We start from the raw sequence: 43,153 nt of genomic DNA, 5'->3' as shown, positions 1-43,153 counted from the left end.
GGCCACGAAAAGCAGAGCGGCCACAGCAACCGGGACGACCCACGGGACGGCACCGGCACACGGGACGGCCCCGGCGAGAATCTCTTCGGAGGCGTTCCGTGATGTCGGTCGACCAACACGCCGCCCGCTATCGCAGCTTCCTCGTCGCGGCGATCACGCTCGGGCTGATCACCTGGCGGGTGGCTTTCAACCTCGGCGCGTACAACACGGTGTTCTACGAGGACGTCTACGCTGTCGTAGTCGCCAGCACCATCGCGTTCGGCGCCAGTTTCCTTGCGCCCCATGAAGCCCCCCGTGGAGTCAGGATCCCGGCCGTGTCGGGACGGATTCTGCTCGCCGCACCTGCTATCTGGACGGTCCTCGCCCTGAGCGTGACCGGTTCGCTCACCGCGGCGGAGTCATCACCGATCCTTATGGCGCTGGGCGTCATCATCGGTGCGACATCCGTCCCGTACGTCCTACTGCTGCTCGCACGCGTTGTCGTACCTTCGTTGGAAACACTCCGGGGCCGGCCGCTGGCCGTCCTGATAGTGATGACAGCCCTCGTCGCTGCGGCCGGATGGCTGACGGGTCGCCACAACGATCGGTTCATGACCTGCAACGACTTCAAGGTCGCCGGCCAGGACCAGCCCAGGAACTGCACACCCTGAACGAGGACGCGCTGGGCGCCGGGGGTCAAGCGTTCGAGGCCGAACAAGCTAGGTAGACTCTAGGCTGTCTAGACAGACCATTTGACGGTTGATGTTGGAGACTATGATGAGTTGGCAGGTTCAGGAAGCAAAACAACGCTTCAGCGAGGTACTTCGCGCCATGAAGAGCGATGGTCCACAGACCATCACCCGGCATGGCGAGGAGATCGCCGTCATCATCGACATCAATGAATATCGAAGGCTGACTGCGCCGAACACGAACCTCACCGAGCTCCTTCTCGGTCCGCCGTACTTTGATGACGATGTCGTCTCCGTTATGGACGAGATCGAGGTCGCGCGCAAAAAGGACTTTCCCAGGGAGATCGACCTGGGGATCGGCGGATGAGATATCTACTGGACACCAATATTCTCTCCGAGACCAGAAAGCGCAGGTCAGACCCTGGCGTGACGGAATGGATCTCTGCCACGCCACCGGACCGGCTACATCTGTCCGTCCTGACCATCGGCGAGATCGAGCAAGGCATCACGGGCCTGTTCCAACGAGGCGACCATCGGCAGGCAGCAGCCTTCGAGAACTGGCTGGACGACATCGTCGCGGAGTTCAACGAACGTATCGTTGCCGTCACTGTCCAGATCGCCCGGGAGTGGGGCGGGCAGAGCAAATCCCAACCCATTCCCACGGTCGACGCGCTCATTGCGGCCACCGCCACGGTGCACGGCTGGACACTGGTCACCCGTAACACCAAGGACCTCCAGAATACCGGTGCGCGGGTGTTGAACCCGTTCACCGGCTGACCCCGGCTCGTCGGGCAGCGGATGATCAGGAAACGGATGAGTGGTTCGGCCGTGGCAGGTTGGTGCACTTGACCGGGAGCCGGGGGATCTGTTCTGCTCATCAGGCCCAGCCGATGCACCAGACCCCAGCTGATGGACACGCGAGGGACACGGAGGAAACCGGTTGGAGTGCCTCCTGACGCTGAGTGCCCGGCCACACCGCCAGGCCGCCGGCGATGAAAAGTCGATCTCCAGCCACACGTCGCGGGGGATGCACATGCCCGGATGGGTCCGCGCCGCCGGCTTGCTGGCCGGCGCCGCACTCGATGTCGTTCTCGCCGACCCGGTGCGGATGCACCCGGTGGCCGCCTTCGGCACCGTTGCCGACCATGCCGAACGGTTGCTGTACCACGACAGCCGGGCCGCTGGTCTGGCCTACACCTCCGTCCTCGCCGGTGGCACGGTCATGCTCGGCGCTCTGGCGCGCACCGGCGTGGCCAGTGCCGGACGTCGGTTCGGCTGTCAGCGCGCGACATCGGCGGCATTGACCGCGGCGGCCACGTGGACGGTCCTCGGCGGGACGTCCCTGCGCCGCCACGGCCGCCGACTCGGCAGTGACCTCGCCCGCGGCGATGTGGCCGCGGCCCGAAGCCGCCTACCAGCGCTGTGCGGTCGGGATCCGGCCGTCCTGGACACAGCCGGCCTCTCCCGCGCCGGGGTCGAGTCCCTTGCCGAGAACACCTCGGACGCGGTCGTCGGGCCGCTGGTCTGGGGAGCCGTCGGTGGCGTTCCGGGCCTGCTCGGCTATCGGGCGATCAACACTCTGGACGCCATGGTCGGCTACCGCAGCAGCCGTCACGCCCGCTTCGGTTGGGCCTCAGCCCGCCTGGACGATTTCGCGAACCTCCTGCCCTCCCGGGTCACGGGGCTCCTGGCATGTGCGTGTGCCCCGGTCGTCGGCGGCTCACCCGTTGACGCCTACTGGGTGATGCGCCGCGACGGCGCGAGCCATCCGAGTCCGAACGCCGGCCAGGTGGAGGCGGCCTTCGCCGGCGCGCTCGGGCTGCGTCTCGGCGGGACGTTGCGCTACCACCACGGGGTCGAACACCGGCCGGTGATGGGATACGGCCGCACCGCCCAGCCCGCCGACCTGGAGCGAGCCGCGGTCCTGTCCGCCGCGGTCAGCGCCAGCGCGCTCATCCTGTCAGCGGGTGTCGCCGCAGCCGCATCGGCGGCCCGGTCGACTGCCCGGTCAGCCGTCCGGTCAGCATGGACGTCAGGCCGGGCGCGTCGACGGAACAGGCGGTGAGCGGCGGCGCACTGTTGGTCGCCGGGACGACATCGGACGCGGGCAAGAGCATCGTCACCGCCGGTCTGTGCCGATGGCTGGCCAGGGAAGGCCTGCGGGTTGCGCCGTTCAAGGCCCAGAACATGGCGCTGAACTCCGTCGTGACCGCAGACGGCGCCGAGATCGGCCGCGCTCAGGCGATGCAGGCCGCCGCCGCCGGGGTCGAGCCGGAAGCAGCGATGAACCCGGTCCTGCTCAAACCCGGCGACGACCGGCACAGCCAGCTCATCGTTCTCGGCCGTCCGGTCGCCGAGGTGGACGCGTTGAGTTACCGTCCGCACAAGGCGCAGCTGGCCGCGGTCGTCGCGGACTGCCTGGCTGATCTACGTGCCCGTTTCGACGCGGTGATCTGCGAGGGGGCCGGCTCACCCGCGGAGATCAACCTGCGGGACACCGACATCGCGAACATGGGGCTGGCGCGGGCCGCGAACCTGCCGGTGCTGGTCGTCGGCGACATCGATCGGGGCGGGGTGTTCGCCGCGCTGTTTGGCACCCTGGCCCTGCTCGACGCGGCCGACCAGGCACTGATCGCGGGATGGATCATCAACAAGTTCCGCGGCGACCCACGGCTGCTCGAACCCGGCCTGCGTCAGCTTGAGCGGCTCACCGGGCGTCCCGTGCACGGGGTGCTGCCGTGGCGGTCCGGGCTGTGGCTGGATGTCGAGGATTCCCTCGATCTCGCCTCGTACCCCGGCGAACTTCCGCCGACCGCGGGAGAGCTCCTGCGGGTGGCGGTGATCCGGTTGCCGCGGCTGTCCAACGTCACCGACATCGACCCGCTGCGGGCCGAACCCGGGGTGGTCGTGGCGTTCGCGACCCGACCGGCCGACCTGGTCGACGCCGACCTGGTCGTCATACCCGGGACGCGCGCGACCGTGGCGGACCTGGCCTGGCTGCGCGGATGCGGCCTGGACGCGACACTGCGGGCACGCGCGGCCGATGGCCGGCCGATCCTCGGGATCTGCGGCGGATACCAGATGCTCGGCCGGCACATCCACGATCCGGTCGAGTCCGGAATCGGGGAGGTGGACGGTCTCGGCCTGCTACCGGTGACCACCCGGTTCGCCCGGGACAAGCTGCTCGGCCGGCGCGCCGGCATGAGCGCCGAGGGACTCGCGGTCACCGGCTACGAGATCCGGCACGGCCGGCTGACCGTGGACGGCGACGGCGGTGAGCCGTTCGCCGCGGACGGCATCCGCGTCGGTGCGGTGGCCGGCACCAGCTGGCATGGACTGTTGGAGAACGACGAGTTCCGCCGGACGTTGCTCATCGACGTGGCGACCCGGGCCGGACGCTCGTTCACCCCGGCCGCCACCTGCTTCGCCGATGTCCGCCAGCGCCGGCTCGACGCGCTCGGCGATCTGATCGCCGACCACCTCGACACCGCCGCCGTCCGCACACTCCTGGACAGCGGCCCACCGTCCACCCTTCCCTTCGTACCACCGGGAGCACCCTGAAGATGTCCGCCGGCGACGAACCCACGATCGTCCTGCTGTCCACGGCGGACACCGAGCTGCTGGCCGCTCGTGCCAGCGGGATGCCGTGGCGGGTGGCCAACCCGGCCCGGCTCGCCACCGCGGACATCGCCACGCTGCTCGACGGCGCGGCCGTGGTGGTCGTCCGGCTGCTCGGGGGGGTGCGGGCCTGGCCGGACGGGCTGGCCGCGACGCTCGCCGCGGGCCACCCGACGGTGGTGCTCGGCGGGGAAGCGGTGCCCGACGCCGAACTCATGGGACGTTCCACCGTACCGGCCGGTGTTGCCACGGCGACGCTGGGATACCTGGCCGAGGGCGGCACCGCGAACCTCGCCGAGCTGTACCGCTTCCTTGCCGACACCCTGCTGCTCACCGGGTTCGGTTTCGCACCGCCCGCGGCGATGCCCACCGCCGGGGTGCACGGCACGCGGGTGCGCACGCCCGACCGTCCAACGGTCGGGGTCGTGTTCTACCGGGCGCACGCGACGTCGGGCAACACCGCGTTCGTGGACACGCTGTGCGACGCGTTGGAGGCTCGCGGGGCCAATGCCCACCCGGTGTTCGCCCCGTCCCTGCGCGGCCTGGACGCAACCAACCTGGACCCGACCAACCTGGATGCAGCCGGCCGGGCTGATGGCGTCCTGGGTCTGCTCGCCGGGGTCGACGCGCTGGTGGTGACCGTGCTCGCCGCCGGTGGCACCCGTCCGTCGGATGCGTCCGCGGGCGGGGATGACCAGGCGTGGGACGTCGGTGCACTCGCCACCCTGGATGTGCCCGTGGTGCAGGGGCTGTGCCTGACCTCGTCGCGTGCGCAATGGGCGGCGGGCGACGCGGGCGTGACACCGATGGACGCGGCCATGCAGGTCGCGATCCCCGAGTTCGACGGCCGGATCATCGCCGTGCCGTTCTCGTTCAAGGAATCCGGTGCGGACGGAGTGCCGGTGTACGCGGCCGACCCCGAACGCGCGGCCCGGCTCGCCGGGATCGCGGCGCGCCTGGCCCGGCTGCGACACGTCCCCAACAGCGAGAAGAAGATCGCGTTGGTGCTGTCGTCGTACCCGACGAAGCACGCTCGGGTCGGCAATGCCGTCGGTCTGGACACCCCGGCGTCCGCGATCCGGTTGCTGGACGCGCTGCGCGCGGCCGGTTACGACCTGGGAGACCCCGAACCTGTGGCGGCGGAGGGTCAGAACGGACCCGCAGCGCTCTCCGACGGGGACACCCTCATCCACACGTTGATCGCAGCCGGCGGGCACGACGTGGAGTGGCTCAGCGAGGAGCAACTCGCGGCCGCGCCGGCCCGGGTACCCGCATCGGTCTACCGACGTTGGTTCAACGCCCTGCCTGCGAGCCTGCGGGAGGCGATGGTCCGGCACTGGGGTGATCCGCCCGGCACCCTGTATGTCGACGAATCCCCTGGTGAACCGGCGATCGTCCTCGCAGCGCTGCGATTCGGCAACATCCTGCTCATGATCCAGCCACCGCGGGGCTTCGGGGAGAACCCGGTGGCGATCTATCACGACCCGGACCTGCCGCCGTCCCACCATTACCTGGCCGCCTACCGCTGGCTGGATTCCGAGTTCGGCGCGGACGCGGTCGTGCACCTGGGTAAACACGGGACGTTGGAGTGGCTGCCGGGCAAGGGGCTCGGCCTGTCCGCCGGCTGCGCCCCGGACGCCGTCCTCGGTGACCTGCCACTGGTCTACCCGTTCCTGGTCAACGACCCGGGCGAGGGCACCCAGGCGAAACGCCGCGCACACGCGGTAATCGTCGATCATCTGGTGCCGCCGATGGCACGCGCCGACACCTACGGCGACATGGCCAAGCTGGAGCAGCTCCTCGACGAGCACGCGACACTCGCCGCGCTCGACCCGGCCAAGCTGCCGGCTGTGCGGGCGCAGATCTGGACGTTGATCCAGGCCGCGCAGCTCCATCACGACCTGGGCTTGGACGAACGCCCCGGCGACGACGCCTTCGACGACTTCCTGCTGCACGTCGACGGCTACCTGTGCGAGGTCAAGGACACCCAGATCCGCGACGGCCTGCACATTCTCGGCCAGGCCCCGGCGGGTGCGGCGCGGGTGAACCTGGTGCTCGCGATTCTGCGGGCATCGCAGGTGTGGAGTGGTACGGCCCGAGCGCTGCCGGGGCTGCGGGCCGCGCTCGGCCATGTCGAGGGCGGCGGGGCCGGGCGGGTCGAGGTGGACGAATTCGAGACGACAGCCCGCGCACTCGTCACCGGGATGGACGCCGCCGGCTGGGATCCGGCCGCCGCGGCCGGGGTGTGCGCGGACGTCCTCGGGTCACCGAACATCGCCGGGTCACCGAACATCGCCGGGGGGGCGAACGTCACCGAGGTCGAGAAGGTGCTGGTGTTCGCCGCGTCCGAGGTGGTGCCGCGTCTGGACCGCACCCCGGACGAGATCACTGCCGTACTCCGGGCGCTCGGTGGCGGGTTCGTGCCGCCGGGGCCGTCGGGGTCACCCACCCGCGGGCTGGTCAACGTGCTGCCGACCGGGCGGAACTTCTACTCGGTCGATCCGAAGGCGATCCCGTCCAGGCTGGCCTGGGAGACCGGCCGCGCACTCGCCGACTCGCTCCTGGCCCGCCACCTCGCCGACACCGGAAGCTATCCGTCCTCGGTGGGACTGACCGTCTGGGGCACATCCGCGATGCGTACGCAGGGTGACGACATTGCGGAAGTACTGGCGCTGCTCGGCTGCCGGCCGACCTGGGACGACGCGTCCCGGCGGGTCACCGGCTTCGAGGTGGTACCGCTTGCCGAGCTCGGCCGGCCGCGGGTGGACGTGGTCGTGCGGATCTCCGGCTTCTTCCGGGACGCCTTTCCCCATGTTGTCGCGTTGCTCGACGACGCGGTGATCGCAGTCGCGGCTCTCGACGACGAGGCGGATGCCGACAACGCACTCGCCGCCCACGTCCGTGCGGACCTGCGTGCCCTGGCCCCCAGCGGCATGGTCGACGGTGGTGCTGCTCCCGGCGCGCGGCGGCGGGCGACCACGCGGATCTTCGGGTCGAAGCCGGGGGCCTACGGTGCCGGCCTGCTGCCGTTGATCGACTCGCGCGAGTGGCGATCGGACGCCGACCTTGCCGAGGTGTACGCGGTGTGGGGCGGCTACGCCTACGGCCGCGATCTCGACGGGCGGGAGGCCCGAGCCGACATGGAGCAGGTGTTCCGCCGCATCCAGGTGGCCGTGAAGAATCAGGACACCCGCGAGCACGACCTGGTCGACTCCGACGACTACTTTCAGTACCACGGTGGGATGGTCGCGGCGGTCCGAGCGCTCACGGGCGCGTCACCGGCGGCCTACGTGGGGGACAGCGCCATGCCGGACGCGGTGAAGACCCGCACGTTGCAGGAGGAGACCCACCGGGTGTTCCGGGCCCGGGTGGTGAATCCGCGCTGGATCGCGGCGATGCGCCGCCACGGTTATAAGGGCGCGTTCGAACTGGCGGCGACCGTCGACTACCTGTTCGGCTATGACGCGACCGCGGGTGTCGTGCAGGACTGGATGTACGAGTCGCTGGCCGCGTCCTACGTCTTCGACCCGGAAACCCGCGACTTCATGCGAACGTCCAACCCGTGGGCGCTGCGCGGTATCGCTGAACGTCTGCTGGAAGCCGCCGACCGCGGCCTGTGGGAAAAGCCCGACGCCGCCACCATCGAGGGACTCCGCCAGACCTACCTGGAACTCGAAGGTGACCTTGAAGCAGGTGTTGAAGGCGGCCTTGAAGGCCGCGAAGGATGACCCGTCAGACGGCCGCTGGCAGTTCTTCGACTCCCCTCATGTGAGATGTGAGACCTAAGGTGAGACGTGAGAATTGAGACGTGCGAGCGGTCGGGCGTCGGGTGCTTCGTCGCAACCGATCCCGGCTCGCGCGGCGAGGGCCACCGCCTCCTGCGCAGAATGGACGTCGAGCTTTCCGAGCAGGTTCTGAATATGGGTACGCACCGTGTTGGACGAGAGGAAGAAATGCCTCGCCATCGCGGTGCGGTCGAATCCGTTCACCATGCACTGGAGGATCTCACGCTCACGACACGTGAGACCTGAGATCTTCTTCTCCGCCGGGGATGGCTGTGGGTGGGCCAGATCGGCGAGAACGGCCCCCAACAACGGTGGTGGAAACCAGCTCTCGCCGTTCCGGGCGCCCCGTAGTACCGACATCAGGTGTTGCAGACCAAGTCTTTTGGGTACCCATGAGGACACTCCAGCCCGTACCGCGGCCGTGGCCAGACGAGGATCGTCGATATCGGTCATGACGACGATCGGCAGTCGGTCGGATCGCCGCAGCAGCAGCTGTCTGATGAGGTCGACGCCATCGCCGCGGAGCAGCTCCGCATCGAGTAGCAGGATGTCCACGTCGCGTATCCCCAACACCGCTGTCGCCGCATCAGCTGTGTGAACCGCGTCCACCACCTCGAAATCATGTTCAGCACGCAGAGCAACGGCGAGCGCACCACTGACCGCCCGCTGGGAATCAAGGATCAGTACCCTGCTCGGTCTCATGCATGATAGATACCGGTTGAGTCTCTTCAGTTCATCCCCCAATCATCGGATGGCCACTACGGTTCGGACGTAGCCATGCGGTAGCGTAGCCATCCGGTAACGCAGCCGATCGGAAACGCAGCTGGCCGGAAATCTGGTCAGTCGACGCGGTCCACGAGCCGTACCCGAACCGCCAGCGCAGCGGCCTCCATCCGGCTGTGTACGCCGAGTTTATTCAACACGTTCTGAATGTGCGAGCGCGCGGTATTGGCCGTGATACCGAGGTCCTTCGCCAGTACCGCGGTGCTCTGCCCACGCCCGAGCCGGGCGAGCACCTCACGCTCCCGACTGGTCAGCAGCTCGTCGACGGCCGCCAACTCACCGGAGCTGCGTGGCGCCCGCACCGCTCGCTCGACGACATCCGGGTCGATCATCACCCTTCCCTTTCCGACCCGATCCGCGATCGTGATAATCCGTTCGATGTCCTGTGTCTTGGACGCAAAACCGCTCACACCGGCGTGGATGGCTGCCCTGATCGCAGCGGCGTCGGTGGAGCCGGTGACCAGCACCAGCCTGGTCGCCGGCGCCAGGTCCGCAAGAGATCGGATCACCTCCAGACCGTCGGCATCCAGGAAGCGCAGGTCCATCAGCCCGACATCGGGCCGATGGAATCGGATCGCAGCCTCCGCATCGGCCGCGGTGAAGGCGAGGTCGCAGACCGTCCACCCTCTCGCGGTCAACACCGCGGCCATTGCCTCGATAAACATCTGGTGGTCGTCACAGAGCACCACTCTCACGACACAGCCTTGCGGGTGTCCCCTGCGGGAAGCAGGAGTCGCAGGCGGGCACCGCCCAGTGGGCTCGAGTCGATTTCCACCCGTCCGTCGTATCTTTCGATGGTCTGCTCGACGAGCCTGAGGCCCAAACCTGCGAAACCGGCTGGTTTACGGTCGAATCCAGGTCCGTCATCGTCAACCTCGACGGAGACCCATGTGCCATCCGCCATCGATGTGGCCGTCATCTCGACTCGACCCGAAGATCCGGCGGCGCGAGCTGCGTTGCCGACAAGATTGTCGACCGCCCGCCGCAGCATGACCGGATCGGCCACGACAGGGGCGACATGAGTGGCGGCGCTGGCCCGGTGCCGAACCTGCGTCGGGACCGCCCGGTCCCAGTAGGCCGCAGCCTCCACCAGCAGCTCGGGTAGGTCAACCAGCCGGGCGCAGGCTCCGGATGCGGCGCTGTCCACCAAGCCCGCGAGTCGGTCGGCCTCCAGCAGTACCCGATCCAGCCAGTTGCGGACTTCGGAACTGGCGTCCGGGTCGGTGAGCGCCGCCCATACCGCCGCCTCGATCGCGGCGATCGGTTGCCGAAGATCATGACACAGGTCGCCGAGCTCCTCGATCGACGCCTGCCCCTGGTACCGGTACTCCGGCGTTCTCGTGGCGCTCGATGAATCACGCCCAGCCGGTGCCGTTGCCTGCGCCATGGTCCCCCCAAGGCATGCGTTCAACTACCAAGTGCTTTCCCTACCCCTGGTACCCCGGCGGTATACCGCGTACAGCACACGTGGGCCACAGCCGACAACCACAAGCGCCGACGGCCATGACAGTCACGGAAAGTAACCAGGCTTCGATCGGACCACGACAGAGGGCAATCATTGTGTTACCGGAGGGATAAAACTGCCATTCCAGCCGATGATCGGCAGATTTTGTTCTTCAGGTGTGATTACGGTGGTTAATTGTTGATTTTTGCGCTGGCCGGTAGCTGCCGGCTACTGCTAGCCTCTCGCCCGGAGGGGGCGGTTGGGGGTAGTTGAACAAAAAGAGGCACAAAATCCGTCTTCCGAAAAATTCACTGTGCGTGGCAATGATGCGTCCGCTCTCGCCATCCCGACGCCCTGGCATGGCCGCGGCGACCATGCTGGTGAGCGCCATCCTCGCGGCCTGCCAGATCCCGGCCTCCGGGGACCCTGCGACGACGCCGACATCCCCACCTCCCGCAGCCACGTCATCGGCTACGCCGGCCACCGCGAGTACGACCGCCGATGTGCCCGTCAACCGAGCGGCTATGCTCCAGACATCGCCGCTTCCGAGCAGGTCATCAGGCGTAAACGCCATACCTGTGACACCGTTTGGACCTATGTCGCCAACCGAGTCCGGGTCCCCTTCCAGCACCCCTGCTCCCACCGCGTCCGGTGCAGCAATGCCGCGAGGAGATCTTCCAGGCTGGAAACAGACCTTTGTCGACGATTTTGCTAGTGATGTGCCGGTCGGCTCTTTTCCGGAGGCTAGCGCATATCAAGGCAGGTGGAATGTCTATCCGGATGGCACACCGGATACCGCCGGAAAAAACGGTGCAAAATCACGCTACTATCCCAGCAAGGTGGTGAGTGTACAAGACGGTATGCTGAGGTGTAATCTGCATACAGCGGATGGAACTCCTATGGCGGCAGCGCTGCTTCCGGTCCTACCCGGTCATTCCGATGCATACCAGGGCCAGTTGTACGGTAAGTACACCATCCGCTTCCGAGCGGATCCGGTTGTCGGCTTCAAGACCGCATGGCTCCTGTGGCCCGACACCGGGGCATGGCCACGCGACGGGGAGATTGATTTCCCCGAGGGCGACCTGTCCGGAACCATCGGGGCATTCATGCATCGACAGGACGGTACGTCCGGCGGCGACCAGGACGCGTTCGGCACCACAGCCACCTACGCGGCATGGCACACCGCCAGTATCGAATGGACCCCGGACAAAGTGGATTTCATCCTCGACGGCCACTCGATCGGCAGCTCGACCGGCCGGATTCCCAACACGCCAATGCACTGGGTCATCCAGACCGAATCATCCCTCGATCATGTTCCCGCACCCGCCGCAAGTGGGGATCTACAGATCGACTGGGTGGCGATGTACTCGTACCTGCAACCATGACAATCGGACGGGCCGTAGCCGAAATATCTCCGGCTACGGCGCCGCGCCACCCCACGCCACCCGAGGTGTAGAAGTCGCGCGTCGGTGGAACGCTAGACGGATGCAGGCAGGCTTTCACACCATAAACGAGGAAGCATCCACCGACCACTTCAACACCGAAACCCCGGCTGTCGTCCTCAAAATCCTTCCGGACCCATTTTATCACGGTGGGCTCGGTGTGAGCAGAAGTCTCGGCCGCCTCGGAATACCGGTCTACAGCGTGCACGAGGAGCGGTTGGCGCCCGCCGCCAGCTCACGATATCTGCATGGCCGCATGTTCTGGACCCCGGACCCTGACGACCCTGACCAGCTCAGGCAGGGTCTACTGCGGTTGGCGGCCCACATCGGCCGCCCGGCCGTCCTCATTCCGGTCGATGACGCAAGTGCGGTTTTCGTCGCGGAACACGGCGAAGATCTGCGACCGTGGTTCATTTTTCCGTCCCCCCCGCGCGATCTTCCACGCCGGCTGGCGGACAAGTATCTGATGTACCAGATGTGCCGGGAACTCGGTGTCCCGTGCGCGGCGGCGACAGTGCCCACCTCGCTCGCCGAAGCCCAGGATTTCGCGGCCCGAATCGGCCTGCCACTCGTCGCCAAACTCACCTGTCAATGGCGACGCGGCCGCGCCGGGGCGCTGCGAAGCACGTCCATGATGCATACCCACGACGACCTCGTCGAATACTACCGTCGGTGCGAGCAGACGGAAGGAACGACGCTACTGCTTCAGGAGTACATACCCGCCGGACCGGGCGACGACTGGTTCTTTCATGGCTACTGTGATTTTCGTTCAACATGCCGGCCGGCCTTTACCGGGATTAAAGAACGCTCATATCCACCGCATTTCGGAGTGACGTGTCTGGGCCGGTCGGTGGCGAACGAAAGGCTGAGCCGGCAGATCGAGGAGCTGCTGACACGCCTGTCGTTCCACGGAATCCTTGATATTGATCTCCGTTGGGACGCCCGCGACAGCCAGTACAAACTGCTCGACTTCAATCCGCGGCTCGGCGCCCAGTTCCGATTGTTCCAGAACACGGCCGGCATCGATCTGGCGCGCGCCGCGTACCTCGATCTCACCGGCCAGGCGATACCGACCGGCGTACCAGTTGTCGGGCGCGGCTTCGTGGTCGAGATCCTCGACCCGATCGCGGCGCTCGGATACCGCCGGCGTGGTGAGTTGAATGTCCGGTCATGGGTGCGATCACTGCACGGCGTCACGGAGAAGGCGTGGTTCGCTGCGGACGACCTGGCGCCCTTCGGGCTTGTCTGCCTGCGGATGGGCTGGCATGGGGTACATCGCCGGATCAGTCGAGATGCCGTCCGACCGCGCTCTTCGGAGCCTCGCTATCGACCGGGGCGCGCACGACGAAGGGCTCAGCCGGAACAAGCCGGAAGGTCCTGATCGAAGTGGCGGGCCGGTGTTCGCCGGTACCGAACTGCCCCCCGGGTTCGGTCAGCAGCACCCCGGTGGCGACGATCGTCTGCACGGCCAGCCACGCGACGCCGACACCGACCACTCCGTACACGTGTCCGAGCAGTATCGCGCCGGCCGGCACCAGGACGGCGATGCTCATGTGCACTCCCATGATTCGGCGCATACGGCGCTGCGCACGCGCTGTGCTCACGCCCAATATCACGATTGTCGCGGGTAGCGGGCTGAGCAGGAGTAGACGGAACACGGTCGTAGCGTCCTGGTAGCCGGTGCCAAAAATACGCAACAGCAAGGGCGCTCCGATCTCAGCGACCAGAACGATCGCGGCGACACCGAGCAGCGCACGCCGACGCAGTTCGCGGTGCATGGTAACGACGTCCGCCTCAGCTTGGGCGCCCTCCACGATCAGCGACAAACCAAACCCAAAGATCAGCGCTTCGAGCGCTTGCATGATCATCCAAGAGAGTGCAAAGGGCGCACCCGCTGCCGGGCCGACCATTACCACGACGAGAAGAGGAACGAGTGTCACACCGACCCGCTCGAAGATCATGGTGATGCCTTCGCCTGCGAGGTATCGCCTGAAGTTGCGTGGGCTGGTGTCGGGAGCCGGTGTGGCGCCCGTCGGGAGAAGATGGTGGAACAGCAGCCAGGAAACCGCGGCGACCGCGATTCCGGCCGGTATGACCCATGACCCGCAGAGCGCCGCCACCGACCCGCTCCCGAAAGCCAGGAGCAACAGGAACTTGATGACGTTGAAGACGACGTTCTCCACCGGTACCCATGACGCCCGCCGAAGCGCGGCCAGGACGGCATCCTGCATGATGAACAGTGTCCAGACGCCGACCGACAGGGCAAAACCCACCGCCACGCCGATATGGGCGAGGATCTCGAAGGCGGGGCTTATGCGGGGCGCCACCAGGGCGAAACCCGCGCCCAGCAGAATACTCAGACAGACCGATCCAACGTAACTGCTCAGTACAATCTTGAATCGATGGTGGCCGGCTCGGGGGAGGAATGCGGTCAGTGCATTCCCGAGATTGAGCTGGCCGATCAGGGAAAGTGCCATCATCGCCGAGACCAAGGCTGTCGCCTCCCCCACGGAGGACTGCCTTGCGGTACGTGCCGCCAATGCCCAGTAGCCGGCACCGAGCAATGCCGACAGTCCGGCGCTGCATGCGAGCGCCAGCCCATTGCGGTACAACAGGCTGTGTGCTCTGCCCCTCACGAAGACCGTCCCGTGGTGCCGCCTGCTGGTTTCGCAGCCGGCGGTGATGGGGGCGTCTGCCGCAACGCGTAGATGCGAGTGTCTGGTCCGACATAGAAGGGCGTGAAGGAGCCAGACTCCGCTATCGCGTGTTCCAACGATGTGATGGCACCGGGTGGAGTGAGCTCAAATACCCGGGCGAACTCCTCCGTGCTGGGAGCGAAAACCAGATAACCGGACGGCGCGTACCCGCGCATCTCCGCGGCGACAGCTCCGACATCAGCGGTCCCGAGCGGACGGTGCCGGAACTTATCGTCTCGGAGAAGGGACTCATCGAAGAATCTATTGTAATTGCTGCTGGACCGGACCGGCGCATTGGATGTGATATTCATGATTACAGAATCTGGTTGACCATGCTCATACAGATAACGATTAGCCTCGACCTGATCATGCGTCATGAGATCGATCTCGTCCTGACCGAAGTAGGCAGGAACGAACAGTGCGGCACAGGTCAGCAGGGTGGCGACCATCAGTGAATATCTGCCGGCAACACGAAGGTACCGCCGGGATCCGCGCATAGCCGGCAGACCCCCGGGCGAGTCGGGTACATGGACACCACCAGTGGCGGCTGCGCCGCCGGTGACGGCAACGGCGGCGAGTATCGCGCACCACGGCAGCGCAAACAGGACCACCCGCAGAATTGCCTCACCACCGTAGTTCTGGCCGAAGACCAGGAGAACCGGCGTGGCGGCCAACAGAAGCAGTGCGACCGCCCTGCCGTCGCTCCGGCGGAGCAGGCGGATGGCACCGGCCACCGTCATGACCGCGAGCACGAGCACGAGCAGCCTGCCACAGGTGACGTTGAATGTCTTACCCGGCAGCGTAGCCGCGCTCGATGCGACGGTCTCGGTGTTGGCAAGCGGGTTGAGGTCGGTGAACAGGCCATAGCGCTTGTTGACATAGCTGAGATGCGGCAGTAGGAAAGCAACCGCGAGTAACGCAAAGGCGCCCGCAAGCCATCGGGGTCGAACCATCCCGAGTAGCACCAGAGTGCCCGCCTGGACCGCAAGAATATATGGCGTGAGCTGATGAGACGCGACAATGGCGAAATCCAGGAGCAACAATATGGCGATCACCGTCGATTGCGGCCAGACTCTCGGGGTCGGTGTGAGCCGCATCGTCACCGGCCGACCGGTGAGCCGGTGTATGCATCTGGCCACCCAGCGGCCCACCACACTGCGGTGGGTGCCGCAGTGAGTACCGCCGAACTGCCAGACGAGAACCAACATGAGCCCGAGCGCGAGCGTGTAGCCGAACGCCTGGGGAGCGAAGTAGCTCTGCCCCACCCAGTTCGTCACGATAAAAATCGTCGCTGCCGTCCAGGCGACCCGGTTGTCGTGCAGCAGTACCCGGGCTATGGCGACGATGAGAACTGCGTTGACAAGAGTGAAGAACAGTTCTGCCCAGGTCGCGTAGGAGGTCGGATCCGCCCTGCCGCCGAGCACGGAAAAAAATCCTGCGGTTGCAAAGAAGCCAGGCCAACGATGGTAAATATCGATGTTCCAGTCAACCGAACCGTGCAACTCTATGTAGCGGATAACCCCGATGTGCTTATAGGTCCATGCGTACCGGGGCTCGTCGACGATGAGTGGAATCGTGCCGTACAGCACGGCGGCCACCGCAACCACGTACCCGCCGGCCACAGCCCCGGACATCCGCCGCCGGCACAGGTTCACGGCCGCACCGACAAGTAGCACCGCCAACCCTGCGTACCACAGTGGTCCCAGGCGCGGTGAAAGTCCGTAATCATCAAGGTGGTCGGTGGAGATCGAAGGAAGCGATACGGCCCACAGACCGGTACCCACCAGGAGCGGACCAATGGCGGCGGTACGGCGCGCGATCTGGCGTACCGACGATTCACCGGGACCCCGGTCACCCTGAGCTCCGGTGGGTCGAAGCGGTGGCGCAGCCCCGTCGACCGTCGGTATGGTCCGCTCCTCTGAGGATGGCCCGCCAACCCTGGGTGCCGTCGTCATCAGTTCTCCGTCGTTCGTAATCTCTGACCTCAGGGCCGCGCCTGCTTCGGTTGCAGACGGAGATCAACGATGAGTGCCGCCATGGACGCCGCACCGAGAACGGATCCCAGCACCATCGGATGCCACAGTCCTGCCCACAGCATCACCAGACTTGTCCCGGCGTCCACCGCCATGCTGAGCACGATTGCGAGCCCCAGCCAGGTGAGCGGATCAGGTGTGTCAAGCCGGGTGAGCACGGCGGCGCCGGGCAGGAGGAGCAACGCCAGCAGTACCAGGACAGGCTGAGCCGGACCGCTCGGCGCGACCACCGCGATCCCGGCCATCACGGCGAGTGCAAGCAGCGCCAGGTCCCTTACAGCCGCCGACTCCAGTACACGACGTTGAAATACATTAATCAAAATTCCGACTCCCGAAAATAGGAACCCTGTCATCCCGTCTTGGCCAGACATGTCCGTGAGTTCAACCGGCGTAGGTGCGCGACGCCCGCCGGGACTCGCAGAATCAGTCGCCCACCGGTACGGGGATTCAGCAGATATTTCGTCAGATAGGCGGAGAGACCGCATCCGTAGCCGAACATCTGCCGCCGGAGGGTCGGGAAGTCGCCGCGGTGATGATGCCAGGACACGGCAGCCGGTTCATAGGCGATGACATGACCCGCAAGCAGAATTCGGACGAGCAGATCGAGATCTTCGCCGCCGCGGCTGGGAGTACCAACACCGAGCGCATTGTCAAATCCCCCCAGCGCTTGTAGCACCGATGTGCGTACGGCTACCAGCGCGCCGAACGACCCGGCCGCAAACGGGTACAGGGGTCCCGGCCGATCGACCGGATCCCCGTCGAAAATCCTTGGCTCGCATCGTGTCGACCATGCCACTCGAGCGTCGAAGTACTGTTCGGTCGGGCCATCGAGGTTGGCTGCGGCCACCAGACCCGTCACGCAGGCTATCGTGTCCCGTCGGGAGAAACCGTGAAGAATCCCACCGATCCAGTCAGAATCAACCACGACGTCGTCATCGGTGAAGGCCGTCACCAGGCCGGTGGCAATCTCCAGCCCGGCATTACGGGCACACGACAACCCCGGCCTGTCCTCCCGGACATAACGAAATCGATGATCCTTTCCAACCGTGGTTTGAAACATGCGACGGGCGCCGTCATCGCTGGGTGAGTTGTCGACGACGATGATTTCAAGGTTTGGATACCGGAGGGCCTCCAGAGAATGCAGGCAGTTGCCGAGCGCCTCCGGCCGATCGCGGGTACATACGATAATGCTCACCCGGGTATCGGAGTTCACCCCGACATCGGTCACCCCGACATCCTTGTCGGCGCGTGCGCCGCATAGAGTGGCGGGAAACCCACCGGAGGTCGGCTGTTTCACGTGCCCAACGGCGACAAGCCCGGCCGCGTCGAGGCCGCGGCCCAGATCGCGCTCGTCGAGCAGTCCGTCGGCAGCGAGATGACCCCGCACACGGGCGACCACGTCCGCGTTGGCCGCGGCGAGCACCCGAGCGCGATCCAGCCCGGCCGGACCGAGGCCGACAGAAACGTATCCGACCGCCTCGCCGTGCAGGCGCAGCAGAACTCGTGCCTGCGCGTAAGGGTCACCATCCCCGCGACGGGGATGGCTCGGCAACGTATCTGGTGCCGACAGTTCAAGTTGTCCGCACCAGATACCGGCCGCCTTTCGTGCATGGGCCTCTTCTGGGCCGGGGCCATCAGAAGTCAGACCGGAGACGATCGGTTCGTCCTGTTGCTGGGACCGGCCGCCGCCGGACCGCGGTGCCGATCGACGGGCATGACTCATCCGCCACCGGCCCAACAGGTACGAGCCCGGACCCGCCGCGTAACCCGCGGCCTCCGCCAACAGCAGGCGACGGCGCATGGCGACTGGCAGCGCCGGAGGGACACCGAGGGTCTGATCGGGCCCGCTCACCGATGCACCCCGGTCATCAGTCCGGCCCGGCTGCGGCGCGCTACCCGAAATGCCCTGGTACGCAGGAGATCATGTCTGGGGGCAGTCCTGCCACGGCCTTGAAGCCATTCCTGGAAATGCTCCTTCGAGACGCTCCGCTGAACTGTCATTCGCGAGATTCCATAGCGATCGTCAGCAGGACCGGACATTGCGTTCTTCACTGCACACGCCGATTCGTAACCAGCATTGATCACGGCGTTGCGGACGGCCGCGCTAAAGTTCCCGTGCGGGTATGCAAAGGACCGGCAGGGGATTCCCGTAAGGGCGGACAGACTCGCTGCGGAACCAGCTATCTCATCCTCGAGATGCATCGTGGAAAGCTCGTCGAGGCGTCGGTGGGTGTGGCTGTGTGCGCCGATTTCGGCACCCAGATTTATGATCTTGTGTAGGTCCCGGACGGTCAGCATTCCTTCATGCCCGATCCACGAGGTGGTCACGAAGACCGTTGGCGTAAAGCCCCCGTCCACCAGCTGGTGGACGGCTTCGACGTTGTCCGCGAACCCGTCATCGAGGGTCACGACGAGCGCCTGCTCGGACAGTTTCCCGGCAGCCAGCTTCAGCGCGAACTCCGAGACGGTCAGGGCGGTCCGGCCGGATTCGGCCATCATCGCGACATCCTGCGCGAAACGCTGTGGTGACACAGTCCAGCGGGCCATTCCCGGCGGTGGCTCGGCCGCTACCGAATGGTAAAGCAGGATCGGAATCATCACATCTCCCATACAACTGAGATTATGGAAGCAACTGAGATGACAGAACCATCGCGGCTCCATGGGATACAGCAGGAACGTCATCAGGCTGTTATGTCCAAGATCGAGAAAATACTTCGCCGGCGTACGTAGCCGGCGGCCGTGACGACAAGACCGAACATCAGTGCTCCGGCACGCGGCCACTGACCGGGTTTGCGCAGGTTACCGGCGACCGCACGGGGCAGCGTACGTCGCACGTACCGACGTTCGGTCGAGAGAGCTTCCCGACTGCCGACCATGCGGGCGACGAGTGCCGTGGACGACCCCTCCGCATAGCACCGGCGACGGAAATACGCGAACGACGTCCGTTCCGGGGTGACACGATGATCGACGATCGCCCTCGGCTCATACACGACGGAAGCGTCCGGCAGTTTTCGGCGGAGGCGGATGAAAAACTCGGTCTCGTCACAGCCCGATGTGTTGTCGCCGACCCGCCCGACACCGTCGGTGAAGCCACCGGCCTGCGCGAACGCCGACCTTCGGACCGACATGGCCGCGCCGATCGGATTACGGATCGGATGGCGGCTGGTGGGCAGACCCACATAACTACAGCCGACCACCCAGTCGAACTCGGGCGGGAACCACCCGGGACGGTCGGTCGGCCAGTCTGCGACCACCAGGCCACCGACGCCCTGTACCGCTGGGTCCGCGTAGGGGATCAGCAGGCGTTCCAGCCATTGCGGATGCGCCCGGGCATCATCATCGAGAAAGACCACAACATCGCCGGAGGCGACGTGAACGCCCGTGTTTCGTGCGCCGCTGAGCCCGCGTGCGCCGCGGTTCGCCAGCACCGTCACATTCGTGAAAAAATCCCGGCTGCGCTGGAGCAGTGCGTCGTTGTGGTCCACCACAACGATGATCTCTTCCGGCCGACGGTGTTGACTCCGGACGCTGGTAAGCGCGGCAAGAATATCGTTCCAACGCCGCTCGGTAAATACGCAGATGACAACCGATGCAGTCGGCGGAAGCCGCCGTTGTGGCGTGACGCGGGCGGGGGCGGGGAATTCCAACCGGAGGTTGGTCACGGATTTCTCTCCTTCACAGGTTCGAGGCCACACGCCCGGGAAAGCGAATTGATTCCGACGCACGCCGTTCACGGCCACTGTTCATCGCGGACTTTGTCCGATGGCAACACAGTTTCTCACCGGATGGGCCGGCCGTTCAGCGCCGCCACAGCTCCGGTGGCCTCGCGGGACGCCGCGTCGAGCGGCCGGCGAGCCTCTTCGGTCCGTGGATCGAGACCGTGTCCGTCGGCCCCGGCGACGTGTCTGAAACCGACCGACGGTGCTGACACGGACAGCATTCTGGACCGCGACCGTCGCCTGCCGGACCACCCGCATTCTTTTATGATCACGAACAATACACGAAGGCCGTCGGACACCGGGTGGAGTTTGCTTGAACCGTGCAGACGCCGGTGCTCGAAGCTGGGCACCTCGACGACGCGGAAACCGGCTTGGACGGTCCGAATGCTGATCAGTGTCTCCACCTCGAAACCGTCCCCCCAGGAGAGCTTCTGGTCGCGCTCACCGGGATCAAGCCCGAACGCCGGTATACATTGTCGCCAGAACGCATTGTAGCCATAGCAGAGATCGGTGAAACGGGCGTGGACCGCGATGTTGGCCAGAGCGTTGAGCCACCGGTTTCCGGCCCGGCGCAGTGGTGTGATGTCGCTGCTCCCGGCGCGGGGGAGAAAACGCGATCCCCTGGCGAAGTCGGCGCCCGCGGTGAGCGCCCGGACAAACTGGGGGATCTCGGCCGGGTCCGCTGACCCATCCGCGTCGAGCATCACAACGACGTCACCGGTCGCCGCTGCACAGCCACACGCCACCGCATTTCCCTTGCCACGCCGGGTCTGGTTCACGATGACGGCGTCGGGCCGTAGCGAGCGGGCGACGTCAACAGTGCCGTCACTGGAACGACCGTCGACGACAATGATCTCGGCGTCGTCGGGCAGGCGCGGGAAGACGTGCGGCAGGTTTTGCGCCTCGTTGAGGGTAGGAATTACCACGCTGACGCTGGGTGAGCCATCCAACCTGGCGGATTCTGACATTTCAGGTGATTCTCCGTACTGGACCTTTTGAAAGCGGACCATAGTAGTTTGCGCCACTCCGGTCAGGGCCTGGAACGATAGGCGATGATGCGGCTGAATCCACGGTAGGTGGTCTCACCTGCCTTCTCCCAGCAGTTGGGAAGAGACTCCAGTACTTCCTCGTGCCGGGGCTTGCTGTAAATGATCCAGGCATCGCGCGGACGGACTGCGACAGAACGTTCGATGTTGGCGATGACCGGCCTGAGAACATCGGCGTCGAAAGGATTGAAGAAGAAGAAGACCCGCTCATCCGGTTGAATCTCGTACAGCGCCGCATCGATACACACCATACGCGCTTCGAGGCCGTCTCCCCGGCGCTTCCTATAGGCAGCTATATTCTCCTCGCCGAGCTCGCACAGTTCCTTCGCGAATTCGACGCCGACAACGCTTCTGAATCCGAACTCGGCGGCCAGGAGAAGCACTCGTGCATTTCCGGCACCGAAGTCGATGAATGTTCCTTCGGTTGGCACGTGAAACTTTCTGAGTGCGTCGTAGAAGGGACCGACCGGCATTGGCACCAGATCGTGACCGGTTTCCCGGTCGCCGGCTATGGTGAGCTTCTCCGTGAGAGCGATACGCGTCGACGTCCGGGTGCCGTGCCGGCTGTCGAACCAAACACCCCGCGCGTACCTGGCACCGGCTTGCAGAACAAAGGAAATTCCGTCCTTGTGGAGGGTGCGCTTGAGGATGTCATAGTTTGAGAGGACGGTCAGCTGGCTGTCGGCGGTCATAAATCATCCTTTCGCCCTGGTGTTGACACGCGATCGGCCACGGGCGAGAGCGCCAGGCCGTCCCGACTCGCCGCATGACGTCGCCGAGCCATTCGGTCGCTTGCAATCGACCGTATGTCGCCGACTGCGTATGGCATCCCCACGTGGGCAGTAACTTGTCTACGCCGGACGCGGGTCACCGCGGGTCACCGCCGGTTTCCGTCACGAGCCGACCACGGCGCTCGCGAAGGTGGGCTTGCGGGTGGCCTGGTGTGCCATGCTGAGGAGCGCGACGGCAGTGGAGGAAGCCGGTGGGAATCCGGCGCGGTCCCGCCACTGTCACCGGGGAGCAACCCCTCACCGTACGTCACGGCCGCGAGAGTGGTTGGAAGGCCGAGGGGGCGCGCTGATCCGGAAGTCAGGATACTCCGGCCGTCCGCACCGTTACCGAGGGCGAGGAAACCCGAGGGAGGACCGCGGTATGTCAACGCACGCCTGCCGGCTCATGATCGGCCGAATCGTGATCGATACGGAGTCCAGCGCACAGCGGCACAGGGCACGATGACGGCCTACCCGTTGTCCGCGGTGGTGGGCATGGACGACCTGCGGCTCGCCCTCATCCTCAACGCGGTGTCACCGGCGATCGGCGGGCTGCTCGTCCGCGGGGAGAAGGGCACCGCCAAGTCGACGGCGGTACGCGGTCTTGCCGCACTGCTCCCGCCGGTGACCGTGGTGACCGGCTGTCGGTTCTCCTGCGACCCGGCCGATGCCGACCCCGACTGCCCGGACGGCCCGCATCCACCGGAGGCCCGGCCGATCACCCGGGCGGCACGTCTGGTGGAGCTGCCGGTCGGCGCCTCCGAGGACAGGGTCACCGGGGCGATCGACCTCGACCGGGCGCTCGCCGAAGGCATCACGTCGCTGCGGCCGGGGCTGCTCGCCGCCGCCCATCGCGGCCTGCTCTACGTCGACGAGGTCAACCTCCTGCACGACCATCTCGTGGACCTGCTGTTGGACGCGGCCGCCCTCGGTGTCGCCCACGTCGAACGCGACGGGGTGTCGGTGCGCCATGCCGCCCGCTTCCTGCTGGTCGGGACGATGAACCCCGAAGAAGGTGAACTGCGCCCGCAGTTGCTGGACCGCTTCGGGCTGACCGTCGAGGTCGCAGCCAGCCGACAGCCGCCGGTGCGAGCCGAGGTGGTGCGCCGCCGGCTGGCCTACGACGCCGACCCCGACGCCTTCGCCGCCCGCTGGGCGGTGCAGGAGACCGCACTGGCCGCCCGGATCGCCACCGCCCGCGACCGGCTGCCCGCTGTCGAACTGCCCGACTCCGCACTGCGCCAGGTCACCGCGGTCTGTGCGGCGTTCGACGTGGACGGGATGCGCGCGGATGTGGTCGTGGCCCGCACCGCGATCGCGCTGGCCGCCTGGGAGGGTCGGGAGACCGTGGACGCCGACGACGTCCGCCGCGCCGCCCGCCTGGCCCTGCCGCACCGCTGCCGCCGTGGCCCGTTCGACGCGCCTGGCCTGGACGAAGACACTCTGACCAAGGCGTTGGACGAGTCCCCCACCGGTCCGGACCCCGACCTTGACCCGGACATGGACCCGGACATGGATCCGGACATGGACCCGGATCGCCCCCCGCCGACCAAGGGCGGTGGTGGACGCGGGGGAGACGGCGGCCGTGTTGGCGGCGGGCCGGCATCCAGCGAGCCGGAAACGACATCGGAACGCACGGCCGAGCCGGACGTCGTCCCATCCCCGCGTTCCGCGGAACACGATGCCCCGGAACAGGATGCCGGGGAACACCGCGCCACGGCGGGGCAGGGGCAGGAGCGCCAGGAGCGACGTGCAGGCACGCCCGGCCCATCGTTCCGCCCACGCCGGCTGGAGATCCCCGACACCGGAACACCGCTGGGTGCGCCCGGCCGCCGCTCACGCGCCCGCACCTCGCACGGCGCGGTCGTCACCAGCTCCCCGGACGCGCCCGGCCTGCACCTGCTGGCGACCCTGCGGGCAGCCGCGCCCTGGCAGCACGCCCGCGGGCGCGTCGGCCCGGGGCTGGCGCTGCGTCCCTCCGACCGGCGCGGCGCGGTCCGGGCGGGACGTGAGGGCAACCTGGTCCTGTTCCTGGTGGACGCCAGCGGGTCGATGGCCGCCCGCGCCCGCATGCGTACCGTCACCACCGCCGTGCTGTCCCTCCTGCTCGACGCCTACCAGCGCCGCGACCGAGTCGGAATGATCATTTTCAGGGGTTCCGGCGCCGATCTCGTCCTCCCCCCGACATCGAGTGTGGAGGTGGGCGCGGCGCGACTCGCGTCCCTGCCGACCGGCGGGCGGACCCCGCTGGCAGCCGGGTTGACCCGCGCCGGCGAGGTCCTCGCGGCCGAACGCCGCCGCGACCCGGACCGGCGTCCGCTGCTGATCGTCGTCACCGACGGCCGCGCCACCGCCGGGCCGGACCCGCTCACCCCCGCGCGGGCGTTGGCTCGTAGCGGCCTGGCGAGCATCGTCGTCGACTGCGAGAGCGGGCACGTGCGCCTGGGTCTGGCCGGCCGTCTCGCGACCGCGCTCGGCGGCACGACCATCCCGATCGACGCACTGGCAGCCGCGACCAACCGCGCGAGCGGCCACGCGACCAGCCGGCGCAGGGCTGCCTAGCCATGCCACAGGGACAACCCGCCATGGTGCCCGACGACGGCCTGACGACCCGGGCGCGCCGGGACCGAGCGCTGCTGATCGTCCACACCGGTGAGGGCAAGGGGAAGTCGACCGCGGCGTTCGGGCTCGCGCTGCGCGGCTGGGCGCAGGGCTGGGACGTCGGGGTGTTCCAGTTCGTCAAGTCCGCGAAATGGCGAATCGGGGAGGAACGGGCACTGCGCACCCTGGCCGCCGGCGGTGAGGGCGGGGACATCGCCTGGCACAAGATGGGCGAGGGATGGAGCTGGGTGCAGGCCCGGATCGACCCCGCCGCCGACCCCGCCGAGGCCGCCCGGGAGGGCTGGGCGCAGATCCGCCGGGACCTGGCCGCCCAGACCTACCGGCTCTACGTCCTCGACGAGCTGACCTACCCGCTGAAGTGGGGATGGATCGACACCGACGAGGTCATCGAGGTGCTGCGTACCCGTCCGGGACGCCAGCATGTCGTCGTCACCGGGCGCGCCGCCCCGCCCGCGCTGATCGACGCCGCCGACCTGGTCACCGAGATGACCAAGGTGAAGCATCCGATGGACGCCGGGCAGAAGGGCCAACGGGGGATCGAATGGTAGCCCCGCCGGTCCCGCTGCCACCACGGCTGGTGATCGCCGCCCCGGCCAGCGGCGCCGGCAAGACCACGGTGGCGACCGGGCTGATGGCCGCGTTCACCGCCCGCGGCCTGCGGGTGTCCCCGCACAAGGTCGGGCCCGACTACATCGACCCGACCTATCACACCATCGCCAGCAGGCGCCCCGGCCGCAACCTCGACGCCGTGCTGTGCGGGGAGCATCGGATCGCACCGCTGCTTGCCCACGGTGCGCGCAACGCCGACATCGCCATCGTGGAAGGCGTGATGGGCCTGTTCGACGGGGTGTCGGTGCCCGAAGCCGGTCAGCCCGCCGACTTCGCCTCGGCCGCCCATGTAGCCCGGCTGACCGGCGCCCCGGTCGTGCTGGTGGTCGACGCGTCCGCGGTCGGCCGTTCGGTGGCCGCGACCGTGCACGGCTTCGCCACCTGGGACGAGCGGGTGCGCCTGGGCGGAGTGGTGTTCAACCGGGTCGGTTCGCCCGGCCACGAACGGTTGTTGCGGGACGCGGTCGCGGGTCTCGGCGTCACCGTGCTGGGTGTGCTGCGCCGCGACGATCGGGCCGCGGTGCCGTCCCGGCATCTCGGGCTGGTGCCCGCGGCCGAACGCGCGTCCGCGGCGGCCGAGGTTGTCGCCGCGCTCGGCACGCTGGTCGCCGCATCATGCGATCTTGATGCCGTGCTCGCCCTCGCCCGGTCGGCATCGGCACTGACCGTGGCGCCCTGGTCGCCATTCGACATGATTCATGACGTTGAGCCGGCGGTGCCTGCGATATCGGCGGTGGGCCGGCCGGTGCGGATCGCGGTCACGGGCGGGCCGGCGTTCACTTTCGGTTACGCCGAGCAGGCCGAGCTGCTGCGCGCCGCGGGAGCAGAGGTGGTCACCGTCGATCCGTTGCGTGACGAGAATCTTCCAACAGGCTGCGACGGGTTGATCATCGGTGGGGGATTCCCGGAGGAACACGCACCCGAACTCGCTGCGAATGCGGCCCTGCGCGCCGACGTGGCGGCACTGGCGGGAAGGGGCGCGCCGGTCAGCGCCGAGTGCGCGGGCCTGCTGTACCTCGCCCGATCCCTGGACGGGCATCCGATGTGCGGGGTTCTCGACGTCGACACCGCTATGGGCCCTCGGCTCACCCTTGGTTACCGCCGGGCCGTGGCCGCCTGCGACAGCCCGATCGCCGAAGCCGGCACCCCGGTGACCGCGCACGAGTTCCACCGCACATCGGTACTGACCACGCAGCACCGGACGGTCCGCTCTGCCTGGCAGATCGACGGCCGCCCAGCAGGCGACGAGCGCGACGAGCGGACCGAAGGCTTCGTGCACGGCGGGGTACACGCGTCCTACCTGCATCTGCACTGGGCGGGTGTACCCGGCGTGGCCGCGCGGTTCGTCGCGGCGGCACGGCAGGCGAGAGGGCCGCAATGGACGGCATAGGCGGGATGGACAGGACAGGCGGGCTGGGCGCGCAGCCTGCTCCGGCGAGCAACCGCATACGGGCGGGCCGCCGTCTGATCGGGGTCGGTGTGGGTCCCGGCGATCCGGACCTGATCACGGTCAAGGCGGTCGGTGTCCTGGAGCGGGCCGATGTCGTGTTCGTCCCGGTGAGCGAGGGAACGCCGCCGCCGGGGCGAGCCGAGGCGACCGTGCGCGCCCACGTCACCCATGACCGGATTCGCCGCCTGCCGTTCCGGATGACCGGCGACGCCGACTACGACACCCCGGCGGAAGTGGTTGCGCAGGCGCTGCGCACGCATGCGGGGAGCCACCGGGGAGGGAGCCCGGGGGACAGCCAGGGGGGAGGCGTCGCGTTCGCCACGATCGGCGACCCGAACGTCTACTCGACCTTCACCACGCTGGCCGCCCGGGTGCGCGCACTGCTACCCGACGTCGTCGTCGAGACCGTTCCCGGCATCATGGCGCTGCAGGATCTCGCCGCCCGGTCCGGCACGGTGCTGGCGGTGGGCACCGAAACGGTGGCGCTGCTGCCGCTGACCGCCGGGGTGGACGCCTACCGGCGAGCCGTGGCCGACCACGACACGGTCATCGCGTACAAGGGCGGCCGGGCGCTGCCGCGGGTCCTCGACATCCTCGCCGAAGCCGACCGGCTCGGCGGCCCAGGTGACACCGACAGCACAAGCGGCACAGCCGTCTACGGCGCTTCGCTGGGGCTGGCGGACTGCGACGTCCGTCCCGCGGGTGAACTGCCCCGCGACCAGCCCGGCCCCTACCTGTCCACGGTGATCTCAACCCGGAGGCGACAGTGGCCGACGTGACCGAAACGGCCGACCTGACCGAAACAGCGGCCGGGGCCACACCAGCGCCAGGCGGCCGGGTGACGTTCGTCGGGGCCGGCCCCGGCGCCGCGGACCTGCTTACCCTGCGCGGCGCACGGGTGATCAGTGAGGCGGATGTGGTCATCTGGGCGTCCTCGCTCGTGCACCCGGACGTGCTCGCCCACGCCCGCGCCGACGCCGAGATCATCGACTCGGCCGGACTACCGCTCGAAGGCGTCCGGGACGTCTACCGGCGCGCCGCGCGCGACGGGCTCGCCGTGGCCCGGATCCACTCCGGCGACCCGGCGCTGTGGGGAGCGGTACAGGAGCAGCTGGAGGTCTGCGCCGCGCTCGGGCTCGCCACCGCGATCGTGCCCGGGGTCAGCAGCTTCACCGCCGCCGCCGCGGCCGTCCAACGCGAACTGACCATTCCCGAGGTGGCACAGTCGGTGATCCTGACCCGGCTCGGCGGCGGCAAGACCCCGATGCCCGCGGGCGAGGAGATCGCCGGCTTCGCGCGGCACGGCACGACGATGGCGCTGTTCCTGTCGGCGGCCCGGTCCGGTCAGCTCCAGGACGAGCTCACCGACGGTGGTTATCCGCCGGACACGCCCTGTGTGGTCGCCTACCGGGTGAGCTGGCCGGATGAACTGATCGTGCGGTGCGCACTTGCGGACCTCGCCGCCACCGTCCGTGCGCACAAACTGTGGAAGCACACCCTGGTGCTGGTCGGCCCGGCGCTGGCGGCGGGTGGCACCCGCTCGCACCTCTACCACCCCGGCCATTTCCACGGATTCCGCAAGGCCGAACGGACCGCCCGGGTGGCGCTGCGTGCCCACGACCGGACCCTCGACCGGACCCTCGATCGTCCGTGGGAAGCCGGGGAGCAGCCGGCGTGAACCCCCATGAACCGGTTCCCCAGCTGGTCCCGCTGCGTGAGCCTGATCTGCCGCGCACCGCCAAGGTCCGGCCGGACGCGCTGCGCACCGGATGGACCACCGGGACGTGTTCGGCCGCCGCGGCGAAAGCCGCGAGCGCGGCCCTGGTCTCCGGGATCGTGCAGCGGGCGGTCACCGTCAGCCTGCCAGCCGGCGGGCTGATCTCCTTCCCGGTCGAGCGGTGCGTGGTCGATGCCGGGCGGACCGCCGAGGCCGTCGTGGTCAAGGACGCCGGGGACGATCCGGACGTCACCCATGGCGCACACATGACCGCGACGGTGACCTGGCGGACGCAGAACGGAATCGAGATCGAGGGCGGCAGCGGCGTCGGCGTCGTCACGAAACCCGGTCTCGGCCTGCCCGTCGGCGAAGCGGCGATCAACCCGGTACCCCGATCGATGATCACACGATCGGTCGCGGAGGTCGTCGACCTGGACACCCGCGGGTTACGGGTGGTGATCAGCGTCCCGGACGGGGAGCGGATGGCGCGGCGGACCACCAACGCCCGCCTGGGCATCATCGGCGGGATCTCGATCCTTGGCACCACCGGCATCGTGCGGCCCTTCTCCACCGCGTCATGGCGGGCCTCGGTGGAACAGGCCGTGGCGGTCGCCGCCGCCCAGCAGCAGTGCACGGTCGTGCTCGCCACCGGCGGGCGCACCGAGAAGGCGGCCATCGGGCTGCTACCGGCGCTGCCCGAGGTGTGCTTCGTCGAGGTCGGCGACTTCACCGGAGCGGCCCTGCGCCGGGCGGTCGAGGTGGGCATGACCGACGTGGTCTTCGTCGGCATGGCCGGCAAGCTCACCAAGCTGGCCGCGGGCATCCTGATGACGCACTACACCCGGTCGAAGGTCTCCCCGGACCTGCTCGCCGCGATCACCGCGGACGCCGGTGGCGACGCGGCGCTGGTGGCCGCGGTCGCCGTTGCCAACACCGCGCGCCACGCCCATGAGCTGTGGGAGACCACCGGCCTGCTGCGGGCAGCCGGCGACCTGCTCTGCGCCCGGGTCGCGGGCGTCCTCGTCCGGTTCACCGAGGGACGCCTGCGGGCCCGGGTCGCCATGGTCGACTTCACCGGGACGTCCTGTGTCGCCGCGACGGAACAGACATGGGTCGGGCCATGCAGGCCTGCACCATGAGCCTGGTGACGGTGATCGGCTGGGACGGGCGTCCGCTCACCGCCGCCGCGGTCCACGCGTTGAGCACCGCCACGCTGGTGGTCGGCGGACGTCGCCATCTCGACGCGGTCGCGCCACTGCTGGCCACGGCAGTGACGACGATCACCCTTGGTAACGTCGGGGCGGGCCTGGCTGAACTGACGGCTCACCTGGCCGCCGACGGTGGCCCGGCGGTGGTCCTGGCCAGCGGTGACCCAGGGTTCTTCGGCATCGTCCGAGCGCTGCGCCGACTCCGTCTCGACGGCGAGCTCGCTCCCGGCGGCACGAACAGTCCCGGCGACACGAACAGTCTCGACATCGAGGTGCTGCCCGCGACATCCTCGGTCACCCTCGCCTTCGCGCGTGCCGGGCTGCCGTGGGACGACGCCCTGGTACTCAGCGCGCACGGTCGCCGCCTGGACCGGGCCGTCAACGCCTGCCGCGCCCATCCATGCGTGGCCGTGCTGACCGGACCGGGCGGCGACCCGGCCATGCTCGGCGCCGCGCTGACGGCGCTGCCGCGCCGGATGTTCGTCGCCGAGGATCTCGGGATGCCCACCGAACGGACCACCTGGTGCACGCCGCAGCAGGCCGCGGCACGTCGCGACTGGCGGGATCCGAACGTGGTCATCGTGGTGGACACCATCGTCCATGACACCGACCGGACCACGCCGGACCGACCCACGACACACGATCACGACCCGGCTGGATGGATCTTTCCGCGCTGGGGGTCACCACCGGGCTGGGCGTTGCCCGAGGCCGCGTTCACCCATCGCGACTCGATGATCAGCAAGGCCGAGGTGCGGGCGGTGGCACTGGCCCACCTCGGCCCGGGACCCGGCGATCTCATCTGGGACGTCGGTGCCGGCAGCGGATCGGTTGCGGTGGAATGCGCCCGTCTCGGCGCGGGGGTCATCGCCGTCGATCACGACACGGATGCCTGCGCACGCACCCGGGCGAACGCGCACGCGCACCGGGTGTCGCTCGAGGTCATCCGGGGCGCCGCCCCGGACGTGCTCACCGACCTGCCCACACCCGACGCGGTGTTCGTCGGCGGCGGCGGACCGGATGTGGTCGCGGCCTGTGCCCGGCGGGCCCGGCGGATGGTGGTCGTCGCCCTGGCCGCCCTCGACCGGGTTCGACCCAGCTGGGAGGCGCTGGCCGGCGCCGGTCTCGACGTCGCCGGGACTCAGCTCGCCGCATCCCGACTACGACCGTTACCCGACGGTGCGCTACGGCTCGCGGCGACCAACCCGGTCGTCCTGTTGTGGGGAGAACACACTGGGAACCAGCATGATCCACGGTAGCCGGGATGATGATCGCGAAGGTGGCGGCCGCTACGGTATCGGTCTGGTCGCGGTGACCGCGGCTGGACGCGCCGGCGCGGCGGAGCTCGCCCGGGTCTGGCCGGACGCCCGGATCTACCCTGGCACGGTCCGCGAGGCGCTCGCCGCCGCGGTCATCCAATGCACGGGCGTGGTCTGTTTCATCGCCACCGGCGCGACGGTGCGGCTGCTCGCCGCGGTTGATCTACTCACCGGCAAGGCCAGCGACCCGGGTGTGGTCTGCGTGGACGAGGCCCGACGGTGGGCGGTCGCCCTGGTCGGCGGGCACAGCGGTGGTGCCAACGCGCTCGCCGAACGTGTCGCCACAGCGCTGGGCGCAACCGCCGTTGTGACCACCGCCAGCGACGCATCGGGCTCGACAGCACTCGACTCGTTCGGCGCCGATGTGGGGCTGCGGGTCGAGCCGGGCTCACGCCTGGCGAGGGTGGGCGCGGCGGTGCTCTCCGGTGAGCCCGTGGCGATGTACGCCGACGCCGTCTGGCCGCTGCCACCGCTACCGGCGACGGTTCGCCAGCTCGGCACACCGCCGTGGACCCGACGCGACGGTCAACCCGACAGCGGGCCATCCATCATCATCACCGATCGCATGATCACAGACCCTGTGATCACCGGTCGGACGGTCGTCTATCGGCCGCCTAGCCTGATCGTCGGAGTCGGCGCGAGCCGTGGCGCGCCCGAGCAGGAGATCCTCGACCTCGTCGATCGCGCACTGGCCGATGCGGGCCTGTCGCCGCTGGCCGTGCGCCACCTCGCCACGGTTGAGGCCAAACGGGACGAGGCCGGCATCATCGCGGCAGCCCGCACCCGGGGCTGGCCACTGGTGTTCCACCCGGCCGCGCTACTCGCGACCGTCAACGTGCCCCATCCCTCCGAGGTGGTCCGGGCCGCCGTCGGCACGCCCAGTGTCGCCGAGGCGGCGAGCCTGCTGGGCGCCGACGGTGCTGCGACTGACAGTGGCGAGCTGGTCGTGTCCAAGCGGGCGAGCGCGCATGCGACCGTGGCGGTGGCCCGCCATCGTCCCCGCGGCCGGCTGGCGATCGTCGGCCTCGGCCCCGGGGACCGGGATCTGCTCACCCCGTATGCCGCGCGCGAACTCGCCCGAGCCAGCGTGATCGTCGGCCTGGACCAGTACGTCGACTCCGTCGCCGACCTGATCCGACCGGGCACGCGGGTGCTGGCCAGCGGCCTGGGCTCGGAGGAGGCACGGGCCGCCGTGGCGGTCGAGACGGCCCGCGCCGGCCACGCGGTCGCTCTGATCGGCAGCGGGGATGCCGGGGTATATGCAATGGGCAGCCCCACCCTGGAGCGAGCCGACGGCTCCTTCGACGTGGTGGGGGTACCCGGGGTGACGGCGGCGCTGTCCGCCGCGGCACTGCTCGGTGCGCCGCTCGGCCACGACCACGCGATGATCAGTCTCTCAGATCTGCACACACCGTGGGATGTGATCGAACGTCGGGTCACCGCGGCGGCCGAAGCCGATCTCGTTGTCGCCTTCTACAATCCGCGGAGCCGGACCCGGACCTGGCAACTGCCGCGCGCACTGGAGCTGCTGGCCGCCCGCCGGCCGCCCTCGACCCCGGTCGGGATCGTCACCGAGGCATTCCGCCCCGGTCAACAGGTCAGCATCACCACCATCGCGGACCTGGCCGACGCCACGACCAGCGGTCTGGATCGTGTCGGCATGACCACGACGGTCGTGGTCGGCAGCACCCAGACCCGTGTCGTCGCGGGTCGCATCGTCACGCCGAGGGGCTACCGATGGAGCTGATCTACCGGGTTGATGCGCAGGGATGCGCGGGATGTGGTGCCTGCCTGGTCACCTGTCCCGAACACGCGGTGCGCCCTGGGCCGACGCGCCCCGGCGGTGGCCGGGCACCGGTCATCCTCACCGACTGCTGCACCGGCTGCGGGGAGTGTGCGGAGATCTGCCCGGTCGACGCGATCGACGCCGTGATTCTTTCGGGGGCACTGATCTACGCGGAGTCACCGGCGGTAAGACGATGAACCGGGTGGCGCATCCGATCGAACAGCGGTCATACGACATCCTGCGGACGCGCCTCGCCGCGACCGGCCTGGACACCGCGGCGTTGGCGCCGTGGACCCGCGCGGTCGTCGAACGGGTCGTCCATGCCAGCGCCGACATCGCCTACGCCACCGACCTGGTCTGCGACGAGGCGGCTCTGTGTGGCGCCGTCGACGCGTTGGCCGCTGGTGCACCGATCGTCGTCGACGTACGCATGACGGCCGCGGGAATCACCACCCGGAAGGTGGTGTGCCGACTCGGTGACGTCGATGCCACGGGTGCAGGCGGCACGGGCGACGCGGCCCGCGGCGGGCTGACCCGGTCCGCCGCAGCCGTCGGACTCGCCCTCGACGAGGTGGGGCCGGGTGCCGTGTGGGTGATCGGATGCGCGCCGACCGCCCTGGAACGCCTGCTGGCAGTGGCTGACATCGCCCGGCCCGCGCTGGTGATCGGCCTGCCCGTCGGTTTCGTCGGAGCGGTCGAGGCCAAGGACGCGTTGCGCGCCGCCGGTCTGCCGGCCATCTCGAACCGGTCGGAGAAGGGCGGGGCGGCAGTCGCCGCCGCGGCGTTGAACGCACTGTTGTATGAGGGGTTGCGGTCATGACGGATGGGGACTCGCGACCGGGCAAGTCGAAGCCGGCGCTGCTGATCGTCGGGCACGGGACGCGCAGCGCTGGCGGGGTGTCGCAGTTTCAGACCTTCGTCGACCTGGTCCGCACCCGGGCCGGCGGAACGCCGGTGGACGGCGGCTTCATCGAGCTGTCACGTCCGCCGGTGGCCGATGTGGTCGCCCGGTTCGTCGCCGCGGGGCAGCACCGGCTCGCGGTGGTGCCGCTGACCCTGGTGGCCGCCGGGCACGCCAAGGGTGACATCCCGGCTGCGCTCGCCCGCGAACGCGCCCGCCATCCCGGCCTTGACTACACCTACGGACGGCCGTTGGGCCCGCATCCGACGCTGCTGGCGGCGCTCGACGAGCGGATCGCGACGGTCTGCTCCCGCGCTGAACGCGCGGAGACAACCGTGCTGCTGGTCAGCCGCGGATCCACCGATCCCGATGCCAACGCCGAGGTCGCCAAGGTCGCCCGCCTGCTGTGGGAGGGACGCGGCTTCGCCGGCGTGGAACCTGCGTTCATCAGCCTGGCCGAACCGGGGGTCCCGGCCGGCCTCGACCGCTGCGCCCGTCTCGGCGCGTCCCGGATCGTGGTGGCGCCGTACTTCCTGTTCACCGGCGTGCTCCCGGACCGTGTGATCGCCCAGGCCCGCGGCTGGGCTGCGCGCAATCCCACCGTCGACCTGCGCTGCGCGGGCCTGCTCGGTGACCACGACGGCCTGGTCGACCTGGTGCTCGAACGCTTTCACGAGGCACTCGACGGCGACATCCGGATGAACTGCGACACCTGCCTGTACCGGGTGGCGCTGCCCGGTTTCGAACATCGGGTCGGCGCGCCGCAGACCCCGCACGACCACCCCGACGACCCCACACACCCGCATGGTCACCATCAGCACCATGGTCACGGCCATCACCCGCACCCGGCGCCCATCACATGAGAACGAGCTGGGACGGGCTGATCGCCACCAGGAACGGGTCGGTAACGGTCAGGGTCGCCTCGCCGTGCACGGTCACGGTCTCGACGTATTCGCCGTCGCGGAGCCTCAGCGTGGTGATCGAGGGCTTGTCTGCGTCGACGATCCAGTAGTGGCCGACACCGAGACGGGCATAGACGTCGCGTTTGAGCAGCCGGTCGATGCCCACGCTGCTGGGGGAGAGCACCTCGATGACCAGCAGCGGCACAGCCAGGTAACGCTCCCCGCGGACCAGATCCGCCCGGGCGACCACGCACACATCCGGCTGAACACTGGTCCGTTGCCCCCTGCGCACATCCGGAGTGGGTGCGAAAACCACCCGATCGTCGGGACAGGCACTCCGAAGCGCAACCGCAAGTTCCAGGCACGCACGCTGGTGTTCCCAACGGGGAGCGGGACTCACCAGCAGCACCCCGTCGACCAGCTCGTACCGCCGCCCGTCATCGGGCAACTCCGCCAGATCATCGACAGTGAACCCATCCGCACGGATCGGAAGATCCTCGTACGCGACCGCCATAACCGCCATGATGGGCTCCTCTCAGCCATGACGCCAGACTGATCGTCCCGCGCTGCCTGCAGGCACTGCTGTCATATCCAGCTAACGTATTTCGCATGACACGCACGATCACACTCCGGTTGTCGGACGAGGCGTACAAGACGGTCAAGCGTTACGCCGAGGCCGAGCACACCTCGATGAACACCTGGGTCGAGGGCGTGCTGGACGCCGAGGACATGCGTCGGCGCTGCGCCGCGCACGGGGCCTGGATGGAGGCCAACCCGGCGGTGGCCAGCGCGGCTCTCACCTTCGGTGAGGCCAACCAGCGGGTTCTCGCCGCGGCGGGGCTGCCCAATCTCGCCGACGGCACCGTCGGATACGGGTCGACGTCCAGACGCTGACCGACGTCAACACCATGCTTTTCAAGATCTTGGCCACTCCCGACCGCTGACCCACGGGCAACGACCCTCAAGAGCGACCGGCAACAGGGATCCGGCATCGGCGAAGGTACGGCAGGCCGTCCTCGTCGAATCTCACATTCGGTCGTCAGGGCAGGACGAGCTGGGACGGGCTGACGGTCAGCGGGAACGGGTCGGTAACGGTCAGGGTCGCCTCGCCGTACACGGTCACGGTCTCGACATAGTCGCTGTCGGCGAGCCTCAGGGTGGTGATCGAGGGCTTGTCTGCGTCGACGATCCAGTAGTGGCCGACACCGAGACGGGCATAGACGTCGCGTTTGAGCAGTCGGTCGACGCCCACGCTGCTGGGGGAGAGCACCTCGACGACCAGCAGCGGCACAGCCAGGTAACGCTCCCCGCGGACCAGATCCGCCCGGGCGACCACGCACACATCCGGCTGAACACTGGTCCGTTGCCCCCTGCGCACATCCGGGCTCGAGCCGAACACGTAAAGCTCGGGCGGACACGCTGCACGCAGCAACGCGGTCAGCTCATCGCATCCGACCTGGTGTTCCCAGCGGGGCGCGGGGCTCACCAGCAGCACCCCGTCGACCAGCTCGTACCGCCGCCCGTCATCGGGCAACTCCGCCAGATCATCGACAGTGAACCCATCCGCACGGATCGGAAGATCCTCGTACGCGACCGCCATAACCGCCATGATGGGCTCCTCTCAGCCATGACGCCAGACTGATCCTCCCACACGCTGCGCACCAGACTTGACCACGCGCTGTGGAAAACACGAAGTTATCCACATCCTCTGTGCCCGTCCCCGCCGGATGGCCCCATGGATCCGAAGGGCCGCACACAATTGCAACCGACAGCAAAAGGATCGAATTGATCGCGAGCGGAATTCACGGGAACGAAACCGAATTCGGTGCCGGCAGTCGTTTCCGTTAACGACCGACTGGGCACCCGTTCGAAAAGCGATACGTCAGGGGAAGGACGAGCGATATGGTGGAAAGGAGAATGAGGGAAGGGAAGGTCGGCGGTGGGTGACCCCGGAATGATTCATGCTCATGGGGCGGATGGCCACGCGACGGATGGCCATGCAGGTCATACGCACGGCGTGACAGTGGACGCCGACCAACGCTGGTTGACGATCGCTCTTGGTCTCATCGGCGTCTACCTCGTCGGCGAGGTTGTCGTCGGCCTGCTCGCGCACTCGCTGGCGCTACTGTCGGATGCAGCCCATATGCTCACCGACGCGGCGTCGATCGTGCTGGCACTGGCGGCGCTGCGGATAGCGGCCCGGCCCGCCGGCGGCCCCTACACGTTCGGTCTGCGTCGGGTGGAGATTCTCTCCGCTGCGGCCAACGGTCTCACACTGCTCCTGCTCGCCGGCTGGCTCGGTTACGAGGCGGTCGCACGGCTGCTGTCACCGGGTCCGGTGGCCGGTGGGCTCGTCCTGAGCACCGCGCTGGTCGGTGTGGCCGTCAACATTGCCGCAACCGCGGCGATCAGCCGGGCCAACCGGGCAAGCCTGAACGTCGAAGGCACCTTCCAGCACATCCTCACCGATCTCTATGCGTTCGTCGCGACCGTGATAGCGGGCGTGATCATAATCATCACCGGATGGAACCGGGCCGACTCCATCGCCTCGGTCGTCGTCGTCATCCTCATGGTGAAAGCCGGTGTCGGCCTGCTGCGCGCCTCCGGACGGATCTTCCTCGAGGCCGCGCCGGACGGGCTCGACCCGGACGGCATCGGTGCCGCGATGGCCCGCCGGCCCGGTGTCAGCGAAGTCCACGACCTGCACATCTGGCAGATCACCTCCAGCGAACCCGCGCTGTCCGCGCACGTCCTGGTGCACCCCGACGCCGACTGCCACGCCGTCCGCCGCGACCTGGACACCTGGCTGCGCGATGATCATCACATCGATCACACCACCCTCCAGGTCGACCACCTGCTCACCGACACCCAGCGCGCACCCGGACAACCCGACCCACACTGCGTCACTCCGCACGGTAGGACGCACTACGCCTACGCCCCCCGGCCGACCTGACCGCGCCAGGTAGTCAGTCATGCTGGCTACTGCCGTTGTCGCGCAGGTAGGGAGGGTGCGCATGGTCGGCGAGCCGACCGATCCCGATGTCGATCTGCACATCCCCGCGCAGCGCCGGCCCGCGGCCCCTGCGCCGCTTCTAGCGGTGATCGCTGTCGGTGGTGCGCTGGGGGCGTGCACCCGTTACGGCGTGATGCTGCGCTGGCCCACCCCGCCCGGCGCGTTCCCGTGGGCCATGCTGGCGGTGAATACCGCCGGCTGCGCGTTGATCGGCGTGCTGATGGTAATGATCACCGAGGTACGTACGGCGCATCCGCTGGTACGGCCGTTCGTCGGCACCGGCGTCCTGGGCGGGTTCACGACGTTCTCCACGTATGCGGTCGACGCCGAACGGCTGGTGAACGGCGGACACGCTGGTACGGCGTTGACGTATCTTGCGCTGACCATGGTGAGCGCCCTCGGCGCGGTCTGGGCCTCGGTCGAGGTCATCCGTTGTGTCATCCGTTATGTCGGCCGCAAGGTGGGCCGGTGAGCTGGTGAGCTGGTGAGCTGGTGAGCTGGTTGCTGGTGATCCTGGGTGCGATGGTCGGCGCGCCGGTGCGGTACCTGACCGACCGGGCGGTGCAGACCCGCCACGACACGGTGTTCCCGTGGGGGACGTTCACCGTGAACGTGATCGCCAGTGGTGTCCTCGGTGTGGTCACCGGGGCGGTGAGCGCGGGGGCGGCGTCATCCCGGGTGGCACTGCTGGTCGGTACCGGGCTGTGTGGGGCGTTGAGCACCTACTCGACGTTCTCCTACGAGACCGTGCGGCTCGCGCAGGACGGTGCCCGGCTGCTCGCCGTGGCGAACGTTGTGTTCAGCGTGCTGGCCGCCGTCGGCGCCGCCGTCATCGGGATCACGCTCGCCCGTGCGGCGTGGCACTGAGCCAGCCACCGGATCGGCTCCAGTGTCATGAGAGTTACGGGAACACGGACGGTCCGGTGTGAGCAGCGGGGAACGCGACGCGCGGACCGCGCGCCTTGCTGGTGGCAGCTGGGTCAGGCGCCACGTAGCGTAACTGCGTGCCAGGGTCGCTCGGTTGTGGGCGGCGCGGTTGTCTGACCCAGCGGCACGCATGCTCCACAGCCCGGCCACGTAGCAGGCGAAGGCGTTGAGGTCGTCGTCGGTGGCGCCAGCCCAGCAGGTCAGCCTGGACGCCCACTGCTCGGCCTGCTGCGGGGAGTGTCCGGCGCCGATGAGACGGATGACCATGAATGCGGCATCTACCCAGCCGGCGCCTTGTGCCGGCCAGCCCCAGTCGACCACCCAGACCCGGTCCTTTCTGACCATGAACTGGTGGGCATGCAGGTCAGTGTGGATCAGTCGGTCCCCTGCAACGGCGTCGACTACGGTGCTCGCGTGGACGGCTGCCGTGGCTACGTCCCAGCCGGGGAAAGCGCTCGCTGGCCGCGCCGTCAAGTCCGCCCACCAATCCGTGTTGCGCCATCGCTCGGAAAGCGAGCGCAGGCCCTCGCCGGCCCGGCGGGCGATGTCGTCGACGACATCGCCGATGCGGGGTAGGTCGGGGGAGTCAGACGCGAGGTCCGCCGGGCGGCCGGTCGCGTGCTCGAAGCCGACAAGCAGCCAGTCATCGACCTGGCATGCGAACTGCGGACTCGGCGCGATGCCTGCGGCGAGGTGCCCGAACGTGTGCTCGTTGCGGAGCCAGCGTGCCCGCCGGCCGTCGCCGTGGACGGCTTTGACGAACAGCCGCTGCTCACCCGCATCCACGACTGCGGCGAGGTCGCAGCCGTCCCCTACGTCCACCGTGTCGGCGGACATGATGGGTCCGGTCTGTGCCTCGACCGCGTCGCGGGCCTGTGCCGGCAGGTCATTCCACTTCATAGGAAAGGTCGACTCCATTACGTGGGGATACGGCTGTCCTTGTTCTCGTCGCCGTCCTTGCCGCTTGCCGAGCAGCTGTCAGGGTCGCACTTGGCGCTCGTCTGCCACAGCTCGTGGTCGACGAGATATCCGGCCTGTTGGATCATCGCAATCGTAGGTGCGCGCCTTGCCGTGGTCGTGCTGCTGACCGTCGACCGGCCGGTTGCTGTGCACCTGCGGGGCGCACCCCTGCGGCTTGCCCTGACCGGAACCCTTGATCACACCGAAGCCCTGAACGCGACCGAATCCGCGCACCCACAAGAGCGGGCGCCATGGAGCAGGTAGGCATCATCGGGGTAGCGGTACAACGGGATGGGGCCGGTGACGTCGGCATGTAGCTCGGCGGGTGGACCGGCAGGATTGATCAGCGCTGATACGACCACGTTGGGGTCGATGACCACGCGCAGCCGGGACACGAGTTAGCTGGCACGGCGCAGGGACTCGGCACGCATTGCCGCGATCTCATTCACGGCGATTTCCATCGCCTCGTCGTCGGTGAGGTCCGGAACGCCGTGGACGCTTTGCCAGACCGCCACATCCGCCAGGATGGCGGTCAAGGTGTCCTGCGCAGGTGGCAATGCATCAGTTCGGACTGCATCAGCGCGGGGCGGTTGCTGGCCGGTGTCCTCTACCAACGCCGTATCCCCCTTTGGTGCACACGGTGACTCAGGCCGAGGCCGCGAGGCGCAGCCGGTCGCGGCGGCGGGCGAGCAGCCGGTCGGCGAGCGCGTCCGCGAGCTCGATGTCGTCCAGGGACACCCGGGTACGGTCCGCCACCTCGAGGATGGCCGCGAGTAGTTCGGCCGACAGGCGGGTGCGGTCGGCCACCCGGGCGACGCTCGGGGGCAGACCGGCAGGCCGGTTCGCCCGGAAGGCGTCGACGCCCGGGTTGCAGGGGTGCTGCTGGTGGCTCGAGTGCTGCTTCTGGCTGGAGCGGTGGGGCCGGTTGCGCAGGTCCATGAACCCAGTGACGGGCCTGAGGGATCTGGAATCAACTCTTGACATCGCCTGCCGCAGGCGGGTGCGTCTCTCCCCACAGGAGATCCACAGGCTATCGGGAGATACGCACCGCACTGTCGACAGGGTTATCCACAATGTGAGGCCACTGTGATTCTTCTCACGATCCACCAGGGTGCCGGGATGGCAGGCCCGGCCGGTCCCAGGGAGAGATCGTCCGGCTGTGTCCGACCGGTTCTGTCGACGCCCAGACCCGGCGCCAGTGGGCTGTGCGCGCGGACCGGGGAGGCGGAGCGCCGGCGGGCGCCGCACGCAGCGATTCCCACCACGAGGTCGTGTCCTCGGCCAGCAGCCGGGAGACCTCGGCGAAGATCCTGCCGGTGAAGGTGCGGAGGTCCTCGGTTGCCGGATCGGTTATCGGGTACATCGGCCGACCGAAGCGTACCGATACCCCCGGCCTGCCCGGGCGGGTCCAGCCACGGCCACGCGGCATCGCGGCGAAGCTGCCGCGAATCGCGACCGGTACCACCGGAACCCCACAGGTGATCGCCAGATGGGCCGCACCGAACCGGAAGCGGGCGAGCTGGCCGTCCTTTGACCTGGTCCCCTCCGGGAAGATCACCAGATTCCAGCCGTCCGCGAGCAGGTCCGCGGGCGCTGTCGAGGCGGCGCCCCCGCGGCGCTCGATCGGCACGGTCGCGAACAGGAAAGCCGTACCCAGGCCCCGCCACCAACTGCCGAAGAAGTAGTCGGCGGCCGCGGCCACCGCCGTGTGGTCCCGCAGCTTCCTCGGCAGCGTGCACAACAGCAGCGGAGCGTCCAGATGGCTTGAGTGGTTCGAGACGAAGACCGCGGGGGTCCGCAGCTCGTCCAGGGCCTCCAGTCCTGTCACCGACAGCGATAGATTCGCGTCCAGGAGTGGTCTCATCCCGACCTCAAGGGCCGCGACGCGGGCCGCCCGCATCGCCGGCGTGCGTGCCCACGCCGTCGGGAACTCCCTGGCCACCGCAGGCGGCTGATAAGGCTCGGCGGAGCGCGGTACCGGCGGCCGGGCCCCCCAGCGCCAGCCACGGGCCACCTCGCGCAGACCAGCCCCGGCCGGGGTGGACGCCATCACCGCACGTCCGCGATGACGTGCGGCGGGGAATGCAGATAGGTCATGGATGGATCGCGGCCCACCGTGCCCGACACCATCTCCAAGGCGTCGGCCAGGGTGGACGCGGCCCGGAAACCCATCCGCGCGCAGGCGGCCCGGTCACCGCCGACCCACACGACATCCTCCAGGTGGTCCATGGCGTGCGCACCCCAGTACCACATGTAAAACGGATGCACGCCGTGGTAAGCGTGCGATGTGCGGTACAGGTGGGTATACCAGGGGTCGGTCGCGTACTGCTTCTCGAAGGCGGCCTCAATGGTCGCCGGGTCGGTGGACTCGGCGAGAACCTCCTCGAAGAAGTCCACATACGACGGATGGTGCAGCTGGGAGAACTCCGGCGTCACCGGATGGTAGAGAATCATCGCTCCGCCGCGCCGGACCAGCGGCTGCCCCCGGTACATGTTGAAGAAGTAACCGAGCCCGAGGCACATCGCGAGGATCGGGTTCATCACCGAGTTCACGTTGTACGGCCCCAGATAGGGCAGGCCCACGACCAGCACGTCGCTCTGCCCGTTGACCTCGACGAGCTGCTGGCGGTGCACATTCGCGATCGTCTTGGCGTGCACGGCTTCGGTCTCGCCCGCGTGCACGCCGGTCACCCCGTAGTCGGCCACGAGATCGTGGAAGAGCTTGCGGCGGGACCGCACCGGCATGGCCGCGAGCCCCCGCGACATCCCGAACGCCATCGCCTGGTCGCGTACGGACCATTCCCATTCCCGCTTCATCAGAAAGCCGTAACGGGACGGGAACGACGCGTTGTTCACGGTCGTCTCCACCGTGAAGATCTTCAGGTGGTCGGCCAGCAGCCGACCCATCCGCCACGCCGAGGAATGCATGGCCGAGCGGGTGTGGTCCATGAACGAACGCGAGTGCACCATTGTATGACTGTTGTGATGGTGGCGCAGGCTGTTGTAGGACGCGAGCCCGATCGGCACCGACTTGTGGCCACCGTCCATCGCCACCATGTTGATATTGACGTAGACCAGCAGGTCGGACTCGGCGGCCCGCCGGTTGATCTCGACGTCCTCGCCGTTCTCGGTCAGGCCGATGTGGGTCAGGTTATCCCTGTCCTCGGCGTCGTGGTTGTAGAGATTGTCCGGCCAGAACGAGCGGAACACCCGCTCCCCGACGGCCCGTTCGATCTCGGCGGCGGTCATCCGGCGATGCAGCGCGTTCGCCACGATGAGTACCACGTCGTCCACGCCGACCTGCGCCGCGATCGTCAGCACCTGCTCGATCACCCGCTGGCGGATGTCGGGCCGGCGCATCGGCGGCAGCGGGAGCGACAGGTCGTCGAAGGCGATCGTCAGACGCATCCCCGGCCGAAGCAACGCCCGCAGCGGCTCGCTGTTCTCGGGCTCGGCCAACGCCCGGCTGATCGCCGCGTCCACATCAGCCAGCTCCGGCAGCGACTCCGGCGGGTAAAGCACCCGGGTGCCGAGCGGGAAGCGTTCCAGCCCGAACCCCTCACCCTGGTGTACGAGAAGCGGAGGAGTCCGCTCATCGACCTCGAGCACGAACCCCGGTCTCACCTGTGCGATCCCCTAACACGCGGTTGCGGCCGGGCGACACTGCCGTCGCCAGCCGCCATCCAGTGAACGTCGTAGTGAACGTCCCAGTGAACAGATCTCACCCTTGCCCCATCA

General features: G+C 68.1%; 41 protein-coding genes and 1 riboswitch. Of the genes, 24 read left to right on the top strand and 17 right to left on the bottom strand.

Translation table 11 applies throughout. From position 1 onward, the window contains the following. Positions 1-101 precede the first annotated feature (101 nt). From U9978_RS15140 to cobN, 6 genes are all read left to right on the top strand, one after another. On the top strand, positions 102-650 hold the full coding sequence (locus tag U9978_RS15140) for a hypothetical protein (RefSeq protein ID WP_322761769.1): 549 nt from the start codon (positions 102-104) through the stop codon (positions 648-650). 106 nt (positions 651-756) lie between these two features. Then, entirely contained in the window at positions 757-1,035 is a 279-nt protein-coding gene (locus tag U9978_RS15135) for a type II toxin-antitoxin system Phd/YefM family antitoxin (RefSeq protein ID WP_322761768.1), read from the top strand. Next, on the top strand, positions 1,032-1,445 hold the full coding sequence (locus tag U9978_RS15130; RefSeq protein WP_322761767.1) for a type II toxin-antitoxin system VapC family toxin: 414 nt from the start codon (positions 1,032-1,034) through the stop codon (positions 1,443-1,445). Before U9978_RS15135 ends, U9978_RS15130 begins: the two co-directional genes overlap by 4 nt. Before the next feature lie 256 nt (positions 1,446-1,701). After that, a complete protein-coding gene (locus tag U9978_RS15125) occupies positions 1,702-2,733 on the top strand; it encodes a cobalamin biosynthesis protein (RefSeq protein ID WP_322761773.1) in 1,032 nt (343 codons plus the stop codon). Then, positions 2,694-4,229, top strand: a complete 1,536-nt coding sequence (locus U9978_RS15120) for a cobyric acid synthase (RefSeq protein WP_416210979.1) — start codon at positions 2,694-2,696, stop codon at positions 4,227-4,229. The genes U9978_RS15125 and U9978_RS15120 overlap by 40 nt, the downstream gene beginning before the upstream one ends. 2 nt (positions 4,230-4,231) lie before the next feature. Then, positions 4,232-8,014, top strand: a complete 3,783-nt coding sequence (gene cobN / locus U9978_RS15115; RefSeq protein WP_322761765.1) for a cobaltochelatase subunit CobN — start codon at positions 4,232-4,234, stop codon at positions 8,012-8,014. Between the two features lie 54 nt (positions 8,015-8,068). Here cobN and U9978_RS15110 read toward each other — a convergent pair whose 3' ends face one another. The 3 genes from U9978_RS15110 to U9978_RS15100 all read right to left on the bottom strand — a co-directional run bounded on the left by U9978_RS15110 (position 8,069) and on the right by U9978_RS15100 (position 10,241). Beyond that, positions 8,069-8,773, bottom strand: a complete 705-nt coding sequence (locus U9978_RS15110; protein ID WP_322761764.1) for a response regulator transcription factor — start codon at positions 8,771-8,773, stop codon at positions 8,069-8,071. A 137-nt stretch (positions 8,774-8,910) separates the two neighbouring features. Continuing rightward, positions 8,911-9,540 (bottom strand): response regulator transcription factor, encoded by a 630-nt coding sequence (locus tag U9978_RS15105; RefSeq protein WP_322761772.1) that lies wholly within the window; start codon positions 9,538-9,540, stop codon positions 8,911-8,913. A gap of 5 nt (positions 9,541-9,545) precedes the next feature. Then, positions 9,546-10,241 (bottom strand): HAMP domain-containing sensor histidine kinase, encoded by a 696-nt coding sequence (locus U9978_RS15100; RefSeq protein WP_322761763.1) that lies wholly within the window; start codon positions 10,239-10,241, stop codon positions 9,546-9,548. A 716-nt stretch (positions 10,242-10,957) separates the two neighbouring features. Here U9978_RS15100 and U9978_RS15095 point away from each other — a divergent pair. Together U9978_RS15095 and U9978_RS15090 are read left to right on the top strand one after the other, a co-directional pair. After that, positions 10,958-11,683, top strand: coding sequence for a glycoside hydrolase family 16 protein (locus U9978_RS15095; protein ID WP_322761762.1), 726 nt, complete (start codon positions 10,958-10,960; stop codon positions 11,681-11,683). Positions 11,684-11,783: 100 nt separating this feature from the next. Beyond that, the gene (locus U9978_RS15090; RefSeq protein ID WP_322761761.1) at positions 11,784-13,121 is read left to right on the top strand and encodes a hypothetical protein; all 1,338 of its coding nucleotides are present in this window, start codon (positions 11,784-11,786) and stop codon (positions 13,119-13,121) included. Here the strand turns inward: U9978_RS15090 and U9978_RS15085 are convergent. From U9978_RS15085 to U9978_RS15050, 8 genes are all read right to left on the bottom strand, one after another. Then, complete coding sequence (locus tag U9978_RS15085) at positions 13,024-14,376, bottom strand: hypothetical protein (RefSeq protein ID WP_322761760.1); 1,353 nt, start codon at positions 14,374-14,376, stop codon at positions 13,024-13,026. The genes U9978_RS15090 and U9978_RS15085 overlap by 98 nt on opposite strands. Then, positions 14,373-16,391, bottom strand: coding sequence for a hypothetical protein (locus tag U9978_RS15080; protein ID WP_322761759.1), 2,019 nt, complete (start codon positions 16,389-16,391; stop codon positions 14,373-14,375). Before U9978_RS15080 ends, U9978_RS15085 begins: the two co-directional genes overlap by 4 nt. Before the next feature lie 29 nt (positions 16,392-16,420). Further along, complete coding sequence (locus U9978_RS15075; RefSeq protein WP_322761758.1) at positions 16,421-16,789, bottom strand: hypothetical protein; 369 nt, start codon at positions 16,787-16,789, stop codon at positions 16,421-16,423. Positions 16,790-16,818: 29 nt separating this feature from the next. Continuing rightward, entirely contained in the window at positions 16,819-18,321 is a 1,503-nt protein-coding gene (locus tag U9978_RS15070; protein WP_322761757.1) for a glycosyltransferase family 2 protein, read from the bottom strand. Beyond that, a complete protein-coding gene (locus tag U9978_RS15065) occupies positions 18,318-19,067 on the bottom strand; it encodes a polysaccharide deacetylase family protein (RefSeq protein WP_322761756.1) in 750 nt (249 codons plus the stop codon). The genes U9978_RS15070 and U9978_RS15065 overlap by 4 nt, the downstream gene beginning before the upstream one ends. A gap of 83 nt (positions 19,068-19,150) precedes the next feature. Then, a complete protein-coding gene (locus tag U9978_RS15060) occupies positions 19,151-20,131 on the bottom strand; it encodes a glycosyltransferase family 2 protein (protein WP_322761755.1) in 981 nt (326 codons plus the stop codon). A gap of 116 nt (positions 20,132-20,247) precedes the next feature. Next, a complete protein-coding gene (locus U9978_RS15055; protein ID WP_322761754.1) occupies positions 20,248-21,156 on the bottom strand; it encodes a glycosyltransferase family 2 protein in 909 nt (302 codons plus the stop codon). Positions 21,157-21,218: 62 nt separating this feature from the next. Continuing rightward, on the bottom strand, positions 21,219-21,926 hold the full coding sequence (locus U9978_RS15050; RefSeq protein ID WP_322761753.1) for a hypothetical protein: 708 nt from the start codon (positions 21,924-21,926) through the stop codon (positions 21,219-21,221). A gap of 280 nt (positions 21,927-22,206) precedes the next feature. Beyond that, positions 22,207-22,334: riboswitch (cobalamin riboswitch) on the top strand. Between the two features lie 132 nt (positions 22,335-22,466). On the opposite strand from U9978_RS15050, the gene U9978_RS15045 reads away from it, so the two are divergent. From U9978_RS15045 to U9978_RS14995, 11 genes are read left to right on the top strand one after another with little or no spacing between them, the layout of a single operon-like run. After that, positions 22,467-24,566 (top strand): VWA domain-containing protein, encoded by a 2,100-nt coding sequence (locus U9978_RS15045; protein WP_322761752.1) that lies wholly within the window; start codon positions 22,467-22,469, stop codon positions 24,564-24,566. Between the two features lie 2 nt (positions 24,567-24,568). Then, positions 24,569-25,174, top strand: coding sequence for a cob(I)yrinic acid a,c-diamide adenosyltransferase (gene cobO, locus U9978_RS15040; protein WP_322761751.1), 606 nt, complete (start codon positions 24,569-24,571; stop codon positions 25,172-25,174). Further along, entirely contained in the window at positions 25,168-26,625 is a 1,458-nt protein-coding gene (locus U9978_RS15035; protein ID WP_322761750.1) for a cobyrinate a,c-diamide synthase, read from the top strand. The genes cobO and U9978_RS15035 overlap by 7 nt, the downstream gene beginning before the upstream one ends. Continuing rightward, positions 26,622-27,464 carry a precorrin-2 C(20)-methyltransferase gene (gene cobI / locus U9978_RS15030; RefSeq protein ID WP_416210983.1) on the top strand — a complete coding sequence of 281 codons (843 nt, stop codon included), beginning with the start codon at positions 26,622-26,624 and terminating at the stop codon, positions 27,462-27,464. The genes U9978_RS15035 and cobI overlap by 4 nt, the downstream gene beginning before the upstream one ends. After that, positions 27,461-28,363 (top strand): precorrin-4 C(11)-methyltransferase, encoded by a 903-nt coding sequence (gene cobM / locus U9978_RS15025; protein ID WP_416210982.1) that lies wholly within the window; start codon positions 27,461-27,463, stop codon positions 28,361-28,363. The genes cobI and cobM overlap by 4 nt, the downstream gene beginning before the upstream one ends. Continuing rightward, the gene (locus U9978_RS15020; RefSeq protein WP_322761747.1) at positions 28,360-29,541 is read left to right on the top strand and encodes a cobalt-precorrin-5B (C(1))-methyltransferase; all 1,182 of its coding nucleotides are present in this window, start codon (positions 28,360-28,362) and stop codon (positions 29,539-29,541) included. The genes cobM and U9978_RS15020 overlap by 4 nt, the downstream gene beginning before the upstream one ends. Next, positions 29,538-30,866: a precorrin-6y C5,15-methyltransferase (decarboxylating) subunit CbiE gene (gene cbiE, locus U9978_RS15015; protein ID WP_322761746.1), complete on the top strand. Its 1,329-nt coding sequence runs from the start codon at positions 29,538-29,540 to the stop codon at positions 30,864-30,866. Before U9978_RS15020 ends, cbiE begins: the two co-directional genes overlap by 4 nt. Further along, a complete protein-coding gene (cobJ, locus tag U9978_RS15010) occupies positions 30,853-32,673 on the top strand; it encodes a precorrin-3B C(17)-methyltransferase (RefSeq protein ID WP_322761745.1) in 1,821 nt (606 codons plus the stop codon). The genes cbiE and cobJ overlap by 14 nt, the downstream gene beginning before the upstream one ends. Further along, positions 32,664-32,909 carry an ATP-binding protein gene (locus U9978_RS15005; protein WP_322761744.1) on the top strand — a complete coding sequence of 82 codons (246 nt, stop codon included), beginning with the start codon at positions 32,664-32,666 and terminating at the stop codon, positions 32,907-32,909. The genes cobJ and U9978_RS15005 overlap by 10 nt, the downstream gene beginning before the upstream one ends. After that, on the top strand, positions 32,906-33,532 hold the full coding sequence (locus U9978_RS15000) for a precorrin-8X methylmutase (protein WP_416210978.1): 627 nt from the start codon (positions 32,906-32,908) through the stop codon (positions 33,530-33,532). Before U9978_RS15005 ends, U9978_RS15000 begins: the two co-directional genes overlap by 4 nt. Next, positions 33,529-34,476, top strand: coding sequence for a sirohydrochlorin chelatase (locus U9978_RS14995; RefSeq protein WP_322761742.1), 948 nt, complete (start codon positions 33,529-33,531; stop codon positions 34,474-34,476). The genes U9978_RS15000 and U9978_RS14995 overlap by 4 nt, the downstream gene beginning before the upstream one ends. Here the strand turns inward: U9978_RS14995 and U9978_RS14990 are convergent. After that, the gene (locus U9978_RS14990; protein WP_322761741.1) at positions 34,469-35,038 is read right to left on the bottom strand and encodes a Uma2 family endonuclease; all 570 of its coding nucleotides are present in this window, start codon (positions 35,036-35,038) and stop codon (positions 34,469-34,471) included. The genes U9978_RS14995 and U9978_RS14990 overlap by 8 nt on opposite strands. Positions 35,039-35,124: 86 nt before the next feature. On the opposite strand from U9978_RS14990, the gene U9978_RS14985 reads away from it, so the two are divergent. Then, positions 35,125-35,409, top strand: coding sequence for a toxin-antitoxin system HicB family antitoxin (locus U9978_RS14985; protein ID WP_322761740.1), 285 nt, complete (start codon positions 35,125-35,127; stop codon positions 35,407-35,409). A 145-nt stretch (positions 35,410-35,554) separates the two neighbouring features. On the opposite strand, the gene U9978_RS14980 is transcribed toward U9978_RS14985, so the two are convergent. Next, a complete protein-coding gene (locus U9978_RS14980) occupies positions 35,555-36,124 on the bottom strand; it encodes a Uma2 family endonuclease (RefSeq protein WP_322761739.1) in 570 nt (189 codons plus the stop codon). Between the two features lie 345 nt (positions 36,125-36,469). Between U9978_RS14980 and U9978_RS14975 the strand changes: the two genes are divergently transcribed. The 4 genes from U9978_RS14975 to U9978_RS14960 all read left to right on the top strand — a co-directional run bounded on the left by U9978_RS14975 (position 36,470) and on the right by U9978_RS14960 (position 39,679). Continuing rightward, entirely contained in the window at positions 36,470-37,468 is a 999-nt protein-coding gene (locus tag U9978_RS14975; protein ID WP_416210981.1) for a cation diffusion facilitator family transporter, read from the top strand. Positions 37,469-37,487: 19 nt separating this feature from the next. Further along, entirely contained in the window at positions 37,488-38,000 is a 513-nt protein-coding gene (locus U9978_RS14970; protein ID WP_322761737.1) for a CrcB family protein, read from the top strand. 20 nt (positions 38,001-38,020) lie between these two features. Continuing rightward, entirely contained in the window at positions 38,021-38,395 is a 375-nt protein-coding gene (locus U9978_RS14965; protein ID WP_322761736.1) for a CrcB family protein, read from the top strand. Between the two features lie 678 nt (positions 38,396-39,073). Next, the gene (locus U9978_RS14960) at positions 39,074-39,679 is read left to right on the top strand and encodes a hypothetical protein (protein ID WP_322761735.1); all 606 of its coding nucleotides are present in this window, start codon (positions 39,074-39,076) and stop codon (positions 39,677-39,679) included. Positions 39,680-39,813: 134 nt separating this feature from the next. Here the strand turns inward: U9978_RS14960 and U9978_RS14955 are convergent, their stop codons facing one another. From U9978_RS14955 to U9978_RS14940, 4 genes are all read right to left on the bottom strand, one after another. Next, entirely contained in the window at positions 39,814-39,951 is a 138-nt protein-coding gene (locus U9978_RS14955) for a hypothetical protein (RefSeq protein WP_322761734.1), read from the bottom strand. Between the two features lie 109 nt (positions 39,952-40,060). Continuing rightward, the gene (locus tag U9978_RS14950) at positions 40,061-40,354 is read right to left on the bottom strand and encodes a hypothetical protein (RefSeq protein ID WP_322761733.1); all 294 of its coding nucleotides are present in this window, start codon (positions 40,352-40,354) and stop codon (positions 40,061-40,063) included. A 157-nt stretch (positions 40,355-40,511) separates the two neighbouring features. Next, positions 40,512-41,465: a lysophospholipid acyltransferase family protein gene (locus U9978_RS14945; protein WP_322761732.1), complete on the bottom strand. Its 954-nt coding sequence runs from the start codon at positions 41,463-41,465 to the stop codon at positions 40,512-40,514. Then, positions 41,465-43,024 carry a lactate racemase domain-containing protein gene (locus U9978_RS14940; RefSeq protein WP_416210980.1) on the bottom strand — a complete coding sequence of 520 codons (1,560 nt, stop codon included), beginning with the start codon at positions 43,022-43,024 and terminating at the stop codon, positions 41,465-41,467. Before U9978_RS14940 ends, U9978_RS14945 begins: the two co-directional genes overlap by 1 nt. Between the last annotated feature and the right edge of the window lie 129 nt (positions 43,025-43,153).

This window comes from Protofrankia sp. Cr2 (assembly GCF_963555885.1).
GTDB lineage: Bacteria > Actinomycetota > Actinomycetes > Frankiales > Frankiaceae > Protofrankia.
Note: the sequence above shows the minus strand (reverse complement) of the source record. Positions and strands in the feature narration are given on the sequence as shown.

What these genes read in the sequence shown, in the direction of transcription:
- U9978_RS14970 (WP_322761737.1), top strand. Translation starts at nt 37,488, where the DNA reads ATGCTGGCTACTGCCGTTGTCGCGCAGGTAGGGAGGGTGCGCATGGTC.
- U9978_RS15045 (WP_322761752.1), top strand. Translation starts at nt 22,467, where the DNA reads ATGACGGCCTACCCGTTGTCCGCGGTGGTGGGCATGGACGACCTGCGG.
- U9978_RS15050 (WP_322761753.1), bottom strand. Translation starts at nt 21,926, where the DNA reads ATGACCGCCGACAGCCAGCTGACCGTCCTCTCAAACTATGACATCCTC.
- U9978_RS14985 (WP_322761740.1), top strand. Translation starts at nt 35,125, where the DNA reads ATGACACGCACGATCACACTCCGGTTGTCGGACGAGGCGTACAAGACG.
- U9978_RS15005 (WP_322761744.1), top strand. Translation starts at nt 32,664, where the DNA reads ATGGAGCTGATCTACCGGGTTGATGCGCAGGGATGCGCGGGATGTGGT.
- U9978_RS15080 (WP_322761759.1), bottom strand. Translation starts at nt 16,391, where the DNA reads ATGACGACGGCACCCAGGGTTGGCGGGCCATCCTCAGAGGAGCGGACC.
- U9978_RS15055 (WP_322761754.1), bottom strand. Translation starts at nt 21,156, where the DNA reads ATGTCAGAATCCGCCAGGTTGGATGGCTCACCCAGCGTCAGCGTGGTA.
- U9978_RS15065 (WP_322761756.1), bottom strand. Translation starts at nt 19,067, where the DNA reads ATGATTCCGATCCTGCTTTACCATTCGGTAGCGGCCGAGCCACCGCCG.
- U9978_RS15000 (WP_416210978.1), top strand. Translation starts at nt 32,906, where the DNA reads ATGAACCGGGTGGCGCATCCGATCGAACAGCGGTCATACGACATCCTG.
- U9978_RS14995 (WP_322761742.1), top strand. Translation starts at nt 33,529, where the DNA reads ATGACGGATGGGGACTCGCGACCGGGCAAGTCGAAGCCGGCGCTGCTG.
- U9978_RS14945 (WP_322761732.1), bottom strand. Translation starts at nt 41,465, where the DNA reads ATGGCGTCCACCCCGGCCGGGGCTGGTCTGCGCGAGGTGGCCCGTGGC.
- U9978_RS15035 (WP_322761750.1), top strand. Translation starts at nt 25,168, where the DNA reads ATGGTAGCCCCGCCGGTCCCGCTGCCACCACGGCTGGTGATCGCCGCC.
- U9978_RS15110 (WP_322761764.1), bottom strand. Translation starts at nt 8,773, where the DNA reads ATGAGACCGAGCAGGGTACTGATCCTTGATTCCCAGCGGGCGGTCAGT.
- cbiE (WP_322761746.1), top strand. Translation starts at nt 29,538, where the DNA reads ATGAGCCTGGTGACGGTGATCGGCTGGGACGGGCGTCCGCTCACCGCC.
- U9978_RS15135 (WP_322761768.1), top strand. Translation starts at nt 757, where the DNA reads ATGAGTTGGCAGGTTCAGGAAGCAAAACAACGCTTCAGCGAGGTACTT.
- cobJ (WP_322761745.1), top strand. Translation starts at nt 30,853, where the DNA reads ATGATCCACGGTAGCCGGGATGATGATCGCGAAGGTGGCGGCCGCTAC.
- U9978_RS14950 (WP_322761733.1), bottom strand. Translation starts at nt 40,354, where the DNA reads ATGGACCTGCGCAACCGGCCCCACCGCTCCAGCCAGAAGCAGCACTCG.
- U9978_RS15140 (WP_322761769.1), top strand. Translation starts at nt 102, where the DNA reads ATGTCGGTCGACCAACACGCCGCCCGCTATCGCAGCTTCCTCGTCGCG.
- U9978_RS15125 (WP_322761773.1), top strand. Translation starts at nt 1,702, where the DNA reads ATGCCCGGATGGGTCCGCGCCGCCGGCTTGCTGGCCGGCGCCGCACTC.
- U9978_RS15100 (WP_322761763.1), bottom strand. Translation starts at nt 10,241, where the DNA reads ATGGCGCAGGCAACGGCACCGGCTGGGCGTGATTCATCGAGCGCCACG.
- cobO (WP_322761751.1), top strand. Translation starts at nt 24,569, where the DNA reads ATGCCACAGGGACAACCCGCCATGGTGCCCGACGACGGCCTGACGACC.
- U9978_RS15130 (WP_322761767.1), top strand. Translation starts at nt 1,032, where the DNA reads ATGAGATATCTACTGGACACCAATATTCTCTCCGAGACCAGAAAGCGC.
- cobN (WP_322761765.1), top strand. Translation starts at nt 4,232, where the DNA reads ATGTCCGCCGGCGACGAACCCACGATCGTCCTGCTGTCCACGGCGGAC.
- U9978_RS15120 (WP_416210979.1), top strand. Translation starts at nt 2,694, where the DNA reads ATGGACGTCAGGCCGGGCGCGTCGACGGAACAGGCGGTGAGCGGCGGC.
- U9978_RS15090 (WP_322761761.1), top strand. Translation starts at nt 11,784, where the DNA reads ATGCAGGCAGGCTTTCACACCATAAACGAGGAAGCATCCACCGACCAC.
- U9978_RS15095 (WP_322761762.1), top strand. Translation starts at nt 10,958, where the DNA reads ATGCCGCGAGGAGATCTTCCAGGCTGGAAACAGACCTTTGTCGACGAT.
- U9978_RS14980 (WP_322761739.1), bottom strand. Translation starts at nt 36,124, where the DNA reads ATGGCGGTTATGGCGGTCGCGTACGAGGATCTTCCGATCCGTGCGGAT.
- U9978_RS14990 (WP_322761741.1), bottom strand. Translation starts at nt 35,038, where the DNA reads ATGGCGGTTATGGCGGTCGCGTACGAGGATCTTCCGATCCGTGCGGAT.
- U9978_RS14975 (WP_416210981.1), top strand. Translation starts at nt 36,470, where the DNA reads ATGATTCATGCTCATGGGGCGGATGGCCACGCGACGGATGGCCATGCA.